The organism is uncultured Microbacterium sp., assembly GCF_947632095.1.
Classification (GTDB): Bacteria; Actinomycetota; Actinomycetes; order Actinomycetales; family Microbacteriaceae; genus Microbacterium.
In genome coordinates this window covers 57,672-114,574 of record NZ_CANROA010000002.1, presented here as the reverse complement: position 1 = coordinate 114,574, position 56,903 = coordinate 57,672, and the positions used below count along the sequence as shown (strand labels likewise).

Sequence of the window (56,903 nt, the reverse complement as noted above, 5' to 3'; positions counted from 1 at the left end):
GGGGCTTCCGGTGCGCACCCATCGGAACAAGGAGTACCTCGAGATCCACCTGCCGGGCATCTCCTCGTCGATCCGTCGCACGCTCACGGTGCTGCTGAACGAGCTCTTCGTGACGATCTTCCCGGACGCGCACGCCTATGTGGTCGCCCTCACGGACGACCCCGAGAAGTCCGTCGGTCCGTTGCTGGACGAGGTTCACACGGAGCACGGCGAGGATGTGATCCTGGTCGTCGAGGACAGCCCCATCGACATGGGGCTGATCGTCGCGGTCGAACGCAACTGGCGGCGCCTGTTCGCGCTCATCTCGGATTATCTCGAGTGGGTGACAGCGCCGGCGGATGCTTCACGAGAAGAGCCCGCCGAGAAGGCGCCGGTCGCTTTCCCGGGTGAGACGCCGGAGCAGATGGAGCAACGACTCCACGCGGCGGCCGAACAGGATGCTGAATCGCGGATGCCGGCCGCTCCGCCTGCACGCCCGTCCTGGTGGCGGCGGGCGTGGCGTCGTGTGCACGCGCTGTTTCATCGGCGGACCGCGCCGGTGGCAGCATCCGACGATGCCGCAGCGATTGCGGTCGAGTCAGCCGTCGAGCCCGGGGCACCCGAGCAACTCGGCGGGCATCCCGTCCTCGGCGCCGTCGATGTCGTCGGCGGGCCGGTGGTGGCATCCGAGCCGGACCCGGCAGCAGCAGACGCGATCACCCCTCCGGAGGCGCCCCGTGAACAGTGATTACCTCGCCTACGGCGGACACCCCGCCGCGGCGAACCTCGACCTCATCGGCACGCGAGACTACCTGCGAGCGGGTGGGTTCTCCGACGGCGAGCTGGGCCGGGCGCGCGCCGCCGTTGAACGCTTCGAACGGCGACCGCACGCCTTCGAGCCGCTCAACGCGAACTACTGCGACTTCTGCTTCATCAAGCTCATGGGCGGCGAATACGACCGGCTCAAGGACGGGCGGGAGCGTTGCGTGCGGTGCTCGCGCACCGTGCTGCGCTCCAGCGACGAGTTCACGGAATTGTTCGAGAGCGTCTGGCGCAACATGGAGAGCGTCTTCGGGATCACGATCTCCGTCGCGATGCGGGTGCGCATGGTCAACGCCCGTCAGATCGCCCGCGAGACGGGGGAGCGCTTCGATGCGACTCCCGGTGTCGACGCGCGGGTGCTCGGCTTCGCGAAGCAGGCGAAGGACGGGTATTCGCTGTACATCGAGAACGGTTCGCCTCGACTCGCCGCTATGACGACGATCGCGCACGAGCTCACCCACATCTGGCAATACCTGAACTGGAACGCCGGGCAGATCGAGCAGCGGTACACGCCCGAGCGCCGACTGCTCGTCTACGAAGGAATGGCGACGTGGGCGCAGGTGCAGTACCTGTTGTTCATCGGCGAGATCGAGCACGCCGCCCGGCAGGAGGCGTATGCCCTGCAGCGCGATGACGAGTACGGTGCGGGCTTCCGGGTGTTCGCGGAGCAGTATCCTCTGAAGAGGGACAGAGACAGCGAATTCGACAGCCCCTTCCGACACCGGTATCCGCTGTAGCGCTGGCAGGAAGAGTGCTTCATGAATCGATCGTCAGCACGGTCGCGCCGTTACCGGTCGCGACGCAAGAAGCTCCCCGGTGCGCTGTGGGCCAATGCGCTCATCGTGATCATCGCCGTGGTGGCGGTCATCGCGGTTCCGACCTGGGAGGGACTCACCGCCTCCGGCGATGAGCCGGCGGCGCCGAGACCGGTGCCGACCGCGACGCTCAGCGCATCGCCCGAGCCGGACGAATCGCCCTTCGCGGAGCCCGAGCCGACAGCATCCGCCGATCCGTCGGTCGACGCGGCCACGGCTCTCGCCCAGCTCGCCGCGCTGCCATCGGTGCCGGGCACCGCAGCGGCGAAGTACGAGCGCAGTGCGTTCGGCGACGCCTGGTACGACCAGGACCGCAACGGCTGCGACACCCGCAACGACATTCTCGGCCGCGACCTCATCGACATCACGGTGAAGGACAACACGAACGGCTGCAAGGTGCTCACCGGTACGCTGCTCGATCCCTACACGGGCGAGACGATCGACTTCGTCTCCGGTGTCGACACATCGGTCGAGGTGCAGATCGACCACGTCGTCCCGCTGTCGTGGGCGTGGAAGCACGGAGCCGAATACTGGACGCTCGAGGAGCGCCGCGCCTTCGCCAACGACCCGGGCAACCTGCTCGCGGTGTGGGGCCCGGTGAACCAGTCCAAGAGCGATTCAGGGCCGGACCGGTGGATGCCGCCGGCCGAAGCCGTGCACTGCGAATACGTCGCCGGCTTCGTGGGCGTGCTCGCCGAGTGGGAGCTCGGAGTCACCACGGACGAGGAGTCGTTCATGCGCCGCACGCTCGAGGGCTGCTAGCGCTGCATCCTCAGCGCGCCTCGTCGCCCTCGCGGCCGGCCGACCACGCCGACCACAGGTGCGCATAGGCGCCGCCTGCGGCGAGGAGATCGGTGTGCGCGCCCTCCTCGATGACACGGCCGGACTCCATGACGAGGATGCGGTCGGCGCGCGATGCCTGGTCGAGGCGGTGCGCGATCACGAGCGCCGAGCGGTCGCGGGTGACCTCATCAGCGGCGAGCTCGAGCGCTTCGGCCCCGGCGGAGCCCGCCTCGGCCGTCGCCTCGTCCATGATGACGACCGCCGGGTCGAGCAGAAGGATGCGGGCGAGAGCGAGCTGCTGGGCGGCGACCGGATCCAGTTGCACGCCGCGGGCGCCCACGACCGTGTCGAGGCCCATCGGGAGCCGCTCGAACCAGTCGTGCGCGTGCACGCGCTCCAGCGCGGTCATCAGCGCGTCGTCGTCGGCGCCGGGCCGGGCGAGGGTGAGGTCTTGGCGCAGCGTTCCCGAGAACACGTGCACCTCCTGGCTCACCATCGCCAGCCGGGCGATGCGCTCCCGATCCGACAGGCTCGACACCGCACGGCCGTCGACGAGCACCTGGCCGGAAACGGGGATCCGCAGACCGGCGAGCAGAGCCGCGACGGTCGTCTTGCCGGCCCCTGACGCGCCGACGATCGCGACGGTCTCGCCCGGATCGATGCGCAGATCCACATCGCGCACCGCCCACCCCTCGCCATAGCTGAAGCTCACGCCGCGCAGCTCGACCCGGCCCTCGGGCGCTCCCGCGCCGCTGTCGGGAACCGGCACGGGCGGATCGATCGTGACGCCGACGATGCGGGCGAGAGACGCATAGCCGGACTGCACGACGTCGAGCACGCGCATGAAGCTGTTCATGGGGCCGCGCAGGCGGATGAGCATAAGCACGGCGCCGGTGACTGCGCCGACCGAGAGAGCGTCGGCGGCGACGAGATGGAAGCCGACGAGCAGAGCGAGCGCCAGCAGCAGCAGTTCGGCGACGAGCATCCAGGCGTTGAGCACGAGCATCGTCATCCGGGCCGTGATGCTCGTGCGAACCACATGCCAGGAGGCGTTCCCGATCTCGGTGTGCATGCGCCGCTCCATCGAGAAGGCGCGCACGGTCGCGCGTCCGCGGATCGCCTCGAGGACGCGGCGGGCGCGCTCGGCCATGGCCGCGCGGGCGGCGGCGTAACGGTCGGGCGCCTTCGAGAGGTACTGGCGGGCGGCGAAAAAATACACAGGGGTGACGAGGAGCGGCAGGAGGAGGAACTGCCAGTCCAGCGCGGCCAGGGCGATCACAGTCGCGACGACGGTGAACACCGACGTCGACAGGGTCGGGATCGTCTCGGTGACGGCAGCGGAGAGCTCGGCGACATCATCCGTGGAACGGCTGATGAGATCGCCCGAACCCGCGTCCTCGACCTGATGGGTCGGCAGGCCCAGCGCCGTGCCCACCATCTCCTGACGCAGATTAGCGATGGCCCGCTCCGAGAGCCGCGACACGAGATAGAAGCCGGCGGCGTTCAGCACGGCGCCGGTCACCGCGGCGATGACGAGCCCCGCACCGATCGACCACAGCGACAATCGCCCGTCTCCCTGGACGAGGTCGACGATCCGCCCCATGAACTGCGGCACGAGGACCCCCGCATAGGCGCCGATGCTCAACAGCAGGAGCGCGAGGAGGAACAGCCCGCGAGCCCGGCGCACCCCGCGGATCTGACGGCCGACCTCGCGTCGCACCTGCGCACCGGTGGCCAGGGGGAAGCGCATCCCGGTCGCGGGTCTCGACGGGGTCATCGGGTTTCTCCGGCCAGTCCTGTGCGCACGGTATCCCGCAGCTGAGCGAGGGTGAGGCGCTGGGCGGCCACGGCGTTCCACGCCGGCGCATCGGTCAGAACGAGGGTGCGCCGGCCCGCGCGGTGCTCCGCGACCCGTGCACTGATGCGCTGCTCGGTAACGGAGTCGACCGCGGTCGTCGGCTCTTGAAGAACGAGGAGTTCCGGATCGAACGCGATCGCCCGGGCGAGAGCCACGCGCTGGCGCTGACCGCCCGACAGCATCCGCCCGTTCTCGCCGACCCGCTTGTCCGCACCACCGGGGATGTCCGTACCGGATGCCACCTCGAGAGCCGCGGCGGCGACCGCCGGGTCGGGGAAGATGTTCTCGCCCACGGTGCCGTCGAAGAGGTCGGCGGAGTGCGGGGCGACGATGACCCGCGAACGAGGGAGCGATTCGAGCGCCGCGATGAGATCGGGGTCGCTCCCCGGTACGACCGTGACCCCCACGGGCAGGGCCTGCATGATGCGGTCGATCGCCGCGGCATCCGCCTCGTCGACGCGCTCGAAGTCCGCTCCGAGCACATCGCGGACGCGCCGCCCGGACGCCTCGGCCGAGGCCCACCGGGAAGCGAGGTTGCGGCCGAACATCGTCATGGGTGTGATGAGGAACTGCGTCAGCCCCACGACCGTGATGAGCTCGCCGATGCTGACCTGCCCGGCGAGGGCCAGAGCGCCCGTTCCGATGCCGAGCGCGCAGACGAACAGGGCTCCGGCAGCCTCGGTCGCGCCGTTCAATCGGGCTTCGGCGGCGTTCGCGCGCACCGTCTCGCGGTAGGCGATATCGGAGACGTCGCGGTAGCGGCCCTGCACCGTGACGATGGTTCCGAGTCCCTTGAGCACGCGCAGGCCCTGCACGACATCGGCGGCGGTCGCGGCGGCCTGGGCGATGGCTGCCTGGCGGACGACGGAGCGCGCCTGCAGCGGGCGGCCCACGCGCAGCGCGATGACCACGAGCAGCAGGCCGCCGATGACGGTCGCCACGCTCAGCCAGGGGTTGACGGTGTACATCATGATGGCGCCGTAGGTGATGGCGGCGGCCTCGGCGACTGGCATGACCGTCATCATGACGATCTCGCCGAGCCGGGTGGTGTCGGAGGAGGCGATGGAGAGCAGGCCGCCCGCGGTGCGATCGCTACCGGCGAAGCCGCGCGGATCCTGGATGCGGTCGGTGACCGCCGTGCGCAGGTCGTGCGCCACCAGCTGCTGGCTGCGGATGAGCATGAAGCGCGCGGTCCAGTTCACCCCTATCGAGACGAGGAACAGCCCGGCGAGGACGAGCAGCCAGAACCCGAGGCGCTCGAACGAGGAGGTGGCGATGGCGTCATCCACGGCATTGCCGACGATGACCGGGGTGAGCCCGTTGCAGACGAAGGCTGCGGCCATCCCGATCGAGGCGATGAAGCTCCACGGCCGTTGTGAGAGGGCGACTTTCAGCGTCCAGGCCCGCGCATCGAGCGCTGGCAGGCGCGAGCGACGTGCCCGGGGGCCGGGGATCGCCGCGTAGTCGATGATGCTGCCGTCGTCGACAGGCTCGGGGGTGTGCTGCACGGGGCACAAGTTTACATGTCACATTGCATGTGAAGCGCTCGAGGGTCAGCCGTTCTCGGAAGGGCGGCGGCGCATCGCCTTCGTGTCCGACCGGCGTTGCTTGCTCTCCAGTCGGCGGCGCTGCGAGCCGCGGGTCGGACGCGTCGCCCGTCGGCCGATGACCGGGGTCACGGCATCCCGCAGCGCCGCGGCGAGGCGCTCGCGTGCGACGACCCGGTTCTGCCGCTGCGACCGATGCTCCGAGGCATCGATTATGAGCACTCCGTCGTTCAGGCGCGATCCGAGACGATCGACGATCCGCCGACGCTGGTCATCGTCGAGCGCGGTCGTGGTCGAGACGTCGAAGAAGAGCTGCACGCGCGAATCGGTCGTGTTCACACCCTGGCCGCCCGGTCCGGATGCGCGGGAGAAGTGCTCGAGGAGCTCGGATGCGGGGATGATCAGCCCGCGCGGAGCGCCCGGCCCCGGCATCACGCGCAGATCATGCATGCTTCCAGTCTGACGCACGTAGTGCGGGTCAGGCGTGCCTAACCCAGCCCCTCTAGACTGGTTCCGACCACCCGTCGCATCCAGGAGGGCATCCCATCGTGACCGAGATCAACAGCATCGACCTCGAAGGCCGCACCGTGCCGTTCACGGATGAAGGCGAGGGGCCGGTCACGCTCGCCCTGGTGACCGAGCGCGCGCTCGACTCCGACGGTCTCGGCGTGATCTCCCATTACCTCGCTGAAGAAGCGGGCTTCCGCGTCATCCGCATCGGCGGCGCCGGCATCTCGCACGAGCAGCGGGCGGCCGACGCGGCCGCCGTTCTCGAGCACCTCGGCATCGAGGACAGCTGGATCGGCGGATACGGCATCGGAGGGACGACCGCCCGCGTGTTCGCCAACGCGCACGCCGATCGTGTCAACGGGCTGCTGCTGATGGGCGCTGAAGACGTCGACATCGCCCTGGCTCCGGTGGTGCCGGTCCTGTTCGTGCAGGGCTCGGCCGATGAGGTCACCCCTGCCACGAACGCCGAGAAGCTGCAGGCGACCGCCCCCGAGCGCTCGAGCATCAAGACGATCGAGGGCGCCGACCACTTCTTCCCCGTCACGCACCCCTTCGAGACCGGCGTCATCATCGAGGAGTACCTCGACTGGGACTGACGCCCGTTCAGGCGTGCTGGCCCGCGTGCACGCCCTCACCGATCTCCTCCACCGTCTTCGCGTTGAAGGCGGGAAGGTCGTCGGGGGTGCGGCTGGAGACCAGCCCATCATCGACGACGACCTCGCGGTCCACCCAGGTCGCTCCCGCGTTTCGCAGGTCGGTCCGCAAGCTGGGATAGCTGGTGATCGTGCGGTCCCGGAGGACGTCCGCCTCGGTGAGGATCCATGCCCCGTGGCAGATGACCGATACCGGCTTGCCGGCTGAGAAGAACGCCTTCGCGAACGCGACCGCGCTCTGATCCATCCGCAGATGATCGGCGTTCACGACACCGCCGGGCAGCACCAGAGCATCGAAGTCCTCCGCATCCGCCGTCGCGACCGCGGTGTCGACCCGCTGTTCGTGCCCGTTCTTGCCCGTCACCGTTCCGTCGCCCGGCGACACGAGCAGCGCCTCGGCGCCGGCATCCGTCACCGCCTCCCACGGGCCGGTCAGCTCGCTGTCCTCGAATCCGTCGGTCAGCAGGAATGCCACCTTCTTGCCGTTGAGTTCTGCCATGGTGTGCTCCTTTCGTCGGACCATCACCGTACGAAAGGCGCGGATGCCGGGCACGGGGGTTGCGTTCGGCGTGAGTCCGTGGTCTCCTGCGCGTCCGCGGCATCCCGGCATCCGGTAAAATCGGGATGCCAGAAAGATTCAGGTTGGTGTGGTTATTCCAACCCTCGGATTCTCCGAGATGCAGTTGCACGCTCCGTGCGAACCCGTGGCGCCCCTCTCGAAAGAGTGACGGCGGCGCCCGCGTACCCTTCGTCGGTGCCGTCCGTCCGGAACGGAAACGCATATGAACACCAAGGCCGGAATCTTCCTCTCGCAGGTCATCATGACCTTCATCATGGCGGCGACGATGTCGGGCATCATGGGCCTGATCTTCGGCGGCGGCTTCTCGATGGAGTGGCTGGCGGCATGGCCGAAGCAGTTCATCATCGCCTGGCCCATCGCCTTCTGCCTGACGATGGTCGCGTGGCCCGCTGCCATGGGGCTGACCGGTGTGATCCTGCGGCCCAAGGGTGCGAAGATCGAGGAGTGACCGCAACTCTCGTCGCCCAGTCCCTCGCGGGCGGATACGGACATCGCACGCTCTTCGACGGCATCGACCTGACGGTCGCCGCCGGGGATGTGATCGGCGTGATCGGTGCGAACGGCGCCGGCAAGAGCACGCTGCTGCGTCTGCTCGCCGGCGTCGACGCCCCGCAGGCGGGGACGGTTTCTCTGGCCCCGGTCGATGCTTTCGTCGGCTGGCTGCCGCAGGAGCACGATCGCACGCCCGGTGAATCCGTCGCCGCGTACATCGGGCGGAGGACGGGATGCGCCGCGGCGACGGCGGAGATGGATGCTGCCGCCGCAGCCCTCGCCGAGCCCGCGCCCGCGGACGGCCCCGACCCGGCCGATGTCTACTCGACGGCGTTGGAGCGCTGGCTCACCAGCGGCGCCGCGGATCTCGAGGAGCGCATTCCCGGGGTGCTCGCCGAGCTCGGCCTCGACCTCGGGGAGTCGCCGGACGCGGTCATGATGACGGGGCTCTCCGGCGGGCAGGCCGCCCGTGTGGGACTCGCCGCGCTCCTCCTGTCACGGTTCGACATCGTGCTGCTGGATGAGCCGACGAACGATCTCGATCTCGATGGTCTCGAGCGTCTGGAAGCATTCGTGCGGGGTCTGCGCGGGGGAGCGGTTCTCGTCAGCCACGACCGCGAGTTCCTTGCGTGCGCCGTCACCCGGGTGCTCGAGCTCGACCTCGCCCAGAACTCGCACCGCATCTACGGCGGCGGCTACGAGGCCTATCTCGAGGAGCGCGCGACGGTGCGACGGCACCTGCGCGAACAGTACGACGAGTACGCCGAGAAGAAGGCCGACCTCGTCTCACGCGCCCGCGTGCAGCGGGAATGGTCGAGCCAGGGCGTGCGCAATGCGATGAAGAAGGCGCCCGACAGCGACAAGATCCGCCGGAAGGCCTCGATGGAGTCGAGCGAGAAGCAGGCGCAGAAGGTGCGCCAGATGGAGAGCCGCATCGCGCGGCTCGAAGAGGTCGAGGAGCCCCGCAAGGAGTGGCGCCTCGAGTTCCACATCGCCTCCGCCCCGCGTTCGAGCTCGGTCGTCTCCACGCTCAGCTCGGCGGTCCTGCATCAGGGGGACTTCACGCTCGGTCCTGTCTCGGTGCAGATCAACGCGGGCGAGCGCATCGGCATCACAGGACCCAACGGCGCCGGAAAGTCGACGCTTCTGCGTGCGCTGCTGGGATCGCGGACTCCCGATGAGGGCTCTGCGTCTCTCGGCACGAGTGTGCAGATCGGCGAGATCGATCAGGCGCGCTCGCAGCTCGCCGACGATGTGCCGCTCGCGGATGCCTTCGAGGCGCTCGTGCCGGAGATGGCATCCGCCGAGGTCCGCACGCTGCTGGCGAAGTTCGGTCTTCGCGCCGATCATGTGCTGCGTCCCGTCGGGGAGCTGTCACCGGGGGAGCGGACCCGTGCGGGGCTTGCGCTGCTGCAGGCCCGCGGCACGAACCTGCTCGTGCTCGACGAACCGACGAACCATCTCGACCTGGCGGCGATCGAGCAGCTCGAGGAGGCGCTCGAGAGCTACGAGGGAACGCTCCTGCTGGTCACGCATGACCGGCGGATGCTGGAAACCGTGCGCCTGGATCGCCACTGGCACGTCGAGGGCGGTCGCCTGAGCGAACGCTAGGGGCCTATTCCGGCCGGGGCCAGGGCTGGCCGCGCACGGCCTCGGCGTCTTCGTTGAAGCGGCGCAGCAGCATCGTCAGCTGCGCGACGTCGTCGTCTGACCATTCGGCGGTGACGCGTTCGACGACCTGGGTTCGGCCGGTGAACTCTTCGTGGAGCCGCTCGGATCCGAGCGGGGTCGGGCGGTGCTTGCGCGCGGGGCCGCCGGCGGGATCGGGGAGGCGTTCGATGAGCCCCGCCTTCATCGCGGCGGCGACCTGTCGGTGCACGGTCGACACATCGAGGCCGAAGGCATCGGCGAGTTCGCCGACGCTCATCGGGCCGGATGCCTCGAGCCGGGCCAGCAGAACCGTGGCGCTGCGGTCGATGGCGAAGTCGCGCCCGTGGGCGGGGGTTCCCTGCAGTGCGCCGCGCGAGAGGAGCATGTGCTCGTAGACGAAGGCCTCGTGCGGTGCGGTGGTCATAGTGCCATCGTATCGGCTGATTTGCATGATACATTTGCATGACGCAAATCGTGAAGATCGACGGTGCGGCCGCCGGTGAAAAACCGCAGAAGCTGATCGGCGCGACGTTCGTGCTTTCGTGGATGGTCAACGTCTTCCAGTACATCGTCATGTACTTCCTCATCACCACGATGGCCCTCTACGCGGTGCGGCAGTTCGCCGCATCCGATGCCGCAGCCGGCTTCGCCTCGAGCGCCTTCGTGGTCGGCGCGACCGTCGCGCGCCTGTTCACCGGATACATCGTCGACCGCTTCGGCCGGCGACGCATCATGATCCTCGGGCTGATCGCGGCCACCGTGATCACGGGGCTGTACCTGACCGCGGCATCCCTCCCGCTTCTGATCATCGTGCGGCTCGTGCACGGCTTCGCCTACGCGTTCATGAGCACGGCCGTCATGGCACTCGTGCAGTCCGCGATCCCGGCATCCCGTCGCGCCGAGGGCACCGGATACTTCGCGCTCGGGTCCACGCTCGCCGCCGCAGTCGGCCCCGCCCTCGCCCTGTTCATGGTCGGATCCTTCAGCTACGAGCTGCTGTTCCAGGTCGCGCTGGGAAGCTCGATGATCAGCCTCGTGCTCGGACTCTTCCTGCGCGATCCCGCACGCTCCTCGAGGGCAGCGCTCCCCGCCCGCCCGAAGCTGACGCTGCGCGCGATCATGGACCCCGCGGTCATCCCGATCGGCATCTTCATGCTGCTCATCGGCCTGTGCTACTCGGGCGTCATCACCTACCTCAACGCCTACGCCGAGCAGCGCGACGTGGTGACCGGAGCGAGTCTGTTCTTCGTCGCCTACGCACTGTCGATGCTCATCATGCGCTTCATCCTCGGCAAGGTGCAGGATCGTCGGGGCGACAACGCCGTGATCTACTTCGGCCTGTTCTTCTTCGTGCTGGCGCTCGCCCTGCTGTCCTTCGCCACGGCGGATTGGCAGGTCATCGTCGCCGGCATGCTCAGCGGGCTGGGCTATGGATCTCTCATGCCCGCGGCCCAGGCGATCGCCGTGAACGCCGTGCCCGCCCACAAGCTCGGCACCGGAATCTCCACCCTGCTGCTTCTCGCGGATGCCGGTATCGGACTCGGGCCCATCGCTCTGGGGATTCTGATCTCCGCCACCGGGTACGGAACGATGTATCTCCTGCTGGCCGGCATCGCCGTGATCGCCGTGCTCTTCTACCAGTTCACGCACGGCCGCCGGCCCGAGGCCCGGCGAGGCCGAGGCCTCGCCCTCTGAACACGATGGGGGCGGGATGCCGCAGCATCCCGCCCCCATCCACGGATCACGCCGGTTGCGGCAGGATCGTGAAGCTGACGGCCCCTTGGTCGTCCACGCCGGCGTCGAGCACCTTGTCGTTCAAGACCTCGGCGGCATTCCCCTCGAGGAAGACGCGGCTCGCCGAACCCTCGATGATGATGTCTGCGGGATCGGGTGAGGGAACGACATGAACCGCGAAACGGGCTTCCCCGTTCGGTCCCTGCCCCTCGGCGGACTGGATGCGCAACCCCGCTTCCGCGCCGGCATCCTCGCGGCCGACGATCGTGGTGACGACGGCATCTGCATTCTCGGTCAGGGTGAGCACAGGGCTCTCCTTCCGTTCGCGGACATGCTCCAGACGGAACATGTCCGGGCCACGATTCCTCACGCGCGCCCGCTCTTCAACCTTGACGGGCGGATTCTGAGGAACCTCCCATGTGCCGCGGCGGGCGGATGTCTCAGCGCAGCTTCTTGCGCAGGTACACCTGCTCGGTGCCGTCCCCCTGCGGGATCCGTTGCGTCTCGACGTACCCGCAGGACTCGTAGAGGCGGATGTTCGCCTCGCTGAGACTGCCGGTGAACAGCTCGGCCTCCGCGGCGGTGCTGCCCTGCTCCGCCGCTTCGAGCAGAGTGTGGCCGATGCCGGCGCCCTGCTGATCCGGAGCGATCACGAGGCGGCCGATCAGCAGCACCCCGTCGCTCTCCACAGCGCGGATGGCCCCGACGAGGCGGTCCCCGCGAGACGCCACCCAGCCGGCGTTGTCGGCGAGCTCCGCGGCCAGCTGCTCCAGCGTCTGCGTCAGCGGCGGCATCTCTACGCTGCCGTAGATCTGAGCCTCCGAGACGAAGGCGGCGCGCTGAAGGGTGAGAACCTCACCCGCATCGCGTACATGGATGGGGCGGATCGTGAGCGATGGGTTCGTCTCTTCGGCCATGTCTTCGAGTCTGCGGCATCGGGAGCACGGCGTCGAGGGGGCTTGCGGCCCTCAGCGTGCAGCGTCCTCCTCGCGCAGGCGCGGCTCCGTGCGCAGGTGCGGGCGCAGTCCGGACTTATCAGCGTAGAAGGCTCGGATGCGATCCATATCGGCGGCGACGTCGCCGGTGAGGGCGAACGTGGGGCCCAGGCCGGTGGTCATGGTGGTGCGGTCGACGAAGCCGAGTGTCACCGGCATCCCCGTCTCGCGCGCGATTCGATAGAAGCCGGACTTCCAGTGCGTGTTCGCGCCGCGCGTTCCATCCGGGGTGACCACCAGGCTGAACACATCCCCGGTGCTCACCTGGGCGACGACATCGGCGACCACGCGGCTCGGATCCGCACGGTCGACGGGCATCCCGCCCAGACGCCGCATGATCGGGCCTCGCCAGCCGGAGAACAGGCTCTTTTTACCGAGCCAGCGCACATCGATGCCGAGACGCCAGGCGATCGCCAGCATGAGGATGAAGTCCCAGTTCGAGGTGTGCGGGGCGCCCAGCAGCACGGTGGGCTGCTCGGGTGCGGCGGCACCGGTGAGCTTCCAGCGGCTCACCGCCCAGTAGAGACGGGCGAGAGCGCGTTTGAGCATTCCTTCACGCTAGGCCACGGTGTATGCCGGATCGGGAATGATCGGATCACGTCCGATTCACACGCCGGGGGAGCAGCAGCCACAGGGCGAGTACCACGACAGTTCCGAGGGTCAGCGCGATCGCTGCGGACCACCGGGAGAGGGCGAAGTCGACCACGAGGGTCGTCACACCGATCGCGAGAGCGCCGTTGACGAGGAGCGCCCACTTGACCACGCGCGCTCCGAATCGAACGAGGTCGGGTTTGCGGCGCAGCCCGAACAGCTGTCGGTGCATGCTCACCGGCGTCAGCGACAGGATCGTCGCGGTCGCAGCCAGGCAGACGAGGACGATGTACAGGCCGCGCTGCACGTCATCGAGTTCGGTGAAACGCGGCTGGAAGGCGACGGCGAGCAGAAAACCCGACAGCACCTGGGTACCGGTCTGCATGACCCGCAGCTCCTGCATGAGCTCATCCCAGTTGCGGTCGGCGCGCTCGTTGTCGGTCTCGTCGCGTCCGTCGCCGGAGTCATCGGGCGCGACCGCATCATGAGTCATGGACCGAGTCTGCGTTGCGGACTGATGCTTGTCCAGAGCCATGGCATCCGGAACGGCGTAGCATGGGGCCATGACTGATTCGCAGAATGTTGAAACCCCGGGCGTGCAGCCCCTCGCCGCGCCTGCGGGCGTGAACCTTCTCGGTGAAGAGAGCGGCGGATGCTGCGGGGGGAGCGCCTGCGGCGCTCCCGCCGAGTGATCGCCTGATCCTCCGATACGAAAACGAAGAGCCCGTCACGATCGTGACGGGCTCTTCGCTGTGCGGTGCGGTCAGTGACCGGCCGGGGGCATGTCATCGATGGCATCCGCGGGCTTGCGGACGAATGCCGCGAGGGCGACCGCGGCCAGCGCGATGCAGGCCGCGATGAGGAATGCCATGCGGGCGCCCGGGGCACCGGCAGTAGCAGTCTGCAGACCCTCGTTCTCGCCCGCGTGCAGGATCGATGAGTAGGTCACGGTGAGAAGGGCGACGCCCGCCGCGCCGGCGACCTGCTGGATGGTGTTGAGGGCTGCGGAACCGTGCGAGTAGAGGTTGCGGCGCAGCGAACCCAGCGACGAGGAGAACAGCGGCGTGAACGACATCGCCATGCCGATCGACAGGATCATCTGTGCGGTGACCAGCAGCTGCCAGGCGGTGCTCTCCGTCACGGTCGAGTAGAAGAACAGCGCTGCGGCGACCATGATCGTTCCCGGGATCAGGAGGACGCGAGGGCCGCGCGCGTCGTAGACGCGGCCCATGACCGGAGCGAGCAGACCCATTGCGACTGACCCGGGCAGCAGGATCAGTCCGGAGTAGAGGGCATTGAGCTTCACGACGTCCTGCAGGTACAGCGGCAGCAGCGTCAGCGTGCCGAACATCGCCATCGAGAGGACCGCGAGGATGAGGATCGCGACGGTGTAGTTTCCCGAGCGGAACACGCGCAGATCGAGCAGCGCGTCGTCGGTGCGCTGCAGCACGATCTGTCGCCATACGAACAGGCCGAGGGAGACGACGCCGATCGCGAGCGCGATGATCGCGACCGTGGTGCTCTCGCCGCCGAATTGGCTGAGTCCGTAGACGACTCCGCCGAAGCCGAGCGCGGAAACGATGATCGAGAGAATGTCGATGGGGGCCCGGGTCGTCTCGCCGAGGTTCGTCATCCACTTCGCGCCCATGGCGAGGGCGACGATCGCGATCGGCAGGACGATGGCGAACAGCGCGCGCCAGGAGAGCGTCTCGAGCACGGCGCCGGCGAGGGTCGGACCGATCGCCGGGGCGAGCGAGATCACCAGGCCGACGCGGCCCATCATGCGTCCGCGCGACTGCGGGGGAACGACGTTCATCATGGTCGTCATCAGCAGCGGCATCATGATTCCCGTGCCGCCGGCCTGGATGACGCGACCAGCGAGGAGCACCTCGAAGCCGGGGGCGACGAGGCAGACGAGCGTTCCGAGCGAGAACGACGTCATCGCCGCGATGAACACCTGGCGGGTGGTGAACCGCTGCAGCAGGAAACCGGTGGTGGGGATCACGATCGCCATCGTCAGCATGAATGCGCTCGTGAGCCACTGCCCGAGTTCCGGCGGGATGCCGAGGTCGTGGTTCAGATGGGGGATCGCGATGCCCATGGTCGTCTCGTTGAGGATCGCGACGAACGCCGCCACGAGCAGCAGCCAGATCACGCGCATATCGGAGGGCGCGATCAGCGGGGCGGGGTTCGCCGTGGGGATGGAACCGGTGGATGCGACGGCCAAGGGAGCTCCTCGATGATGGGGACGAAAACGGCCGTCTGCGAAGCCGAAAGATCGGTGGCCGCTCGGACGACATTCCAGCGTAACCCGAATCGATTCGCACGTATTCCCGAGCGGGACGCTGCAACCGCCATATGCTGAACGGCATGAGCATGGGTGGCGGACGCGGCGGTGGTGGCGGTGGCGGCGGATTCCGCGGCGTGGATGAAGCAGCGCAGAAGAAGCTGAACGCGCAGGCGCCGAAGATCGCGGGGCTCGGCAAGCGCGTCGTCGCCCTGTTCCGCCCGTATACCGGGCGCATCGTCGTCACCGGCATCCTCGTCGTCGTCGGCGCGGCGATCGCGGTCATCCCGCCGCTGATCGTGCAGCGGATCTTCGACGATGCCCTCTTCCCCGTCGACGGGGGCGGCCCGGAGCTCGGCCTGCTGATCAGGCTCGTCCTCACGATGGTCGGTCTCTTCCTCTTCTCCGCGCTTCTGGGCGTCGCGCAGACCTGGTTGACCTCGACGGTCGGCAACAGCGTCACCGGCGACCTGCGGGTGCGGCTCTTCGAGCACCTGCAGGCGATGGAGCTGGGATTCTTCACCCGCACGAAGACCGGCGTCATCCAGTCCCGCCTGCAGAATGATGTGGGCGGCGTCTCCGGCGTCCTGACGAACACCGTCACCAGCATCCTCGGCAACATCGTCACCGTCATCGCCTCGCTCGTCGCCATGATCCTCATCGACTGGCGGCTGACGCTCATCGCGGTCGTGCTCATGCCCTTCCTCATCGTCGTGCAGCGCAAGGTCGGGCAGGTGCGCGCACGCATCGCCGGGGAGACCCAGGAATCGCTGTCGGAGCTGACCTCCATCACGCAGGAGACCCTGAGCGTCTCGGGCATGCTGCTGTCGAAGTCGTTCAACCGTCAGCGCACCGAGTCGGAGCGCTACCAGGCCGAGAACCGCAATCAGGTGAAGCTGCAGGTGCGCCGGGCCATGAGCGGACAGGGGTTCTTCGCGGTCGTGCAGGTGCTCATGGCATCCGTCCCCGCCGTGATCTACCTCGTCTCGGGCTACCTGATCGCCGGCGGCGCCGGCGCGATCACCGCCGGCACCGTCGTCGCGTTCACCACGGTGCAGGCCCGCCTGCTGCAACCGCTCATGGGCCTCATGCGGGTCTCGCTCGATCTGCAGACCTCGTCGGCGCTGTTCGCCCGCATCTTCGAGTACCTGGATCTCGTGCCCGAGATCCAGGACGCCCCGGATGCCGGAACGGTCGCCGATTCCCCAGGGCCGCGCGGACGCATCGAGTTCCAGGACGTCGTCTTCCGCTATCCGGATGCCGCACCCGATGCCCGACCGACGCTCCAGGGGATCTCGTTCGTCGCGGAACCCGGCCAGCACGTGGCCTTCGTCGGGCCTTCGGGTGCGGGCAAGACGACCGTGCTCTACCTCGCCCCGCGCCTGTACGAAGCCCACGGCGGCTCCGTGCTGTTCGCCGGAGAAGACGTTCGCCGGCTCACGCAGGAATCGATCATCGACAACGTCGGAATCGTTTCGCAGGAGACCTATCTCTTCCACGCGACGATCCGCGAGAACCTCCTGTACGCCAAGCCCGGCGCGAGCGAGGAGGAGATGATCGCGGCGTGCACCGCGGCGAACATCCACCACATCATCGCCGGTTTCGAAGACGGCTACGACACGGTCGTCGGCGAGCGCGGATACCGTCTCTCCGGCGGTGAGAAGCAGCGCATCGCGATCGCGCGCGTGCTGCTGAAGGACCCTCCGGTGCTGCTGCTCGACGAAGCGACGAGCGCCCTCGACACGGTTTCGGAGCGGGTCGTTCAGGAAGCGCTCGACGAGGCCGCGAAGGGCCGCACGGTGCTGTCCATCGCGCACCGGCTGTCGACCGTCATGGGCGCCGACACCATCCACGTGCTCGAAGCCGGCCAGATCGTCGAATCCGGCACGCACGGCGAGCTCATCGCGCTCGGCGGGCTCTACGCCGAGCTCGCCGAGCAGCAGGTCGCCGCGACGAGGGTCCTCGAGACTGAACAGACGCTCGAGGCCGCGGTCACCGGGGGCATGTCCGCGGCCTTCGCATCGCGCCGGGCCGATCGTGCGCCGCAGGGATCGATGGGGCAGGACGCGGTCGACGCGCTGACCTCATCGGTGCCACTTCTGGATGGGGCATCGGAAGACCGGCGGGTCTACCCCGCGGTGGAATGAGCGGATCGGGCGGGAGCCGGCCGTTTCTGATCGGCAATTCTGTCGGAGGGTTGACGGAGGAATTCTCGGCTCATTGACTGGGTGCTCCGCGCCCACGCATCGGAGCGTGCGCGCCCTCGTCCAGGAGGATCCATGCCCCGTATCCGATCCGCTGCACTGATCGTGGCACTGTGCGCGCTGGGGGCGGCTTCGCTGCCGGCCGTCGCGACCGCAGCGCCCGATGCGACCGCGGTTCCGACCGACGCCGCCCGCGCCGCCACAGCGACCGCGTCATCGGTTGAGCTCGACCGGGCCGACTTCGCCGCCCGCTTCGCGATCGACGGCGACTCGTCGACGCGGTGGTCGTCGAAGTACACCGATGCCGAATGGCTGCAGCTGGCCTTCGCCGAGCCGACACCGGTGCACACGGTCGAGATCGACTGGCCGAACGCGTGCGCCCGCGCATTCTCGCTGCAGACCTCGACCGACGGGGAGAACTGGACGACGGTCGCGCAGCGGAGCGGCCAGAGCACGTGCCCCCGCACGGACGCGATCGAGGTCGACGTCGCGGAGCCCGTGTCCTACCTGCGCATGCAGGGTGCACAGCGATGGGCGGCGTACGGCTTCTCGATCTCGGAGATGCGCGTGTGGGACGCCGCGCCGCCCGAGCCCGAACCCTCGCTTGCGCTCATCCCCGCACCGGTCTCGCTCATCGAGGGCGAAGGCGAATACCTGCTCGGCGCGGAAGCCGCGATCTCAGCATCCGGCGATGCGCTCGCCGCCGCGGAGCTGCTCGCGGGCGTGCTGCGGCCCTCGACCGGGTTCGAGCTGCCGATCGACGCGGCCGCGGCGGATGCCGCGATCGAGATCGTCGTCGCGCCCGGGGAAGCACCGGCCGGGCACGCGGATGAGGGGTACGCGCTCGACGTCGACGCCACCGGCATCCGGATCGGCGCGGACACGGCCGCCGGTGCGATCAACGCCGTCCAGACGCTCCGCCAGCTGCTGCCGGCGTGGGCCGGGGCGGACGAACCAATGGCGGTCGACTGGCGAGTCCCGCACGTCGAGATCTCCGACTACCCGCGATTCGAGTACCGCGGGTTCATGGTCGATACCGCCCGCAGCTTCTACACGGTCGCCGAGGTGAAGGAGTTCGTCGATGCGGCGTCGCCGCTGAAGCTCAACCGGCTGCACCTGCATCTCACCGATGATCAGGGCTGGCGGCTCGTCATGGACACTCCCGGGCAGAACCCGTCGGGCATCGACTACGGCCTGCTCACAGAGGTGAGCGGTGCGACGGCGATGACGTACAACGACGCCGGCGACCTCATGGGCACGGAGCTGGGGCGCACCGGCTTCTACACGAAGGCCGATTACACCGAGATCGTCGAGTACGCGGCCGCCAACGGAATGACGGTCGTCCCGGAGATCGACATGCCCGGTCACACGAACGCCGCGCTGCACGCGATCCCTCAGCTGAACTCTGCCGGCTCCACGCCGCAGCCGGCGCCGGGGGCGGACACGGTGCCGGCGCAGGGCTCCGGCAACGTCGGGGAGTCGAGCCTGGATGCCGGGAACGATGCCACCTACGAGTTCATCACCGAGGTGCTCACCCAGCTCGCCGAGCTCACACCGGGACAGTATCTGCACATCGGCGGCGATGAGGCGCACTCGACGAGCACGGCCGATTACACGCGCATGGTCGACTTCGCCAACGCCGCGGTCGCCTCTCTCGGAAAGACGGTGATCGGCTGGAACGAGTACGCCGGCACCGATCTTCCCGACGGCGATGCGGTCGTGCAGTACTGGAACGGCGCCGGTGCGAACGTCGCCGCCGCGGTGCGCGACCAGGGCGCGCGGGTGATCCTCTCGCCGGCGAACCGCACCTACTTCCCGCAGAAGCAGGACATGGCTCAGCCCAACGGCGGGACGTGGGCGTGCGGTGGTGCATGCACCCTCGAGAACGCCTACTCGTGGAACCCGGCGGCGCAGATCTCCGGCGTCGGCGAGGACGCCGTGCTCGGGGTCGAGGGCGCGTTCTGGGGCGAGTTCATCCGCGGCGTCGACCAGGCGGAGTTCTTCAGCTTCCCCCGCCTTCTCGCGGTCGCCGAGACCGGGTGGACGCCCCAAGCGGGAAAGGACACCGCGGACTTCGTGCAGCGCGTCGCCGATATCGGGCCGCGCTTGGCGATCGAGGGTGTGAACTTCTTCCCGACGGCGACCGTGGCCTGGTCGGCGGATGCCGCGGCAACCGTCGGCGGTGCGGGACCGGGGGCACGGGCGCTCGCCGCGGAACCGGGTGAGGAGACCCGGATCGACTGGGTGGTGGCCGCTCCGCGCCGCACAACCGCCGAGGTCACCGGCACGGTGACCTGGAGCGATGGCGTCGTCGACGAGATCGTGTTCGACACCGAGGGCGTGAGCGACATCGCGGCCATGACGCTCGGAGCCCGGTCCTCGGCGACGACCTCGCGCGAGCTGACCGAGCCCGGTGTCTACACCGCGCAGCTCGAGGTCGTCATCGCGGGAGAGCCGGTTGCGGTCTCGGCAGTCTCCGTGAGGGTCGCCGCTGAGGACGGAGGCGCCGGAGATGATGAGGTCGGCGCCGAAGGGCCCGGAGTGGGGGAGGAGACGAACCCCGGCGGCGGTGGCGGTGGTGGTGCCTCAGCGGGCGGCGGTGCAGCCGGTGGTGGCGGTGCGCTCGCCGCGACGGGGTACGACGGCGCGGGAGCCGTGGCGGCCCTCGCCGTGCTCCTGCTCGCGGCAGGCGGCGGGCTCGTGGTTCTGCGGAGGACGCGCGCGATGCGCTGACAACGGGTTGCGGAGAGGGGGAGTGCCGGTGATCCCGGCGCTCCCTCCTGCATCTGCGGACAGTTCGACATTTTTCCGTCATATTTATGTCGGCGGGTTGTTGGAAAAAATACGGGCTTCTACCGTGGTGTCATGTTGACCCCCACCGGAGTGCACGCGCTGGTGCGTCGAACTCATGAGGACAGGGTCCTGCAGGCCCTGCGCGAGCACGGCGCGCTCACCCGGGCGGAGCTCTCCGCCCAGATCGGACTCTCGCGCACCACGCTCTCCGAGATCACCGCGAGCCTGCTCGAGCGCGAGGTCATCTCCACACTGCCGCCGCGCGGCCCGATCGTCGGCCGCGGCCGCCCGGCGGAGCGACTGCGCCTTGACCCCAGCGCGGGGCAGTACGTGGGAATCGACTTCCGGCACAGCCTCGTGCGGGTCGCCGTCGCCAACGCCGCCCGCGAGCTCATCGCCTCCGACACGGCCGCCTATGCCAGCGAATCCACCTGGGACGACCGCATCCGCACCGCTTTCGAGCTCGTCGACGCGATGAGCGCCTCCGCGGGCATCAACGTCGACAGCGTCCGCGGCATCGCCGTCGGCCTGCCCGGCCCGTTCTCCTCCCGCCTGCCCCGGCCGGCCGAACAGTCCGCCGACGAGGCGCGGCGAGCCGATGCGCAGCGCGTGCGCTCCGCCTTCGCTGAACGCTATGGAGCCGATGTGCTCCTCGACAACAACACACGCCTCGCCGCCCTCGCCGAAGCGACCTGGCACACCCGCGACGGCGTCGACGACCTGCTCTACATCCGGCTCTCCTTCGGCATCGGCGGGGGCCTCGTCATCGACGGCAGGCTCGTCTCGGGGAGCACCCGCATCGCCGGGGAATTCGGGCATACCCGCGTCGGCGGCATCAGCACCGAGTGCCGGTGCGGCAAGCGCGGCTGTCTCGAGACGATCGCATCGATCGACGCGCTCCTGCGGCGCTGCCGGGAGGCCGACGTGCCGGTCGCCTCTCTCGACGAGGTGCGGGCCGCGGCAGAAAAGGGCGACCCGATCGTGCTGCGCGTCATCCGTGAGACCGGAGCCGCGGTCGGCGAGGTGCTCGGCGGACTCGCGATCGCCGTGAACCCTGCCGAGATCGTCATCGGCGGAGAGGTCGCGATGATCTCCGACACCCTCATCGAGCAGATCGCCGAGACCGTCGCCTATGAGCTGCTCCCCGTGGGGTCATACGGGCCGCGCGTGCGGCGCACGGAGCTCGGCGACGAGGGCGGGGCGATCGGCGGCATCGTCGCGCTCCTGCGCCGCACGCCGCTGCTGAGCGGCTACCCGCAGGACCTCGCCGCGTCCACCGCGCCCAGCGGTGAACGCACGACAACGAGCGCCCGGCGCTCCGGAACGAACGGATGAAAAGGTGACCACCACAGCACCTCCTGAGACGGCGACGGCGACGCTGGCCGTCGCCGAACGCCGCAAGGCCCGCGCCGGCGGCAGGTCCGGGCGAACCCGCACGATGCTGCTGAGCACCGTGAGTATCCTGCTCGGGATCGGCATCTGGTGGATGCTGGCGCTGCTCGGCTTCCGCCTGCCGACACCGCCCGAGGTCGCCGAGCGCGCCTGGACACTCACTTCGGACGGCACGCTGCTCGCCGACCTCGCAGCCAGCCTCACCCGCGTGCTCATCGGCTTCGCCCTCGGCACCGCCGTCGCCATCCCCGTCGGGTTCCTCATGGGCTGGTACGTCACCGCGCGGGCCCTCATCGAGCCGTGGATCCAGTTCTTCCGCACGATCCCGCCGCTGGCGATCATCCCGCTGGCGATCGTGCTGCTCGGCATCGGCGAAGAGCCGAAGATCCTCGTGATCTTCCTCGCGGCGTTCTTCGCCTGCGTCATCTCCACATTCCAAGGCGTCGTCAATGTCGACCGCACCCTCATCAATGCGGCACGCGTGCTCGGCGCGAAGGACGGCGCGATCTTCCTGCGGGTCATCGTCCCGGCATCCGTGCCCTTCATCCTCGTCGGCATGCGCGTCGGCCTCGGGGCGAGCTGGGCCACGCTCGTCGCCGCCGAGCTCATCGCCGCCCAGCAGGGCCTCGGATACCGGATGCAGCAGGCCCAGCTGTACTACCAGATCGACACGATCTTCGTCGGGCTCATCGTCATCGGTGTGCTCGGCCTCGTGATGGATCGGCTGCTGCTGCTGGCCGAACGCAAACTGACCTCATGGCAGGAGCGCCGATGATGAACCGCACGACGACCGACCCCCGCATCAGCGTGCGCGGGATCACCAAGACCTTCGACCTCAAGGGCGAGAGCTTCGTCGCCCTCGACGGCGTCGACCTCGATGTCGCGGACAACGAGTTCATCACCGTCGTCGGACCCTCCGGCTGCGGCAAGTCGACCCTGATGAACATCCTCGCCGGCCTCGACACACCCACCGCCGGCGAGGCCCTCGTCGACGGGAGGGCGGTCACCGGCCCCGGCCCCGACCGCGGTGTGATCTTCCAGCAGTACGCACTGTTCCCGTGGCTCACCGTGCGCAAGAACGTCGAGTTCGGGTTGAAGACGGCGGGGATGCCCGCCGCCGAGCGCCGAGCGAAAGCCCAGCACTTCATCGACATGGTCGGCCTCGGCGACTTCGCCGACGCCCTGCCGAAGATGCTCTCCGGTGGCATGAAGCAGCGCTGCGCCATCGCCCGCGCCTATGCGATGGACCCGAGCATCCTGCTCATGGACGAGCCCTTCGGCGCGCTCGACGCCCTGACACGGGTGAAGCTGCAGGAGCAGCTGCTGCAGACCTGGAGTCAGGAGAAGCGAACGGTCATGTTCATCACCCACGACGTCGACGAGGCGGTATTCCTCGCCAACCGCGTCGTGGTGATGGCGGCGCGCCCTGGGCGCATCTACGAGATCATCGACGTCGACCTGCCGTACCCGCGCACCGAGCAGATGCGCCTGAGCCCCGAGTTCGCCGAGCTGCGAAACCGGGTATGGAACGCCGTCTACCACCAGACCCCCGGCCACCGGGCCCCAGCCGCCGTCGTCTGACGGCCCCGACCACGAGGAACACCATCATGATCACGAACAAGCGCAGTCGCATCGTCGCCATTGCGGCACTCATCTCGGCAGGCGCGATCGCCCTGTCCGGGTGCTCGTCCAGCGGCGCCAACGGCACGAGCGGCGATGACGCCGGATCGGATCACCCCACGATCCGCATGGGATACATCGCGGACTTCAACGGTGCGAGCCTGCTCGCCATCGCCGATGAGCTCGGCCTCTGGGAGGAGCACGGCCTCGACGTGAAGGAATCGGTCTTCACCAACGGCCCGCTGCAGATCACCGCGCTGGGCACGAACGACCTCGACTTCGGCTACATCGGATCCGGGGCCATGTGGTTGCCGGCATCCGGCGAGGCGCAGGTCGCGATGATCAACAGTCTGGGCGACGCCGACCGTGTCATCGCCCAGCCGGGCATCACCTCCATCGCCGACCTCAAGGGCAAGAAGGTCGCGGTTCCCGAGGGGACCTCCGGCGACATGATCCTGACGATGGCGCTCAAGAGGGAGGGACTCACGATCGACGACGTCGAGAAGGTCGCGATGGATCCCGCCACCGCCGTCTCGGCGTTCGCCTCGGGACAGGTGGATGCCGCGGGCATCTGGTTCCCGCTCATCGACACCATCCAGGGCCAGGTTCCCGACCTGGAGATCCTCGCCTCGAACGAGGACTTCGCCGACGAGGTCGCCTTCACGAGCGCGATCGTGGCGAACCCCGCCTTCACCGAGGAGCACCCCGAGGCCACGGAAGCCGTCATCGCCGTGCTGCGCGAGGCGATGGACTACCGCGTGGAGAACCTTGACGAAGCCGTTTCGCTCACCGCAGCGATGCTCAAGGGCGATGAAGCGGCCTTCGCCACCGATGCCGCCAACGCCAAGTACCTGACCTCCGCCGAGCTCGACTCGTACACTGAGGACGGCACCGTCGAGACCTGGTTGACGAGCCTGAACGACTACTTCGTGTCGGCGGGCAAGCTCCAGCAGGCCGAACCCGTCTCGAGCTACTACCTCGGCGACGCATTCGTCGCCGCCGGCAAGTAACGGCCACCGCGCCGACACCCCGGCCCGATGCGATCGACCGCGCCGGGCCGGGAACCCCTCTCTGAAACACAACGAATGAGCCGTATGACCACTGCACCACGCCGCCCGAACATCGTCCTGATCCTCACCGACGACCATGCCTCCCACGCCATCAGCGCGTACGGGTCGGCGGTGAACTCCACGCCCCGCATCGATGAGATTGCCGAGAACGGCGTGCGCCTGGACAACTGCTTCTGCACGAACGCGCTGTGCACGCCGAGCCGCGCGTCGATCCTCACCGGCACGTACAGTCACATTAACGGCGTGACGACGCTGCACACCCCGATCGACGCCTCGCAGCCGACGTTCATCTCGCAGCTCGGCGCGGCCGGATACCGCACCGCGATCATCGGCAAATGGCACATGGGCGAGGGCGAGGGGCACGACCCGCAAGGCTTCGACCACTGGGAGGTGCTCATCAACCAGGGCGAGTACTTCGACCCGCAGATCCTTTCCGCAGACGGCCTGCGAATCGAGGAGGGCTACGCCACCGATGTGCTCACCGACCTCGCCCTGAAGTGGCTCGACGAGCAGCCGGGCGACGAGCCCTGGTGCCTGCTGCTGCACCACAAGGCCCCGCACCGCCCCTGGCAGCCCGACGAGAAGCACCAGGGCATGTACAGCGACCCGATCCCGCTTCCGGCGACCTTCGAGGACGACTACTCGACCCGTTCATCGGCCGCCCACCGCGCCGCCATGCGCATCGCCGACCACCTCACCCTCACCGATCTGAAGGTCGCCCCTCCCGAGGGGCTCACCTACGAGCAGGCCGCCGTCTGGAAGTACCAGCGGTACATGGAGGACTACCTCGCGTGCGTGGCATCCGTCGACGACAACGTCGGCCGTGTCATCGACTATCTGCGCGAGAAGGACGTCTTCGACGACACCCTGCTCATGTACACCTCCGACCAGGGGTTCTTCCTCGGCGACCACGGCTGGTTCGACAAGCGTTTCATGTACGACGAGTCGCTGCGCATGCCGCTCGTGATGAGCTACCCGAACCGGATCCCCGCCCGTCGGGAGCCGGTCGAGCAGATCGTCACCAACGTCGACTTCGCCCAGACGATCCTCGACTTCGCCGGCGTCGAGCCGGTCGAGCGGATGCAGGGCGTCAGCATCGTTCCGCAGCTGACGGATGCCCCGGACGAGCCCACCCGCGAGGCGATGTACTACCGCTACTTCGAGAACGACGACATCGACCACCACGCGCTCGCGCACTACGGCATCCGCACCGAGCGCTACAAGCTCATCTACTTCTACAACGACGGACTCGGCCTGCCCGGGTCATCGCCGCACACCTACCCGCCGGAGTGGGAGATGTACGACCTCGAGGCCGACCCCGAAGAGCTGAACAACGTGTACCTCGCCCCGGCGTACGCCGAGATCCGTGAACAGCTGAAAGTCCAGCTCTGGCAGCTGCAGGCCTCGCTCGGCGACACCCCGCACCACTCGCAGCCGGTGCCCGCGGGGCTGCCCGGCTAGTGCACGGAGAGGCCGCCGTCGACGAACAGCGACTGGCCGGTGACGTACGACGAGCCGGCGCCCGCGAGGAACACCGCGGCGCCGGCGAAGTCGTCGGGCAGGCCGTTGCGGCCGATCATGGTGCGCTCGGCGAGCTCGGAGACCTTCTGCGGGTCCTGCTGCAGACGGGCGTTCAGCGGGGTGAGGACGAATCCGGGCACGAGCGCGTTGCTCGTCACCCCGGTGCCGCCCCATGCCTCGGCCTCCGAGCGCACGAGGGATTCGATCGCGCCCTTCGAGACGCCGTAGACACCGCTGCTCACGAATGCGCGGTGGGCCTGCTGCGAACTGATGTGGATGATCCGGCCGTACCCGCGCTCGACCATTCCGGTGCCGTAGCGCTGCCCGAGCAGGAACGGCGCCAGTGCGTTCACCGTCATCGTGGCATCCCAGTCGTTCTCGGTGATCTCGGCGTAGGCCGGTCGGATGTTGATGCCGGCGGAGTGCACGACGATGTCGGGATCGCCGAACGCGACGGTCGCGTCCTCGGCGAGCGCCCGGATGCCGTCGCGGGTGCTGAGATCGCCGAGGACGCCGGCGACGCGGCATCCTTCCGCGGTGAGCGAGGCGACCGTCTCGTCGACGCGGTCGCGACCGCGGGCGACGATGACGACGGATGCTCCGGCGCGGGCGAGGGCTGCGGCGATGCCGCGGCCGATGCCGGAGCTGCCTCCGGTCACGATGGCCGTGCGGCCGGTCAGGGAGAAGAGGGATTCGAGGTATGCGTTCACGGGATCTCCTTCGAGACTGCGGGCGTCACCAGCTGAGCGCCGCGGCCAGATCGGGGTCGGGGCGGGCGTCCCGGAACTCGGGGAGTGCGCGCAGTTCATCGAGGAACGCCTGGACCTCCGCGGCGTAGGCGGGGTCGGGGTGGACGGCGGCGATCTCCTGGAGCGGCGCCATGTCCATGGCGAGGATGAGATCGAGCCTCGCGGTCACCGCGGCGTGCGCCCCCGCCCGTTGAAGGATGCGGATGCCGCCGCGGAGCGCCGCGAGATAGTCGCGCAGCACCGGCAGCTGCGACTTCGTCTGCGTGATCGAGGTCCCCTCGGCGCGCAAGCGCCAGTGCACGACGACATCCGGGATGACGTCGAATGCATGGGCGCGGGTGTACATGCGCTGCGCGACGATCTGATCCTCGTAGGCGACGTCCTCGGGGAAGCGCTCATCGCCCCAGAAACCGGTGCGGCTCACCTTCGACCAGGCGACGACATTGGCTGATGCCGCGGGGTGATCGTGGATCGTCGTGCCGAGCCGCTGCGGGTCGGTGGCCGCGGCGGTCCACGGCTGCACCCGACCGGGGGAGTAGGAGCCGTCTTCGTTCGGCCGCAGACGCACATAGGAGCCGGCGACGAAGTCGCTGCCGGTGGAGGAGAGCGTGCCGGTGAGGCGCTCGAGCGCGGTCGGGGTCAGCTCGTCGTCACCGTCGAGGAATCCGAGGTACTCGGTGTCGACCCGGTCGAGGGCGGCGTTGCGAGCGGCGCCCAGGCCGCGGGGCTCGGTGTGCTCGAGGACGGCGAACCGGGTGTCGGCGCTCGCCGCGTCGCGGAAGATGTCGCCGGTGGCATCGAGCGACCCGTCATCGACGAGGATCGCCCGCCAACGGGTCGCGGTCTGCGCCTGCAGGGAGGCGATCGCGGCGGGAGCGTACGCCTCGATGTCGCGGCCGGGGACGATGAGCGTGACGATCGGGGAGGGCACCCCTCGAGTCTAGGCGCGGCCGAGATCGGGCGGGCGGGCAGTGCCAGCTCCGCGTGAGGCCTCTGCCTTGCACAACTCAGGAGGAACAGCCGCTGCGCCGGTTCTGGTGCCGCGAAATCGCGGATCTGCGGAAAATCTCCGGAGTTGTGCAGGCGGGGCGGGGAGGGCTTCAGCGATCGGACTGCACCGACAGCGCCTCGTGGCGGTACAGGCGGGCGGGGCGATGCTTTCCGGTGCGGAACGAATCGGTGGCGACGAGCTCTTCGGCGCCTTCGAGGAGACGGCGGAAGTTCGAGGGGTCCAGTCGCCGGCCGAGCACCGTTTCATAGACTTCACGCAATTCGGTGAGCGTGAACTCGTCGGGCAGCAGTCCTGCCGCGATCGTGCTGTACCCGACCTTATTCCGCAGCCGCCACAGCGCGTACTCGACGATGCTCGTGTGGTCGAATGCGAGCGCCGGCAGGGCATCGACATCGAACCACTCCACGTTCTCGGGTGCATCGGCGACGGCGCGGTGCGCATCGACATGGTCGGAGCGCAGCATTGCCCAGTAGACGACGGAGATCACGCGCGTCGGTGAACGGTCGACATCGCCGAACGTGTACAGCTGCTCGAGGTGGCTGGGCTTCAGCGCGGTCGTCTCGATGAGGGTGCGGGATGCTGCGGCATCCAGGTTCTCGGACAGATCGAGCCATCCGCCGGGTAGCGCCCACATGTCGAGGTGCGGGTCGCGTGTGCGGCGTACAAGCGGGAGCATGAGCCGATCGCCGTCGGCGCAGGAGCGCAGGGAGAAGATGACGGTGGAAACCGCGACGCGGATCGCGTCGGTGCTGCCGAGCGATGAAGTCACGTCCTCGAGCCTATAAGCTGAGAGGGCAACTGAACACGGCCGCATGAGGCGTGCGGGAGAGCTCCGGCGAAAGCAGCCGGGCACCGAAGGAGCAAGCACTCCCCGCCAATCTCTCAGGTACCGCGTACCGCCCGCCTCCGGCCACTCTGAAAAGCGATGCGAAAGCATCCGCCGACGGTGAAAGCCCCTTTTTCGTGGGCGAAACTCTCAGGCCGATGACAGAGGGGGAGTTCTCGGATACCGTGCATTCCGTACGGCATCCTTCCGACCAACCGGGAGAACTCCATGACAGAGGCTCGCTACACCCCGCTGCGTGAGCACCATGAGGCGCTCGGCGCATCGTTCACCGATTTCGGCGGCTGGCAGATGCCGGTGCGCTACACCTCCGACCTCGCCGAGCATCACGCGGTGCGCGAGGCGGCAGGCCTCTTCGACATCTCGCACATGGCCGAGTTCACGGTCGAGGGTCCTGAATCCGCTTCGTATCTCGACCACGCGCTCTCCGGGCGTCTGTCGACGATGGCGATCGGCAAGGCGAAGTACTCGCTGCTCCTCGCCGACAACGGCGGCATCATCGACGACGTCATCGTCTACCGGATGGGGGAGGAGAGCTTCCTCATCATCTCCAATGCGGGCAATCGGGATGCTGTGGCGAAGGCGCTTCCGGAGCGCATCGGCGGACGAGACGTCGACGTCGTCGACGTCTCCGACGACTACGCGCTGATCGCGGTGCAGGGCCCGGCGTCCGCCGTGATCGTCGCGGGCATCGCCGGGGTCGAGGATCTCTCGGTCGCGTGGGGTGAGCAGAAGTATTACGCCTGGGCATCGGCACGCTTCGCCGGTGAGCCGCTGATCATCGCACGCACCGGATACACCGGAGAGGACGGCTTCGAGCTCCTCGTACGCGCTGGCGACGCCGTCGCGCTGTGGGACGCCGCCCTCGCCGCAGGCGCCGACCACGGCCTCGTGCCCGCCGGCCTTGCCGCCCGCGACACGCTCCGTCTCGAGGCGGGAATGCCGCTGTACGGCCATGAACTCTCGCTCGACATCGTTCCGGCTCAGGCCGGTCTCGGCCGTGTCGTGGCATCCGACAAGGACGACTTCGTCGGCAAGGCCGCTCTGGAGTCGAACGGGGCGGAGGGCCGTGTGCTCATCGGGCTCGTCGCCGAGGGGCGCCGCGCCGGACGTGCCGGTTACCCCGTGGTGACCGAGGACGGCACCGTCGTCGGCGAGATCTCCTCGGGTGCCCTGAGCCCCACGCTCGGCCACCCGATCGCGATGGCGTTCGTCGACGCGGGCGTCGCCGAAGACGGAACCGCGCTTTTCCTGGATGTGCGGGGCACCAAGATCCCCGCGACCGCAACCGCCCTGCCTTTCTACCGGAGGAAGAAATGACCGATCTCACCGCACTCAAGTACACCGAGGAGCACGAGTGGCTCGCGATCGACGGCGCATCGGCGACCGTCGGCATCACCGACTTCGCCGCTGAGAAGCTCGGTGACGTCGTCTTCGTCGAGCTGCCCGCAGTCGGCACCGAGATCACTGCCGGCTCGGTCGTCGGCGAGATCGAGTCGACGAAGTCGGTCGGCGAGCTCTACGCGCCGCTGGCGGGCACCGTCACCGAGGTCAACGACGCCGTCGTCGACGACCCCTCGCTCGTGAACGCGGAGCCGTTCGCGGGCGGCTGGCTCATCAAGATCGCCATCGCCGAGGGCGCGGCCGACGTGCTGCTCGACCGCGACGCGTACGTCGCGCTGACGGAAGGATGATCGCGCCCGTGACCTTCGCCGACCGTCATATCGGGACCACCGCCGAGGCGCAGCGCACCATGCTCGCCGCCCTCGGCGCGACCGATGGGGATGCTCCGATCGAGGCGCTCATGCGCAGCGCGGTGCCGGCATCCATCTTCACCGCCCGGGCTGCATCGTCGAGCATCCCGAGCGCCGCGAGCGAGACCGAGGCGCTCGCCGAGCTGCGCGGCTTCGCATCCCGCAACACCGTCAACCGCGCGATGATCGGGCAGGGCTACTACGGCACGATCACGCCGAGCGTGATCCAGCGCAATGTGCTCGAGAACCCCTCGTGGTACACGGCGTACACGCCGTACCAGCCGGAGATCTCGCAGGGGCGCCTGGAGGCGCTCATCAACTTCCAGACGATGGTCGCCGATCTCACCGGGCTCGCTACGGCGAATGCGTCGATGCTCGACGAATCGACGGCCGTCGCCGAGGGGATGCTGCTGGCCCGGCGCGCGTCGAAGGCGAAGTCGCCGGTGTTCGTGGTCGACGCGGATGCCCTCGCGCAGACCAAGGCGCTGCTCGCCACTCGCGCCGAGGCGCTGGGCATCGAGCTGGTCGAGCGCGATCTCGCCGGGGGCGAACTGCTGCCCGACGAGCTGTTCGGCGTGTTCGTGCAGTACCCCGCGGCATCCGGTCGCATCTGGGACCCGACGGCCGTGATCGATGCGGCGCATGCCGTCGGCGCTCTCGCCGTCGTCGCCGCCGACCTCCTCGCACTGACCCTCATCGCCTCGCCGGGCTCGCTCGGCGCCGATGTCGCGGTCGGCACGACGCAGCGCTTCGGCGTGCCGATGGCCTTCGGCGGCCCGCACGCCGGGTACATGGCCGTGCGAGCGGGCCTCGAGCGTCAGCTGCCCGGTCGCCTTGTCGGCGTCTCGGTCGATGCCGAGGGCAAGCCGGCCTACCGCCTGTCGTTGCAGACCCGTGAGCAGCACATCCGCCGTGAGAAGGCGACGAGCAACATCTGCACGGCGCAGGTGCTGCTGGCCGTCATGGCCTCGATGTACGCGGTCTACCACGGCCCCGATGGGCTGCGCCGCATCGCCCGCGAGGTCAACGCGAAGGCCGCTCTGCTGCGCGCCTGGCTCGTCGGCGCCGAGGTCGACGTCGTGCACGAGGAGTTCTTCGACACGATTCGGGTCCGCACGGCGGATGCCGCAGCCATTGTGGCGCGCGCGCACGAGGAGCACGGCATCCTGCTGCACCTCGTGGCAGGTGATCAGGTCGGCATCTCGATCGATGAGACGACCACGTTGGGTGATCTGTCGACCGTGGCGGCTCTGTTCGACGCGACCTCGTCGGCGTTCGGCGCACTTTCGGTGGGTCGGGCGCGCACCAGCGCCCTGCCGCCGGCGCTCGCGCGTCAGGACGATTACCTGACGCACCCGGTCTTCCACGTGCATCGTTCGGAGACCGCCATGATGCGGTACCTGAAGTCGCTCGCCGACCGCGATTATGCGCTGGACCGCGGCATGATCCCGCTGGGCTCGTGCACGATGAAGCTCAACGCGGCCACCGAGATGGCTTCCATCACCTGGCCGGAGTTCGCGCAGATCCACCCGTTCGCCCCGGCATCCGACGTCGCCGGATACCTCGAGATGATCGACCAGCTCGAGGGCTGGTTGGCGGAGGTCACCGGATACGACGCCGTCTCGCTGCAGCCGAACGCCGGTTCCCAGGGCGAGCTCGCGGGGCTCCTCGCGATCCGCGGGTTCCACCTCGCTAATGGCGAAGCGCACCGTGACGTCTGTCTGATCCCGTCGTCCGCGCACGGCACGAACGCGGCATCCGCGGTACTGGCCGGTATGAAGGTCGTCGTCGTCGCCTGCGACGAGCTCGGCAACGTCGAGCTCGACGACCTGCGGGCGAAGATCGCCGCGAATGCGGATGCGATCGCAGCACTCATGATCACCTACCCGTCCACGCACGGCGTGTACGAGCAGGATGTCGTCGAGATCACTGCGGCCGTGCACGATGCCGGAGGACAGGTCTACGTCGATGGCGCGAACCTCAACGCACTCCTCGGCTACGCGCGCTTCGGCGACCTCGGCGGCGACGTCTCGCATCTGAACCTGCACAAGACGTTCGCGATCCCGCACGGCGGTGGCGGACCGGGCATCGGTCCGGTGGCGGCGAAGGCGCATCTCGCGCCGCACCTGCCCTCGCACCCGCTCGCGCAGCGCGCGACGCACGCCGGCGGGTACGAGTTCGCCGGAGGCCCCGTCTCGGCCGCGCCCTACGGCTCGGCCGGCATCCTGCCGATCTCGTGGTCGTATGTGCGCATGATGGGCGCGGACGGACTGCGGGATGCGACGGCCGCCGCCGTGCTGTCGGCGAACTACATCGCCGCCCGGCTCGGCGAGCACTATCCGGTACTCTACACGGGCGAGAACGGCCGTGTCGCGCACGAGTGCATCCTGGACCTCCGTCCACTGAAGGAGGCCACCGGCATCACGGTCGATGACGTCGCCAAGCGCCTCATCGACTACGGTTTCCACGCGCCGACCATGTCGTTCCCCGTGCCGGGGACGCTGATGGTCGAGCCGACGGAGTCGGAGGACCTCGGCGAGATCGACCGGTTCATCGAGGCGATGATCCTCATCAGGGCCGAGGCGGATGCCGTCGCCGCCGGCCGTTGGCCGGCCGAGGACAATCCGCTGGTGAACGCCCCGCACACCGCGGCGAGCCTCATCGCGGGGGAGTGGGCCCACGCCTACACGCGTGAGGAGGCTGCGTACCCCGTGGCATCCCTCATCGCGGGAAAGTACTGGCCGCCGGTGCGCCGCATCGACCAGGCCTACGGCGACCGCAACCTCGTGTGCGCCTGCCCGCCGATCGAGGCGTTCGCGATCTGATCGCGGTGCGAATCCGCCCCGGCCCGGCGCTGTCAAATGACACGCCGGGCCGGGTCGATTCCGGGGGTCGTATATGACGGCGTGTTTCGGCTGAGTCACCGGTCGATAACAGTTCATAGGGGCGAATGGATAGTTCCGGGTTCCCGGATTACGCTCAGTTCATCCGCGACCCGAAGGTGGGCGCGTCTGAAATGTCCACAGGAGGACCTAGTGAAGCGAAACAGGATCGCCCTCGCCGGCATCGCGATGGCCGGCATCGGCAGCCTTGCTCTGGCCGGTTGCGCCACGAACGACGCCGGCAACGGCTCGGGCGGCGCCGACGCCACCGCCATCGTCAGCACGAACGGCAACGAGCCGCAGAACCCGCTGATCCCGACCAACACCAACGAGGTCGGTGGCGGAAAGATCCTCGACAGCATCTTCTCGGGCCTGATCTCCTACGCGGGCGACGGTTCGGTCGTCAACGAGGTCGCCGAGGAGATCACGGTCGACTCCCCGACCGAGCTCACCGTCAAGCTCCGTGAGGGCGTGACCTTCACCGACGGTGAAGAGGTCACCGCCGACAACTTCATCAAGGCCTGGAACTACGGCGCTCTGGCCTCGAACACGCAGCTCTCCAGCTACTTCTTCGAGGACATCGAGGGCTTCAGCTACGACGAGGACAGTGAGCTGACCGGTCTCGAGCAGATCGACGACTACACGTTCACGATCAAGCTGAACAAGCCGGCTTCCGACTTCGCGCTGCGCCTGGGCTACTCGGCCTACTACCCGCTGCCGGACGTCGCGTTCGACGACATGGAGGCGTTCGGCGAGAACCCGATCGGCAACGGTCCGTACATGCTCGACGGCGAAGGCGCCTGGCAGCACGACACGCAGATCGATCTCGTCAAGAACGACGACTACGACGGTCCGCGCGAGGCTGCCAACGGCGGCCTGAAGATCGTCTTCTACGCTTCGCAGGACGGTGCCTACCAGGACCTCCTCGCCGGTAACCTCGACATCCTCGACCAGCTCCCCGACGCCGCGTTCGGCACCTACGAGGAAGAGCTCCAGGGGCGCTCGGTCAACCAGCCGGCCGCCATCTTCCAGTCGTTCACGATCCCCGAGTACCTCGAGCACTTCGAGGGCGAAGAGGGAATCCTGCGCCGCCAGGCGCTGTCCATGGCGATCAACCGCGCCGAGATCACCGAGGTGATCTTCCAGGGCACCCGCACCCCGGCGAGCGACTTCACCTCGCCCGTCATCGACGGCTGGAGCGAGTCGCTCGAGGGCGGCGAGGTCCTCGACTACAACCCCGAGAAGGCTGCGGAGCTGTGGGCCGAGGCCGACGCGATCAGCCCGTGGTCGGGCACCTTCGCCATCGCGTACAACGCTGATGGCGGCCACCAGGCCTGGGTCGACGCTGTCGCCAACTCCATCGCCGGTACGCTCGACATCGACGCAGTGGGAGAGCCCTTCCCGGACTTCGCCGGTCTCCGCAAGGACGTCACGGCACGCACGATGACCACCGCGTTCCGCACCGGATGGCAGGCCGACTACCCGGGTCTGTACAACTTCCTCGGCCCGCTCTACGCGACCAACGCCGGCTCGAACGACGGCGACTACTCGAGCGAAGAGTTCGACTCGCTGCTCGCACAGGGCATCTCCGAGACCGACCCGGATGCTGCGAACCAGATCTTCGCGCAGGCGCAGGAAGTCCTCCTGAAGGACCTTCCCGTCACCCCGCTGTGGTACTCCAACGTCACGGGCGGCTGGGCTGACACGGTCGACAACGTCGAGTTCGGCTGGAACTCGGTCCCGCTGTACTACAACGTGACCAAGGGCTGAATAGAATGAGTTCTGCGAGGCGGTGACGTGCGAGCACGTCACCGCCTCGCACCATGCTCTTCGCGACCATGCGTCCGTCATCGATTCGTCGATGACGGACGATGACGCTTTTCCAGAGGGAGGTCGGGGATGGCCATCTACATCCTCAGACGGATTCTGCAGGTGATCCCGGTATTCCTGGGCGCCACGCTGCTGATCTATTACATGGTCTTCGCAATGCCGGGAGACCCCATCGCCGCACTGTTCGGCGATAAGCAGCCGCCCCAGGCGGTCATCGACCGGCTCCGCGAGCAGTACATGCTCGACCAGCCGTTCTTCGTGCAGTACCTGAACTACCTGGCCGGAATCTTCCGCTTCGATCTGGGCACCACGTTCTCCGGGCAGGAGGTGACAGCGGTTCTCGCGCGCACCTTCCCGGTGACGCTGCGCCTGGCGATCCTCGCGATCGCGATGGCGTTCATCCTCGCGATCGTCATCGGCGCAAGCTCCGCCCTTCTCAAGGGAACGTTCTTCGACCACGCCATGCTCGTGGTGGCGCTGCTGTTCATCGCCGTGCCGATCTTCGTGCTCTCCTTCCTCGCGCAGTACTTCTTCGGGGTGCAGTTGGGGTGGTTCTCGCCGACCGTCGGATCGAACAACGGCTGGGGCGGCCTGATGCTGCCGGCGATGGTGCTGGCCGTGAGCATCTACGCCACGAGCATGCGCCTCACCCGGGCCTCGACGATCGAGACCCTCGGGCAGGACTGGGTGCGCACCGCCTACAGCAAGGGGCTCTCGCGGGGCCGCGTGATCCCCGTGCACGTGCTGCGCAACTCGCTCATCCCGATGGTCACCGATACGGCGACGCAGTTCGGCGTACTGATGGTCGGCGCGACCGTCACCGAGGGCATCTTCAACGTGCCCGGTGTCGGCAACGCGCTGTACCAGGCGATCCTCAAGCACGAGGTGCCGACGATCGTGTCGTTCGTGACCGTCTTCGTCGTGCTCTACGTGCTGATCAACCTGCTCATCGACCTGCTCTACGGTCTGCTCGACCCGAGGATCCGTTATGTCCGCTAATTCTCACTTCGTCGCACCCGTCAAGGACGCCATCCAGGTCGATGCGGTCCGCATCAGCGATCGCAAGAGCACGCTGTGGCGCGATGCCTGGCGTGATCTGCGCCGCCGCCCGATGTTCTGGATCTCTTTGGCGATGGTGGCGTTCTTCGTCACGATGGCCATCGCACCTGCACTGTTCACCTCGGTCGCCCCCAGCGGTGGCGCGTGCAAGCTCGTCAACAGCAACGGTGGCCCGCAGCCAGGGCACCCGCTCGGCTTCACCCGCCAGGGCTGCGACACGTGGTCGCGCATCGTGTGGGGCACGCGCACATCCCTCGTCGTCGGTCTGCTCGCCACGATCATCTCGACGGTTCTCGGTGTGATCATGGGCGCTCTCGCGGGCTTCTACGGCGGATGGCTCGACTCGCTGCTCTCGCGCATCGGCGACATCTTCTTCACGATCCCTTACATCATCGCCGCGATCGTGGTCATGTCGGTGCTGTCGGATCAGCGCACCATGCTCACGCTCGCCTTCGCGATCGGCGGGTTCAACTGGGCGTCGACGGCGCGCATCGCGCGCGCCGAGGTGCTGCGGGTCAAGCAGTCCGACTACGTGATGGCCTCGGTCGCCCTGGGCCTCAGCCGGTTCCGGACGCTCCTGGTGCACGTGCTGCCTAACGCCATCGTCCCGGTCATCGTCGTGGCGACGCTGAGCCTGGGAGGTGCGATCGTCGCGGAGGCGACCCTGTCGTTCCTCGGCGTCGGACTCGGCGGCGGCGTCGTCTCATGGGGCGCGGACATCTCGCAGGCCCAGACCGCGATCCGCACGGCTCCGATGGCGTTGATCTGGCCGTCGTTGGCGCTGACCCTCTCCGTGCTCGCCTTCATCATGCTCGGCGAACTGCTGCGCGATGCGCTCGACCCGAAGTCGAGGGCGCAGCGATGAACACTTCGAAAGCGACTGAAATGTCTGAACCCCTGCTGAGCATCCGTGGTCTGAAGGTGTCCTTCGGCACCGGTCAGAAGCAGCGCGAAGTGGTGCACGGCGTCGACCTCGATGTCTTCCCCGGCGAGACCGTCGCGATCGTGGGCGAGTCCGGCTCGGGCAAGTCGACGACGGCCTCGGCTGTCATCGATCTGCTCCCGGGTACGGGCTCGGTCAGCGGCGGGTCGATCATGTTCGACGGCATCGACCTCACCACCGTCTCGCGCAAGGAGATGGAGAACATCCGCGGTCGTCGGATCGGATACGTCCCGCAGGACCCGATGTCGAACCTGAACCCGGTCTGGTCGATCGGATTCCAGGTCAAGGAGGCGGTCCGTGCCAACGGGCTCGCGAAGAGCTCCAAGGACGTCGAGAAGCGCGCGGTCGAGGTGCTACAGCAGGCCGGCCTCGCCGATGCTGCACGTCGCATGCACCAGTATCCGCACCAGTTCTCGGGCGGCATGCGCCAGCGTGCACTGATCGGCATCGGCCTGGCGGCCGACCCCGAGCTGCTCATCGCGGATGAGCCGACGAGTGCTCTCGATGTGACGGTGCAGCGGGTGATCCTCGATCACCTCGCGACGTTGACCCGTGAGAAGGGCACCGCGGTGCTGCTGATCACGCACGACCTCGGCCTCGCGGCCGACCGCGCCGAGAAGATCATCGTCATGAACCAGGGCGAGATCGTCGAGTCCGGTCCCAGCCGGGAGATCCTCGAGAACCCGCAGCACCCCTACACGCAGCGCCTCGTCGCAGCGGCTCCCAGCCTCGCCTCGCAGCGCATTCAGGCGACGGCCGAAGACCGCGGAGTCGAGACGACGACCGCCGTGCTCTCGACGGCCGCGCCCGCCGTCGAGGTGCGCGGGCTCAGCAAGGAGTACAAGATCCGTCAGGGCGGCTTCCGCAGCGAACTGCTGCGCGCCGTCGATGACGTGTCGTTCCAGATCCCGCGCGGCAAGACGCTCGCGCTGGTGGGGGAGTCCGGCTCGGGCAAGTCCACCGTCGCGAAGATGGTGCTGCAGCTGGAGAAACCGACCGCCGGTGAGATCCTCATCGACGGTGCGGATGTCACCTCGCTGTCGCGACGCGAGGTCTTCGATCTGCGCGGACGCATGCAGCCGGTCTTCCAGGACCCGTACGGATCCCTCGACCCGCTGCACTCGATCGGCTCGCTCATCGCCGAACCGCTCAACGTGCACGGCGTGGGCGATGCGGCATCGCGTCGGGCCCGGGTTCTCGAGCTCCTCGATCAGGTGGCGCTGCCGCGCGAGCTGGCATCCCGCTACCCGAACGAGCTGTCCGGCGGACAGCGCCAGCGCATCGCGATCGCGCGGGCCCTGGCGCTCAAGCCCAGCATCGTCGTCCTCGACGAGGCGGTCTCCGCGCTCGACGTGCTCGTGCAGGACCAGATCCTGCAGCTGCTCGCCGAGCTGCAGTCCGAGCTCGACCTGACCTATCTGTTCATCACGCACGACCTCGCCGTCGTGCGCGTCTCGAGCGACCTGGTCTGCGTCATGGAGCAGGGCCGGATCGTCGAGCAGGGCGCGGTCGATGCGATCTTCGCGAACCCGCAGCAGGAGTACACGCAGCGTCTGCTCGACGCGATTCCCGGAAAGTCCGTGAAACTGGGCGGTCTGTGAGCGCGGAGGACTCTTCGCGGCGGATCGTCCGCCCGGTCACGGGCACGGTCTGGCTCGTCGTCGTCGCTGTCGTCGTCGTCATCCTCCTCGCAGACATCGTTCTGCGAGGAGGATGGGCGATGGCGGCGCGCTTCGCGCCGTGGATGCTGGCGGTCATCTGGATCATGTGGGTGTTCTTCGACCGCCCGCGCGTGATCCTCGAAGCGGATGCTGTCGAGGTGCGCAACCCGCTTCTGGCAACGCGCATCCCGTGGTCCGCGATCGAGGACATCACCCTGCGCTGGCAGGTGTCCTTCCACCTCGCCGGCGGGAGCGATGTTCGCGCCTGGGCGACGACGGCCCGCCGGCCGCACCGATCCGGCGCCGCTCAGCCCGTCGACCGGGAGCTGGAGATCATGCGCGAGCGCCTCGAGTCTGCCCGCAAGGCGGGGGAAGCGGATGCCGCATCCCTCGTGCGGGTCTGGGCGTGGCCGGAGATCATCTCGGGTTCTGCGCTGATCCTGTGGTGCGCCGTCTCACCGTTCTTCGGCTGAGCGCCCGACTCAGGGCAGGTACGGTGCGACGAGCGGATAGCCGACGAAGGCGATCGCGTCGATGAGGAAGTGCGCGACGAGGAACGGCAGCAAGCGGCCCGTGCGGGTGAACAGCCAGCCGAACAGCAGGCCCATCGCGAGGTTGCCGATGAATGCGCCCGGCCCCTGATACAGGTGGTAGGTCGCCCGCAGCACGCTGGTGGCGATGATGATCGTCCACGGCCCCCAGCCGAGGCGGCGCAGCCGGTCGAAGAGATAGCCGAGCACGACGAACTCCTCCATGAGCGAGGCGCGGGCGGCGGACAGCAGCAGGACCGGTACGGTCCACCAGTGCTGGTCGAGCCCGCCGGGATCGACCGCGACGAAGAGCCCCAGCATCCGTCCGATGACGTAGAGGGCGATGCCCGGCACGCCGATCGCGGCGACGAGCAGGATGCCGCGGCCGATGTCCGACCCGATGCGGGTGTCGTCCAGGCCGAGCAGGCCCAGGTGCGGGCGTCGGCTCCGCCAGAGGAGGAAGCACACGAGCAGCACCGGGATCACGGAGCTCGTGAGGGCGAGCAGCTGATAGATCAGGTCGAACACCTCGCGGTCGCTGCGCGACGGGTTCAGCGTGGTGCTCTGATCCGCCAGGGAAATCTCGGAGGTGACGCGGTACGCCAACTGCACGATCGCGTAGATCGCCGACATGCCGAGACCCAGAAGAAGCACGATCGTGATCTCCCACCGGATCCGGGTGCGGGTCAGGGGAGCGGGGTCGGCAGGAGCGGGCACAGCCCGATGCTACGGCAGAGTCCATCCGCCGTTCAGACAGCGGTCAGACAGCATACGGTAGCCTGAAGAGTCGGCATCCCGGCGCATCCCAACATCCCTTTTAGGAAACCTGCATGGCGCACGCCCTTCGCTCAGACCTCCGCAACGTCGCAATCGTCGCTCACGTCGACCACGGCAAGACCACGCTCGTCGACGCGATGCTCCGTCAGACGGGCTCCTTCGGTGAACACGCTCACGTCGATGAGCGCGCCATGGACTCGAACGACCTCGAGCGGGAAAAGGGCATCACAATCCTCGCCAAGAACACGGCGATCACCTACAACGGCATCCACTCCGATGTTCCGGTCACGATCAACGTGATCGACACCCCGGGTCACGCCGACTTCGGTGGTGAGGTCGAGCGCGGCCTCTCCATGGTCGATGGTGTCGTGCTGCTCGTCGACTCCTCCGAGGGCCCGCTGCCCCAGACCCGCTTCGTGCTGCGCAAGGCACTCGAGGCGAAGCTCCCCGTCATCCTCCTGGTCAACAAGACCGACCGCGGCGACGCCCGCATCGAAGAGGTCGAGGCCGAGGCGCAGGACCTCCTGCTGGGCCTGGCATCCGACCTCGTCGACGACGTGCCCGACCTCGATGTCGACGCGCTGCTCGACGTGCCCGTCGTCTACGCGTCCGGTCGTGCCGGCGCAGCGTCGATGAACCGTCCCGCCAACGGCGAGCTGCCCGACAACGACACCCTCGAGCCGCTCTTCGGCGCGATCCTCGAGCACATCCCCGCTCCCGCCTACGACGATGAGGCGCCCCTGCAGGCCTGGGTCACGAACCTCGACTCCAGCCCGTTCCTCGGTCGTCTCGCGCTGCTTCGCGTGTTCAACGGAACGCTGAAGAAGGGCCAGACGGTCGCCTGGGTGCGCTCCGACGGCACGACGAGCAACGCCCGCATCACCGAGCTGCTCATGACCCGTGCGCTCGAGCGCTACCCGGCCGAGTCCGCCGGCCCCGGCGACATCGTCGCGATCGCCGGCTTCGAAGACATCACGATCGGTGAGACCATCGCCGACCCCGAGGATGTTCGTCCGCTGCCGCAGATCGTCATCGACGACCCGGCCATCTCGATGACCATCGGCACGAACACGTCGCCGCTCATGGGCAAGGTCAAGGGCCACAAGCTCACCGCGCGCATGGTGAAGGATCGCCTCGACCGCGAGCTCATCGGCAACGTGTCGCTCAAGGTCGTCGATGTCGGACGCCCGGACGCATGGGAGGTGCAGGGCCGCGGTGAGCTGGCGCTGTCGATCCTCGTCGAGAACATGCGCCGTGAGGGCTTCGAGCTGACCGTGGGCAAGCCCCAGGTCGTCACCAAGCAGATCGACGGCAAGGTGCACGAGCCCTTCGAGCACCTGACGATCGACGCACCCGAGGAGTACCTCGGCGCGATCACGCAGCTGCTGGCGAACCGCAAGGCGCGCATGGACAACATGATCAACCACGGCACCGGCTGGGGGCGCATGGAGTTCATCATCCCCGCCCGTGGCCTCATCGGATTCCGCACGGAGTTCATGACCACGACCCGCGGAACCGGCATCTCGAACAGCATCTCGCACGGTTACGACGCGTGGGCCGGTTCCATCACCACCCGTCAGAACGGTTCGATCGTCGCCGACCGCGCCGGTGTCGTCACCCCGTTCGCGATGATCGCCCTGCAGGAGCGCATGTCGTTCTTCGTCAAGCCGACCGAAGAGGTCTACGAGGGCATGGTCATCGGCGAGAACTCCCGCGCCGACGACATGGACGTCAACATCACGAAGGAGAAGAAGCTCACCAACATGCGTGCGGCGAGCTCGGACTCCTTCGAGTCGATGACCCCGCCTCGTGAGCTGTCGCTCGAGGAGTGCCTCGAGTTCGCCCGCGACGACGAATGCGTCGAGGTCACCCCGGAGGCGATCCGCATCCGCAAGGTCATCCTCGACCAGACGGTCCGTGGCCGCGAGGCTTCGCGCCAGAAGCGTCAGGACGCCAACGCCTGATCCGAATTCGGATCCCCGAAGACCGCCCTCAGCCGTTACGTTTATCGTGACCGCTGAGGGCGGTTCTTCATCTGTGGGAAGGGCGCAATGGACACGACGGTTTTCGAGGACACTCCGCAGCACGTCTCGACGGGGGATCTGCCGAAGTGGGGGCACGTCGAGTCGCTCGTCCAGGAGACGATGGGGCTCTGCCGGGATGACGCAACCGGTCAGGTCGCTGATTACATCCCGGTGCTCGCCGACACGGACCCCGATCTCTTCGGAATCGCGCTCGTATCGCCGCATGGCCGCTTCTACGATGCCGGTGACGCGCAGCATCCCTTCTCTATCCAGTCCGTGTCGAAGATGTTCGTCTACGCGTTGGCGATCCACGAGCATGGCCACGGTCTTGTGCGCGACATCGTGGGCGTCAACAACACGGGGTTGCCTTTCAACTCCGTCATGGCGCTGGAGCTGAACGCCGGGCATCCGATGAATCCGATGGTCAACGCCGGCGCGATCGCGACGACCGCGCTCGTCGCGGGGGAGACGCCGGAGGAGAAGTGGGAGACGATCCGATCGGGGCTGTCCGAATTCGCCGGTCGCGAGCTCGAGGTCGACGAGGACGTGTTCCTCTCGGAGATGGCGACCAACCATCGCAACCGCGCCCTCGCCCGGCTGCTGGTCTCCTATGCGCGGCTGAGGCCCGATGCGGATGCCATGGTCGAGGTCTACACGCGGCAGTGCTCGCTGCGGGTCACCGCGCATGATCTCGCCGTCATGGGGGCCACGCTCGCATCCGGCGGGGTGAACCCCGTCACGGGGCGACGGGTGGTCTCTGCGGACGTCTGCCGCGATACGCTCGCCGTCGTGGCGGCGAACGGGCTCTACGAGCAGTCGGGGGAGTGGCTGTTCGAGATCGGACTCCCCGCGAAATCGGGGGTCTCCGGAGGTATCGTCGCGGTCGCCCCCGGCAAGGGCGCGGCCGCCGCGTTCTCGCCCCGTCTGGACCACGCCGGCAACTCGGTGCGCGCGCAGCACGCGATCGGTCATCTGTCGCGGGTGATGGGGATGAACATGTTCGCGTCCGCGCCGCAGAGCGGGGACGTGCAGGAAGCGCGCTGGTGACCGGCGGGCAGGCGCAGGATGCTGCGCACAAGACGTCCTGGCTGCCGATGGTCAGCCTGTTCCTCGCGCAGGTGCTCATGTCGTTCAACGTCGCGGCGCTGCCGATCTCGCTCGGCGGGATCGTCGAGGAGTTCGGCGTCGCGCCCACCGTGGCGAGCTCCACGATCGTCGTCTACGGGTTGGCGGTCGCCGCCCTCGTGATGACCGGCGCGAAGCTCGGACAGCGCATCGGGTGGGTGCTGATCTTCCGTGTCGTGATCGTGCTGTTCGCCGGTTCGTCGCTCATGATGATCTTCGGTCCGAGCATCGGCTGGGCGATCGGCGGTCAGGCGGTCGCCGGGGCGGCGGCCGCGATCATCGTGCCATCGCTCGTCGCCCTCATCGCCGAGAACTACCGCGGGGCCCAGCAGGCGACCGCGATCGGCACGCTGGGGTCTGCGCGGGCGTTCTCCGGCGTCAGCGCCTTCCTCATCGGAGGAACCCTGGGCACCCTGGTGGGGTGGCGTCCGGTGTTCATGATCGTGCTCGGCATCGCGGCGATCGTGCTGCTGACGCTGGGATTCAACAACCTCAATGGCTGGGGGCGCTGTCGGCGACCGAAGCCGCGCCCTTCAGCGTGTTCGGCCTGTCGCCCGCGCCTCTGTTCATCGTCGTCGGCATCATGCTGGGGCAGGCGTTCTTCCTCTGGACGCGACGCCGGATGGCGCGCGGCGAGGTGCCGCTGATCGACCTGAGCATCCTCGACTCGTCGCGTGAGCGCGCGGCCGTCTACGCGATGTTCATCGTGGTCGCTCTGGAAGCCTGCGTGAACTTCTCGATCCCGCTGTACATCCAGATCGTGCAGGGGCGCACGCCCTTCGACACGTCGCTGGCGATGATGCCGTTCAACCTCACGGTGTTCTTCACCGCGGTGCTCGTGGTGCGCCTGTACAAGAAGTACCCGCCGCGCACGATCGGCATCGCCGGGTTCATCCTCACCACGGCGGCGCTCGTCTGGCTCTCGGCGGTCGTGAACAACAACTGGGAGACTCTCCCGACGATCCTCGGGCTCTTCGTCTTCGGTGTCGGCCAGGGGGCGCTCGTGACGCTGGTCTTCAACGTGCTCGTGACCTCGGCGCCGTCGGCACTCGCGGGCGACGTGGGATCGTTGCGCGGAACCACGCAGAACCTCGCCTCGGCGGTCGGCACGGCTGTGGCAGGAGCTCTGCTGGTGTCGCTGCTGGGGCTGAGCGTCGGGCGCGCGGTGATCGAGCATCCAGAACTGCCGCCGGAGTTGATCGCGCAGGTCGACCTCGATGCGGTGAACTTCATCAGCAACGACGAGCTGAAGACGGTGCTCGAGGACACGGATGCGACGCCCGCGCAGGTGGACGCCGCCGTCGTCGTCAACGAAGAAGCACGTCTGGGAACGCTCCGGCTCGGACTTCTCGTCCTCGCCGGGGTCAGCGCGCTCGCGATCCTGCCGGCATCGCGTCTGCCGAAGTACACACCCGAGGAGATTCCCGACCCGTCGCCGGTGGACTGAACGAGGAGGAGATCGCGCATCCGCCGGTGCGCGGCGACTTCCTCCGTGCGAGAGACTGGCCTCATGCATCCCGAACGCGACACGCCCGATCTGGGCCTCGCCCGGCGCGAGGTCTGGCGAGAAGGCCTCGGCGTCGCCGTCGCCACAAGCGCGTACGGGATCTCGTTCGGAGCCCTCGCCGTGGCATCCGGTCTCGACATCTGGCAGACGTGCGTGCTCAGCCTGCTGATGTTCACGGGCGGATCCCAGTTCGCGTTCATCGGGATCCTCGGCGCCGGGGGAATCGCCGCGCTTCCGTCGGCGGTGGCCTCCTCGGCTCTGCTGGGGGTGCGCAACCTCGCCTACGGCATGAGGATGTCCTCGGTCGTCGGGCCCGGATTCTGGCGCCGTACCGCGGCTGCGCACGTCACGATCGACGAGTCGACGGCCGTTGCGATTTCGCAGCCCACGGCGCCGTTGCGCCGACTCGGATTCTGGGTGACGGGCCTGGGCGTCTTCCTCGGGTGGAACCTGGCGACCCTGATCGGTGCGCTCCTGGGCGACGTGCTGGGGGATCCGAAGGCCTGGGGGCTGGATGCCGCGGCCGCCGCCGCCTTCCTCGCCCTGCTGTGGCCGCGCCTCAAACAACGGCAGGCGGTCGCCGTGGGCGTCGCGGCGGCCGTCGTCGCGGCATCCCTCACACCCATCGTCATGCCGGGCATGCCGGTTCTCATCGCCGCCGTCGTCGCGATCGTCGTCGGCTGGTTCAACTGGTTCGATCGGCCGGAGCGCGCTGTCGGTCAGGAGGAGAAGCTGTGAGCGTGTGGAGCGCCGTTCTGCTGGCGGCGTGCATCTGCGCCGCGCTGAAGGCCTTCGGGTATCTGATCCCCGCTCATCTGCTGGAAGCTCCGCGTCCGGCCCGCATCTCCGATCTTCTGGCCGTGGCGCTGCTGGCGGCCCTGCTGGCCGTGCAGACGCTCGGTGCCGGGCAGGCCGTGGTTGTCGATGCGCGGCTTCCCGCGGTGCTGGTGGCCGGCGGGCTGCTGGCGCTGCGTCAGTCGTTCCTCATCGTCGTGATCGCGGCGGCGGCCGTGGCGGCCGGACTCCGGCTGCTCGGCTGGGCGGCGTGAAAGACGGGCCGCGTAAGATCTGAGCGTGCCCCCTTGGATCTCCCGCGCCCTGTCCTGGATCGCCGCAGCCCTCGTCGGCGTCGTCTACGGGACGGCCGGCACGATCGCACACAGCCTCATGTGGGGGCCCATCCCGATCGGCCTGATCGTGGGCGGCGTCGCCTGCGCAGCGCTGCTCGTCGCGGTGCGCACGCTCACCCGCGATCGCGCCGCCGCCGTGGCGACGGCGATCGGCATGCTGGGCATGTTGACGGTGATCTCGGGGGAGGGCCCCGGTGGTTCGGTGATCGTGCCGAACACCCCGTTGGGGCAGGTATGGATCTACCTGGTCGCGGGCATCGCCCTGCTCGTGGTCTCCTGGCCCTCGATGTCGAAGATGCGCATGCAGCCGCGCGTCTCTGATGCGGAGCCGAAGGGCGGAAACGGGTCGTAGACTGAGGGGGTGACGTATGTGATCGCCCTTCCGTGCGTCGATGTCAAGGATCGCGCCTGCATCGACGAGTGCCCCGTTGACTGCATCTACGAGGGTGAGCGCTCGCTCTACATCCACCCCGATGAATGCGTGGACTGCGGAGCATGCGAGCCGGTGTGCCCCGTCGAGGCCATCTACTACGAGGATGACCTGCCCGATGAGTGGCAGGACTACTACAAGGCGAACGTCGAGTTCTTCGAAGAGGTCGGCTCCCCCGGAGGCGCCGCCAAGGTCGGTGTCATCAAGCACGATCACCCGATCATCGCGGCACTTCCCCCGCAGGGCGACTGATCCGCATGGGCGTGCGCGACCTGTCCGACTACCCGTGGGATGCTGTCGTCCCGTTCCGTGAGCGTGCCGCGCAGCATCCGCAGGGCCTGGTCGATCTGTCGATCGGCTCGCCCGTCGACCCGACGCCCGAGGTGATCCGGCGCGCGCTCTCCGCGGCGACCGATGCGCACTCCTATCCGCAGAACGTCGGCACTCCCGCGCTGCGCGAGGCGATCGTCGACTGGTACGCGCGCCGACGCGGCGTGCCGGAGCTCCGCGTCGACGAAGTTCTGCCCACGATCGGCTCGAAGGAGCTCGTCGCCCTTCTTCCGACGCTTTTGGGTCTCGGAGCAGGTGACACCGTCGTCTTCCCCCGCGTGGCTTATCCGACCTATGAGGTCGGTGCCCGCATCGTCGGCGCCGCACCGCTCGCCGAGGACGACCCGGATGCCTGGCCCGAGGGCACGAAGCTCATCTGGATCAACACTCCGGGAAACCCCGATGGTCGCACCTGGACGGCGGAAGAGCTGGCGCACGCGGTCCGACGCGCGCGCGAGCTCGGCGCTGTCCTGGCCAGCGACGAGTGCTACGCCGAGCTCGGCTGGGACGGCCAGTGGGCTCACGAGCCGGTGCCCTCCGTCCTCGATCCCCGTGTCACCGGAGGTTCGCGTGCTGGTCTCCTCAGCGTCTATTCCTTGAGTAAGCAGTCCAACCTCGCCGGTTATCGCGCAGCCTTCGTGGCAGGCTGCGCCGAGACGATCGCCGTTCTGCTCACGGCCCGGAAGCATCTCGGCATGATGATGCCGCTGCCCGTGCAGGAGGCGATGATCGCCGCCCTCGGCGATGACGAGCACGTCGCCCACCAGAAGGAGCTCTACCGGATCCGACGCGATCTGCTGCGGCCGGCGCTGGCGGCCGCGGGGTTCCGCATCGACGGTTCCGAGGCCGGGCTCTACCTGTGGGCGACCGAGGGCCGCGACGCCTGGGAGTCGATGGCGCGGCTCGCGGATCTCGGCATCCTCGCGGGGCCCGGGCCCTTCTACGGACCGGATGCGAGCCAGCACATCCGGCTTTCGCTCACGGCTCCGCTGGAGTGCGTGGAGCAGGCTGCCCGCCGGCTCCTCGGCGAGTCTTAGTGGATTCCCACAGGGCAATCCGGCTCCTGCTTGGCTGATGTCACAGGAGGGCGAACAGCCCACTAGGCTATAGAGGCGATTCGGTCGAGACCCGACCCGGCGCAATGCGCCATGCATCGCCCTCGACGACTACGACCAATCGGTCACGAAACGTACAAGGAGGTCCGCGTGAGCGCAGCGGCAGATCAGCAGGCCAAGGCGACCCTCACGGTCGGCGACAAGACGGCGGAGTTCCCCGTCCTGCGCGGGACGGCGGGCAACGACAGCATCGACTTCTCGACGCTGACGAAGCAGACGGGCCTCACGGGCCTCGACTACGGCTTCGTCAACACCGCGTCGACCAAGTCGGCGATCACATTCATCGACGGTGACCAGGGCATCCTGCGCTACCGCGGGTACCCGATCGACCAGATCGCGGGAAACAGCTCGTTCCTCGAGGTGGCCTGGCTGCTCATCTACGGTGAGCTGCCTACGCCCAGCGAGCTGGCCGACTTCGACGAGCGCATCCGCCGTCACACGCTCCTGCACGAAGACCTCAAGCACTTCTTCACGGCTCTGCCGCACACGGCGCACCCCATGTCGGTGCTGTCTTCCGCCGTCTCGGCGCTGTCGACCTACTACGAGGGCCAGACCGACCCGAGCAACCCCGAGCACGTCGAGCTCAACATGATCCGCATGCTCGCGAAGCTGCCGGTCATCGCCGCCTACGCGCACAAGAAGAGCATCGGCCAGGCCTTCCTATACCCCGACAACTCGCTGAGCTTCGTCGACAACTTCCTCAAGCTCAACTTCGGTGTGCAGTCCGAGCCCTACGAGGTCAACCCGGTCATGTCGAAGGCCCTCGAGCTTCTGCTGATCCTCCACGAGGACCACGAGCAGAACGCCTCGACCTCGACCGTGCGCCTGGTGGGCTCCACCGGCGCCAACCAGTTCGCTTCGGTCTCCGCCGGCATCCAGGCCCTCTCCGGCCCGCTGCACGGCGGTGCCAACGAGGCCGTCCTGACCATGCTCGGTCAGATCCGCGATTCGGGTCAGAGCGTGCAGCGCTTCGTCGAGCGCGTCAAGAACAAGGAAGACGGCGTGAAGCTCATGGGCTTCGGGCACCGCGTCTACAAGAACTACGACCCGCGCGCCAAGCTCGTCAAGGATGCAGCCGATGAGGTTCTGCGCGAGCTCGGCGTCACCGACCCCCTCCTCGACCTCGCGAAGGAGCTCGAGGAGATCGCCCTCGCCGACGACTACTTCAAGGAGCGTCGTCTGTACCCCAACGTCGACTTCTACACCGGCGTGATCTACAAGGCGATGGGCTTCCCGACGCGCATGTTCACCGTGCTGTTCGCGATCGGCCGTCTGCCCGGCTGGCTGGCGCAGTGGCGCGAGCTGCAGCTCGACCCGCAGACGAAGATCGGCCGCCCGCAGCAGCTGTACACGGGATCGCCGGAGCGTGCGTTCCCGACCCGCTGATCACCGCGGATCCCGAAAGGCCCCGAACCCCTCCGATGGAGGGTTCGGGGCCTTTCTCGTGGGGTGGGCATCGAGCGCAGGGGCGCCCGCAGACACGGATGCCCCGCACGGCGAACCGGCGGGGCATCCAGTGATGACGGTCAGCGGCTCTGCGAGCCACCGCCCTGAGCCCGGCGCGGGCGACGCGTGTCGGCGACGCGCTGGCCCACCTGGATGCGCCCCTGCTGAGCGGGGCGGCCGCCCGAGCGCTGGCCCTGACCGGTGGATGCGGCGCCCTGCGTCGAAGCGGCAGCGCCCTGCCCGCCGCCCTGGCCGGAACGACGCCGACGGCGTGCGGGCGGGTTGCTCGAGCCCTGCTCGCCGTGCTGCTGGGGCTGGCGCGGCTTCTTCTTGGGCTGCTGCTTCTGCTGCTGCACCGGAACGGGCTTGACGTAGGGAGCCTTCTCGCCGACGAGCTCGTCGATGATCCCGGAATCGACCTGCTCGAGGTCGGCCGTGATCTGCGCCTTGCGCAGGAGATCCTTCACATCGCGGCGCTGCTCGGGCAGCACGACCGTGACGACGGTTCCGGCGGCGCCGGCGCGGGCGGTGCGACCGGAGCGGTGCAGGTACGCCTTGTGCTCCATGGGTGGGTCGACGTGCACGACGAGGTCGACGTTGTCGACGTGAACGCCGCGAGCGGCGACATCGGTGGCGACGAGAACGCGCACGCCGCCGTCGGCGGGGTCGGCCGAGAAGGCGCTGAGGTTGCGCTCGCGGGCGTTCTGCGAGAGGTTTCCGTGCAGATCGACGGCGGGGATGCCGGCGGAGGTCAGCAGCTTCGCGAGCTTCTTGGCCTGGTGCTTGGTGCGCGTGAAGAGGATGCGTCGTCCCGTGCCGGAGGCGAGGTCGTTCACGACCTGCTTCTTGTGCTCGGCGGAGGTCGTCATGAGCACGCGGTGCGTCATCTCGCCGACGGGCACACTCGCCTCGTCGACCTCGTGGCTGACGGCGTTGGAGAGGAAGCGCTTGGCGAGCGTGTCGATGCCGCGGTCGAGCGTGGCGCTGAAGAGCAGGCGCTGGCCGTCGGCCGGGGTGGCGGCGAGGATGCGGGTGACGCCGGGGAGGAAGCCGAGGTCGGCCATGTGGTCAGCCTCATCGAGCACGGCGACCTCGACGGAGTCGAGGGAGACGAGCTTCTGCTTCATGAGGTCTTCGAGGCGGCCGGGGCACGCGACGATGATGTCGACGCCGCTGCGCAGCGCCTGCTCCTGCGGCTTCTGGCTCACGCCGCCGAAGATCGTCGACACGCGAAGGCCTGCGGCCTCGGCGAGGGGCGCGACGGTCGCGGCGATCTGCGTGGCGAGCTCGCGGGTCGGTGCGAGGACCAGGCCGCGGGGGTGCGAGGCGCGGGTCTTCTTCGTTGAGGCGCTCAGGCGCGAGACGAGGGGGAGGGAGAAGGCGATGGTCTTGCCGCTGCCGGTGCGGCCGCGGCCGAGGAGGTCGCGACCGGCGAGCGAGTCGGGGAGCGTGTCGCGCTGGATGGCGAACGCTTCGGTCTTGCCGTCGGCGGCGAGCACGTCGGCGAGGCGTGCGGGCACGCCGAGTTCGAGGAAAGTAGGCATAGGAGTTACTCCACGAGCACCTTGAAGGCGCTCTGATTCGTTGAAGGGGGCGACCGCGCACAGGAAGTGCGCAGAGGTTCGCCGTTCGAAACGCCAACTGGTGGAGGAGCTGTTTCAGCTCGCTACGGTCTGAGGAGACCCCGTGACGACGACGTAGTTATCAGATATCACTCGGATAACCGTTCAACCCTAGCAGAGCGGCCATGGTGGATCCTGAGCGCGGTGATCAGGCGTGCAGCGCCTCGTTCAGCGTCACCCCGGCGCCGTTTCGCCGACGGACCTCGACGGCTCCGGTGACCGAGTTGCGCCAGAAGAGCAGACCGCTCCGCCCCGACAGCTCCGCCGCTTTGACGGTGCGTTTTCCGCCCTGCGGCGCATCCGGCCCGTCGGCAACGATGATCTTGGACCCGGCGGTGATGTACACGCCCGCTTCGACGATGCAGTCGTCGCCGAGGGCGATGCCGAGACCGGCGTTCGCGCCGAGCAGTGTGCGCTCGCCGATCGAGACGCGCACGGTTCCGCCGCCGGAGAGAGTGCCCATGATGGATGCTCCGCCGCCGATGTCGCTGTTCGCGCCGACCACGACGCCCTGCGAGATGCGGCCCTCGACCATGACGGGACCGAGCGTTCCCGCGTTGAAGTTCACGAAGCCCTCGTGCATGACGGTGGTGCCGGGGGCGAGGTGGGCGCCCAGGCGCACGCGCGCGGCATCGGCGATGCGGACCCCGTCGGGGTGCACGTAGTCGGTCAGGCGCGGGAACTTGTCGAGGCCCTGCACCTGGATGCTGTGCCGGCGCATCTGCGGGACGAGTCGTGCTGCATCATCGGGATGCATCGGCCCGGCATTGGTCCAGGCGACGATGGGGAGGTGCCCGAAGATCCCGTCGAGGTTGAGGTCGTTGGGGAGCACGAGCCGCAGTGAGAGGGCGTGCAGTCGCAGGTACGCATCGGCGGTCGACGCGGGCGCTGCATCGAGATCGATCTGCAGGTGCACGGTCTCGATCGTCACATCGCGGCGCTCATCCGCTCCCGCCTGCGCCTCGAGGTCCGCGTCGATCTCGGCCGGCAGGGAGCCGGAGCCGACCCGCGGGAACCAGGCGTCGAGCACCGTTCCGTCCCGGGCGATCGTGGTCAGGCCGATTCCCCAGATGGTGCGCGCTTCGCTCATTTTTTCACTCTAACGGGTCGGATCCACCCGGTCCGACACGGGCCGGAACGCCAGGTCGTAGGCTGGGGGCATGCAGCTCGATCTGACCGCGTCCTCCGTCGACCTCACCCGGGCGATCTGCGATATCCCGAGCGTTTCCGGGAGTGAGACGGCCCTCGCTGATGCGATCGAGGAATCCGTCTCTCCCCTCGAGCACCTCGAGGTCATCCGTCATGGCAACACGATCGTCGCGCGCACGAACCTCGGCCGCGCGCAGCGCGTCGCGATCGCGGGCCACATCGATACCGTGCCGATCAACGACAACGTGCCGACGCGGTTCATCGACGTCGACGGCGAGCCGAACCTCTGGGGCCGCGGAACCGTCGACATGAAGGCGGGAGTCGCGATTCAGCTCAAGCTCGCCGCCGAGCTCATCGATCCCGCGATCGATATCACCTGGATGTGGTACGACAATGAGGAGGTCGCGGCCTCCCTCAACGGTCTGAAGCTGCTCGCCGACGAGCATCCGGAACTCTTCGCCGCCGACTTCGCGATCCTCGGCGAGCCGTCCAACGGCGAGGTCGAGGGCGGATGCAACGGCACGATACGCGCCCTGGTGCGCACGTACGGCGTTCGCGCGCACTCCGCCCGCGCTTGGGTGGGGGAGAACGCGATCCATGCGGCGGCTCCGGTCCTCGCGCGGCTCTCGGAGTACCGTGCCAAGGAAGTCGCGGTGGAGGGGCTGGTCTATCGGGAGAGTCTCAGCGCAGTCCGCATCGACGGGGGCGTCGCCGGTAACGTCATCCCCGATCTCTGCGAGATCGAGGTCAACTACCGCTTCGCCCCGAGCAAGTCCGCCGCGGACGCCGAGGCTCATCTGCGCAAGGTCTTCGAGGGCTTCGAGCTCGAGATCACCGATTTCGCCGAGGGGGCCCGGCCGGGACTCGACGCACCCATGACGCAGCAGTTCGTCTCGGCCGTGGGCGCGCAGCCGAGGCCCAAGTACGGCTGGACCGATGTCGCCCGGTTCTCGGCGCTCGGCATCCCGGCGGTCAACTACGGCCCCGGCGATCCGCTGCTCGCACATCACGATGAGGAGCGCGTGCCCCTCGATCAGATCGACGCGGTCGAGCAGGGCCTGCGGGCGTGGCTCACCTGATCGCGATCTCCCGCCGCTGGGCGCATATGCCGGCCATCGCCCGAATCGGGGTGGTCTACGTGCTGGCCCGGGTGGTCACGACGGGGCTCCTCGGCGCGGCGGCCCGGCTGTCCGGTGCCGGATCGCGATTCGGACCGGATGCCACGATCGCCGACTTCGTGGTCGGCTGGGACGCCCAGTGGTACTGGCTCGTCGCGTGGGAGGGGTACCCGTCGATGCTGCCGGTCACCGTGTCGGGACAGGTCGCGGAGAACGCCTGGGCCTTCATGCCGGTGTACGCATATGCGTCGCAGACCCTCGGTGTCCCCTTCGGCAGCTGGGGCGTGGGAGCGATGCTCCTCTCTCTCCTCGCCGGTTTCGGCGCCTGCGTGATGCTCCACCGCCTCCTGCGCGGGCGGATCGGGGAGTCCGCCGCGATGTGGGCCGTGACCTTCTTCGCGTGGGGGCCGCTGTCCGCGATGTTCCAGGTCGGCTATGCCGAGTCCCTGTTCCTCCTGCTGCTGCTCGTGGCTCTCGATCTCGTGGCTCGGCGTCGCTACGGATGGCTGTACCTCGTCCTTCCTGTCCTGGCGTTCACCCGTCCCGGCATCCTCGCGTTCGCGCTGTTCCTCGGGCTCATCGGCATCTGGCGGTGGCTGCGCCGAAGGGAGGACGGGCTTGCGCCCGCCGAGGTCGCGCACATCATCGCGCTGGGGGCGCTCACGACGATCACCGGATTCTCCTGGCAGATCATCGCCGGCGTCGTCACGGGCGATCCCGGCGCGTATCTCGCGACCGAGTTGTCGTGGCGACGCAACTGGGGAGTGGCCGAGCGAGGGTTCATCCCCGTCGACGGATGGGTCCAGGGCGCACGCTTCTGGTTCGTGCAGTGGGGGCTTCCGGCAGATCTCGGGGTCGTGGCCCTGCTCCTGCTCGTGATCGGCGCCGCTGCCGCGCTCTTCATCCGTCCCGTCCGACGACTCGGCGTGGATCTGCGCCTGTGGAGTGCCAGCTACCTCATCTACCTGTTGGCGGTGTTCTTCCCGCAGTCGAGCACATTCCGGCTGCTGATGCCGCTGACCCCGCTGTGGGGCGCCGTCGCCGTTCCGCGCTCCCGCGTGTACCGGGTGGCGGTGCTGCTGCTGTGCGTGATCGGCCAGTGGCTGTGGATCTACCCCGTCTACGCGCTGGGGAGTGCGTTCTGGCAGGTGCCGTGATCGGTCGATCATGACGTATTCTTCCGCCGGATGTGCCCGGGCGGAAGCATACCGATAAACTTGATGCATACCACCGAGGGAAAGGGAGCCACTATGGCAGCGATGAAGCCGAGGACCGGAGACGGACCCATGGAGGCTGTGAAGGAGGGACGACTGATCATCGTCCGCGTTCCCCTCGAAGGCGGAGGACGACTGGTCGTCTCCGTCAACGACGAAGAGGCGAAGGAGCTTCACGGCGTTCTCGCCGGCGTCGTGAGCTGACACCTCCGATCAACGGATGAGAAAGGGCGGTGGATCCGAGAGGATCCACCGCCCTTTCCCGTCCGGTCTGTCAGTGGCTGCGCACGCTCACGAGCTGCAGCAGTCCCTCACCGACCGTCGAGAGCGCCGCGAGAACAGCGGGCGACTCCTGGGTCTCCTGCACGAGCGAGCGGTATGCGCTGGTGATCTCATCGCGCTGCACCGGGTCGGCGACTCTGCCCCCGGCGAGGATTCGGGGGACGAGCACGATGCCTCCGGTGCGCACCAGACGCAGGCCGTGCTCGACGTACTCGATGACGTTCGCGGGATCGGCATCGATGAAGACGATGTCGTAGGACGCCTCGTTCATGCGCGGCAGCACATCGGCCGCACGGCCGGTGATGAAACGGGCCCTCGTGGAGGGGACCTTCGCCTCGGCGAAACCACGGCGCGCCGCGGCCAGGTGCTCGGGTTCGTTGTCGATCGAGGTGAGGACCGCCTGCGGGGCGCCGCGGAGCATCCACAGCCCGGAGACGCCGGCTCCGGTGCCGATCTCGACGATCGAGCGGGCGTTCGTCGTGGCGGCGAGGATCGACAGCTGCGCACCGAGCGCGGGGCTCACCGGAGCCGCCCCCAATTCGACCGCGTGGGCGCGTGCTCGCGCGATCGCGGCGGGCTCGATGATCGCCTCGCGCAGATAGCGGGCGTTCGCGTCGTTCTCGCTCATGGTTTTCTCCTCGGACTTCGCTTCTCAGAGTATTCGCCCGCGGTGAGCGTCGCCCGTAGGCGCGGCGGGTAGCCTGGGTACATGGACTTCGGGCTCACCTTCGAGAAGCTTCTGCTGATCGGTGTCGTCGCGGCTTTCATCATCGGCCCGGAGCGGCTGCCGAAGGCGGCGGAGACCTTCGCGAAGTTCGTGCGCCGCGGCGGGGAGTACCTGCGCGACACGAAGTCGCGCATGCGCGAGGAGATCGGCCCCGAGATCGATGACGTGGACTGGCGCAAGCTCGATCCGCGTCAGTACGACCCGCGCCGCATCATCCGCGATGCGCTGCTCGAAGACACACCCTCGGCGCCGGCGTCGACTGCCCCGGCCGTGATCAGGGAGCCGCAGCCGGCGGCTCCTCGACGGGCGCCGCTGATGCGGCCCGTGTTCACGCGAGAGACCCCTCCGCCATTCGACATGGAAGCCACCTGAGTCAGATCTTCGCGCGCAGCGTCGCGATGTCGGCATCGCTGAGCAGCACGCGGGGGATGGCTGTCACGACGGACTGACCGCTAAGACGCAGCACGGCCGCGTGCCGGCCCACGCGGATGCCCGCGAAAGTCGAGTAGGGCATTTCGGAGACGCCGCGCTTCGAAGCCAGGCGCAGGGCGTCCTCTCCGACGACGACGCTGATGCGCGTCCCCGAGGGCATCGCGGTGCTGATCGCCCGGCGGACGGACGCCCGGGTGAAGAACATCGACGCGATGATCAGGGCGATGATCGCCAGCAGCGTCCAGGTGAGGGTGCGGGCACGCTCCTCATCGGAGCCCCCGATGATCGACAGCACGATCCCGTTGAGGATCGCAGCAGCCAGCAGCGCGGTGTAGGCGATGACGGCGAGCGGCCGGGTCAGCGTGTAGAGAGTCGTCTCGGCGCTGACGTTGCGCAGCAGCTCGGCGTCGACGGTCACGGAGCGGGGCGCGGGTTCGCTGGTCACTTCAGCAGTCTTTCATGCCTCGTCCGTTGCGCCCGGCTGAGGGCGGGACAGGGCCATCGGCAGCGGGCGCCGGGCCAGGCGCCGCCCTCCGTGGGCGAGACGCGCGGCGATGGCGCGGATCTGCTGCGCGGCGGGATCATCGGGGTCGGCGAGGACGACGGGCTCTCCGGCATCGCCTCCGGCGCGCAGCGCCGGGCTCAGCGGTACGGATGCCAGAAGCGGAACCGTCTCCTCGCCCTCCGACAGTGCGGCGGCGACCTCGGCGCCCCCGCCCGAGCCGAACAGGTCGATGACCGTGCCATCGGGCAGGGTCATCGCCGCCATGTTCTCGATGACGCCGATCACGCGCTGGCCTGTCTGGCGCGCGACGAGACCGCTGCGGATCGCGACGTCGGATGCCGCGGACTGCGGTGTCGTGACGACGAGAACCTCGGCGTGGGGGAGGATCTGCCCGATCGAGATCGCGATGTCGCCGGTGCCGGGCGGCATGTCGATGAGGAGGACGTCGAGGTCGCCGAAGAACACATCGGTGAGGAACTGCTGGACCGTGCGGTGCAGCATGGGGCCGCGCCAGGCGACGACCGCCTCGCCCTCGCGCAGGAACATGCCGATGGAGACGGTCTTCACCCCGTGCGCCACGGGCGGCAGCATGAGGTCGTCGATGCGGGTGGGCTGGGTGCCGCTCGGGATGCCGAGGAGCCCCGGGATCGAGAATCCGTGGACGTCGGCGTCGACGAGTCCGACCGAGAGCCCCTGCGCGGCGAGGGCGACGGCGAGGTTCGCGGTGAGGGTGGACTTGCCGACCCCGCCCTTGCCGCTGGAGACGAGGATGACCCGGGTGAGGGAATCGGGACCGAACGGCATCTGGCG

56 protein-coding genes and 1 riboswitch (2 of these 57 cut by a window edge) are annotated in these 56,903 nt (G+C 68.2%); of the genes, 37 read left to right on the top strand and 19 right to left on the bottom strand.

Features of this window, described 5'->3' with window-relative positions; genetic code table 11:
• The 3 genes in view from Q0Z66_RS01750 to Q0Z66_RS01740 are tightly spaced (at most 21 nt apart) and all read left to right on the top strand, a layout consistent with a single transcriptional unit that may run on beyond the window.
• Positions 1-727, top strand: the 3' portion of a protein-coding gene (locus Q0Z66_RS01750; RefSeq protein WP_298036990.1) for a hypothetical protein. 2,591 nt of this gene lie to the left of the window's left edge; only the last 727 of its 3,318 coding nucleotides appear in the window; the start codon falls outside the window, past its left edge; it ends in the stop codon at positions 725-727.
• Positions 717-1,538, top strand: a complete 822-nt coding sequence (locus tag Q0Z66_RS01745) for a hypothetical protein (protein ID WP_298036987.1) — start codon at positions 717-719, stop codon at positions 1,536-1,538. The genes Q0Z66_RS01750 and Q0Z66_RS01745 overlap by 11 nt, the downstream gene beginning before the upstream one ends.
• 21 nt (positions 1,539-1,559) lie before the next feature.
• Complete coding sequence (locus Q0Z66_RS01740; RefSeq protein ID WP_298036984.1) at positions 1,560-2,378, top strand: DUF1524 domain-containing protein; 819 nt, start codon at positions 1,560-1,562, stop codon at positions 2,376-2,378.
• Between the two features lie 10 nt (positions 2,379-2,388).
• Here the strand turns inward: Q0Z66_RS01740 and Q0Z66_RS01735 are convergent, their stop codons facing one another.
• From Q0Z66_RS01735 to arfB, 3 genes are read right to left on the bottom strand one after another with little or no spacing between them, the layout of a single operon-like run.
• Entirely contained in the window at positions 2,389-4,176 is a 1,788-nt protein-coding gene (locus tag Q0Z66_RS01735; protein ID WP_298036981.1) for an ABC transporter ATP-binding protein, read from the bottom strand.
• Positions 4,173-5,765 carry an ABC transporter ATP-binding protein gene (locus tag Q0Z66_RS01730; RefSeq protein WP_298036978.1) on the bottom strand — a complete coding sequence of 531 codons (1,593 nt, stop codon included), beginning with the start codon at positions 5,763-5,765 and terminating at the stop codon, positions 4,173-4,175. Before Q0Z66_RS01730 ends, Q0Z66_RS01735 begins: the two co-directional genes overlap by 4 nt.
• Positions 5,766-5,810: 45 nt before the next feature.
• Positions 5,811-6,254, bottom strand: coding sequence for an alternative ribosome rescue aminoacyl-tRNA hydrolase ArfB (gene arfB / locus Q0Z66_RS01725; RefSeq protein WP_298036976.1), 444 nt, complete (start codon positions 6,252-6,254; stop codon positions 5,811-5,813).
• A 98-nt stretch (positions 6,255-6,352) separates the two neighbouring features.
• On the opposite strand from arfB, the gene Q0Z66_RS01720 reads away from it, so the two are divergent.
• Positions 6,353-6,910: an alpha/beta hydrolase gene (locus Q0Z66_RS01720; RefSeq protein ID WP_298036973.1), complete on the top strand. Its 558-nt coding sequence runs from the start codon at positions 6,353-6,355 to the stop codon at positions 6,908-6,910.
• Positions 6,911-6,917: 7 nt separating this feature from the next.
• Here Q0Z66_RS01720 and Q0Z66_RS01715 read toward each other — a convergent pair whose 3' ends face one another.
• The gene (locus Q0Z66_RS01715) at positions 6,918-7,466 is read right to left on the bottom strand and encodes a type 1 glutamine amidotransferase domain-containing protein (RefSeq protein WP_298036971.1); all 549 of its coding nucleotides are present in this window, start codon (positions 7,464-7,466) and stop codon (positions 6,918-6,920) included.
• A 283-nt stretch (positions 7,467-7,749) separates the two neighbouring features.
• Between Q0Z66_RS01715 and Q0Z66_RS01710 the strand changes: the two genes are divergently transcribed.
• Positions 7,750-7,995 carry a DUF2798 domain-containing protein gene (locus Q0Z66_RS01710; RefSeq protein ID WP_298036970.1) on the top strand — a complete coding sequence of 82 codons (246 nt, stop codon included), beginning with the start codon at positions 7,750-7,752 and terminating at the stop codon, positions 7,993-7,995.
• Entirely contained in the window at positions 7,992-9,650 is a 1,659-nt protein-coding gene (locus tag Q0Z66_RS01705) for an ABC-F family ATP-binding cassette domain-containing protein (protein WP_298036968.1), read from the top strand. The genes Q0Z66_RS01710 and Q0Z66_RS01705 overlap by 4 nt, the downstream gene beginning before the upstream one ends.
• Positions 9,651-9,654: 4 nt before the next feature.
• Here the strand turns inward: Q0Z66_RS01705 and Q0Z66_RS01700 are convergent, their stop codons facing one another.
• A complete protein-coding gene (locus tag Q0Z66_RS01700) occupies positions 9,655-10,113 on the bottom strand; it encodes a MarR family winged helix-turn-helix transcriptional regulator (protein WP_298036965.1) in 459 nt (152 codons plus the stop codon).
• Between the two features lie 38 nt (positions 10,114-10,151).
• Between Q0Z66_RS01700 and Q0Z66_RS01695 the strand changes: the two genes are divergently transcribed.
• Positions 10,152-11,384, top strand: a complete 1,233-nt coding sequence (locus Q0Z66_RS01695) for an MFS transporter (RefSeq protein WP_298036963.1) — start codon at positions 10,152-10,154, stop codon at positions 11,382-11,384.
• Between the two features lie 46 nt (positions 11,385-11,430).
• Here Q0Z66_RS01695 and Q0Z66_RS01690 read toward each other — a convergent pair whose 3' ends face one another.
• The 4 genes from Q0Z66_RS01690 to Q0Z66_RS01675 all read right to left on the bottom strand — a co-directional run bounded on the left by Q0Z66_RS01690 (position 11,431) and on the right by Q0Z66_RS01675 (position 13,502).
• Entirely contained in the window at positions 11,431-11,730 is a 300-nt protein-coding gene (locus Q0Z66_RS01690) for a Fe-S cluster assembly protein HesB (RefSeq protein WP_298036960.1), read from the bottom strand.
• A gap of 133 nt (positions 11,731-11,863) precedes the next feature.
• A complete protein-coding gene (locus Q0Z66_RS01685; protein WP_298036957.1) occupies positions 11,864-12,340 on the bottom strand; it encodes a GNAT family N-acetyltransferase in 477 nt (158 codons plus the stop codon).
• Between the two features lie 51 nt (positions 12,341-12,391).
• The gene (locus tag Q0Z66_RS01680) at positions 12,392-12,967 is read right to left on the bottom strand and encodes a 1-acyl-sn-glycerol-3-phosphate acyltransferase (protein WP_298036955.1); all 576 of its coding nucleotides are present in this window, start codon (positions 12,965-12,967) and stop codon (positions 12,392-12,394) included.
• Between the two features lie 46 nt (positions 12,968-13,013).
• On the bottom strand, positions 13,014-13,502 hold the full coding sequence (locus tag Q0Z66_RS01675; RefSeq protein WP_298036953.1) for a DUF6328 family protein: 489 nt from the start codon (positions 13,500-13,502) through the stop codon (positions 13,014-13,016).
• 70 nt (positions 13,503-13,572) lie between these two features.
• Here Q0Z66_RS01675 and Q0Z66_RS01670 point away from each other — a divergent pair, with 70 nt between their 5' ends.
• Complete coding sequence (locus Q0Z66_RS01670) at positions 13,573-13,701, top strand: hypothetical protein (RefSeq protein WP_298036950.1); 129 nt, start codon at positions 13,573-13,575, stop codon at positions 13,699-13,701.
• Between the two features lie 71 nt (positions 13,702-13,772).
• Here Q0Z66_RS01670 and Q0Z66_RS01665 read toward each other — a convergent pair whose 3' ends face one another.
• Positions 13,773-15,170 (bottom strand): DHA2 family efflux MFS transporter permease subunit, encoded by a 1,398-nt coding sequence (locus Q0Z66_RS01665; protein ID WP_298037027.1) that lies wholly within the window; start codon positions 15,168-15,170, stop codon positions 13,773-13,775.
• Positions 15,171-15,385: 215 nt separating this feature from the next.
• Here Q0Z66_RS01665 and Q0Z66_RS01660 point away from each other — a divergent pair, with 215 nt between their 5' ends.
• The 7 genes from Q0Z66_RS01660 to Q0Z66_RS01630 all read left to right on the top strand — a co-directional run bounded on the left by Q0Z66_RS01660 (position 15,386) and on the right by Q0Z66_RS01630 (position 25,836).
• Positions 15,386-17,443 (top strand): ABC transporter ATP-binding protein, encoded by a 2,058-nt coding sequence (locus Q0Z66_RS01660; protein ID WP_298037025.1) that lies wholly within the window; start codon positions 15,386-15,388, stop codon positions 17,441-17,443.
• Between the two features lie 132 nt (positions 17,444-17,575).
• Positions 17,576-20,233 (top strand): family 20 glycosylhydrolase, encoded by a 2,658-nt coding sequence (locus tag Q0Z66_RS01655; protein ID WP_298036947.1) that lies wholly within the window; start codon positions 17,576-17,578, stop codon positions 20,231-20,233.
• Between the two features lie 132 nt (positions 20,234-20,365).
• Positions 20,366-21,628, top strand: a complete 1,263-nt coding sequence (locus Q0Z66_RS01650) for an ROK family transcriptional regulator (RefSeq protein WP_298036944.1) — start codon at positions 20,366-20,368, stop codon at positions 21,626-21,628.
• A 4-nt stretch (positions 21,629-21,632) separates the two neighbouring features.
• Positions 21,633-22,460, top strand: a complete 828-nt coding sequence (locus tag Q0Z66_RS01645) for an ABC transporter permease (protein WP_298036940.1) — start codon at positions 21,633-21,635, stop codon at positions 22,458-22,460.
• Positions 22,442-23,266, top strand: coding sequence for an ABC transporter ATP-binding protein (locus Q0Z66_RS01640; RefSeq protein ID WP_298036937.1), 825 nt, complete (start codon positions 22,442-22,444; stop codon positions 23,264-23,266). The genes Q0Z66_RS01645 and Q0Z66_RS01640 overlap by 19 nt, the downstream gene beginning before the upstream one ends.
• Positions 23,267-23,292: 26 nt before the next feature.
• Positions 23,293-24,315, top strand: a complete 1,023-nt coding sequence (locus Q0Z66_RS01635) for an aliphatic sulfonate ABC transporter substrate-binding protein (protein ID WP_298036935.1) — start codon at positions 23,293-23,295, stop codon at positions 24,313-24,315.
• 84 nt (positions 24,316-24,399) lie between these two features.
• On the top strand, positions 24,400-25,836 hold the full coding sequence (locus tag Q0Z66_RS01630) for a sulfatase (RefSeq protein ID WP_298036933.1): 1,437 nt from the start codon (positions 24,400-24,402) through the stop codon (positions 25,834-25,836).
• Here Q0Z66_RS01630 and Q0Z66_RS01625 read toward each other — a convergent pair.
• The 3 genes from Q0Z66_RS01625 to Q0Z66_RS01615 all read right to left on the bottom strand — a co-directional run bounded on the left by Q0Z66_RS01625 (position 25,833) and on the right by Q0Z66_RS01615 (position 28,333).
• Positions 25,833-26,606 (bottom strand): SDR family oxidoreductase, encoded by a 774-nt coding sequence (locus Q0Z66_RS01625; protein ID WP_298036931.1) that lies wholly within the window; start codon positions 26,604-26,606, stop codon positions 25,833-25,835. The genes Q0Z66_RS01630 and Q0Z66_RS01625 overlap by 4 nt on opposite strands.
• A gap of 25 nt (positions 26,607-26,631) precedes the next feature.
• Positions 26,632-27,576: a glycosyltransferase family 2 protein gene (locus Q0Z66_RS01620; protein WP_298036928.1), complete on the bottom strand. Its 945-nt coding sequence runs from the start codon at positions 27,574-27,576 to the stop codon at positions 26,632-26,634.
• A gap of 169 nt (positions 27,577-27,745) precedes the next feature.
• Positions 27,746-28,333 (bottom strand): NUDIX domain-containing protein, encoded by a 588-nt coding sequence (locus Q0Z66_RS01615; RefSeq protein ID WP_298037022.1) that lies wholly within the window; start codon positions 28,331-28,333, stop codon positions 27,746-27,748.
• Between the two features lie 136 nt (positions 28,334-28,469).
• Positions 28,470-28,566, top strand: a riboswitch (glycine riboswitch).
• Between the two features lie 145 nt (positions 28,567-28,711).
• On the opposite strand from Q0Z66_RS01615, the gene gcvT reads away from it, so the two are divergent.
• From gcvT to Q0Z66_RS01575, 8 genes are all read left to right on the top strand, one after another.
• Positions 28,712-29,821 carry a glycine cleavage system aminomethyltransferase GcvT gene (gene gcvT / locus Q0Z66_RS01610; RefSeq protein ID WP_298036927.1) on the top strand — a complete coding sequence of 370 codons (1,110 nt, stop codon included), beginning with the start codon at positions 28,712-28,714 and terminating at the stop codon, positions 29,819-29,821.
• The gene (gene gcvH, locus Q0Z66_RS01605) at positions 29,818-30,195 is read left to right on the top strand and encodes a glycine cleavage system protein GcvH (RefSeq protein ID WP_298036925.1); all 378 of its coding nucleotides are present in this window, start codon (positions 29,818-29,820) and stop codon (positions 30,193-30,195) included. The genes gcvT and gcvH overlap by 4 nt, the downstream gene beginning before the upstream one ends.
• A gap of 8 nt (positions 30,196-30,203) precedes the next feature.
• Positions 30,204-33,080 carry an aminomethyl-transferring glycine dehydrogenase gene (gene gcvP / locus Q0Z66_RS01600; protein WP_298036923.1) on the top strand — a complete coding sequence of 959 codons (2,877 nt, stop codon included), beginning with the start codon at positions 30,204-30,206 and terminating at the stop codon, positions 33,078-33,080.
• Positions 33,081-33,290: 210 nt separating this feature from the next.
• A complete protein-coding gene (locus tag Q0Z66_RS01595; RefSeq protein WP_298036919.1) occupies positions 33,291-34,907 on the top strand; it encodes an ABC transporter substrate-binding protein in 1,617 nt (538 codons plus the stop codon).
• 129 nt (positions 34,908-35,036) lie between these two features.
• Entirely contained in the window at positions 35,037-35,966 is a 930-nt protein-coding gene (locus tag Q0Z66_RS01590) for an ABC transporter permease (RefSeq protein WP_298036917.1), read from the top strand.
• Entirely contained in the window at positions 35,956-36,891 is a 936-nt protein-coding gene (locus Q0Z66_RS01585; protein WP_298036915.1) for an ABC transporter permease, read from the top strand. Before Q0Z66_RS01590 ends, Q0Z66_RS01585 begins: the two co-directional genes overlap by 11 nt.
• Positions 36,892-36,911: 20 nt before the next feature.
• Positions 36,912-38,570 (top strand): ABC transporter ATP-binding protein, encoded by a 1,659-nt coding sequence (locus Q0Z66_RS01580; RefSeq protein ID WP_298036912.1) that lies wholly within the window; start codon positions 36,912-36,914, stop codon positions 38,568-38,570.
• On the top strand, positions 38,567-39,103 hold the full coding sequence (locus Q0Z66_RS01575; RefSeq protein ID WP_298036909.1) for a PH domain-containing protein: 537 nt from the start codon (positions 38,567-38,569) through the stop codon (positions 39,101-39,103). The genes Q0Z66_RS01580 and Q0Z66_RS01575 overlap by 4 nt, the downstream gene beginning before the upstream one ends.
• A 9-nt stretch (positions 39,104-39,112) precedes the next feature.
• Here Q0Z66_RS01575 and Q0Z66_RS01570 read toward each other — a convergent pair whose 3' ends face one another.
• Complete coding sequence (locus Q0Z66_RS01570) at positions 39,113-39,877, bottom strand: CPBP family intramembrane glutamic endopeptidase (protein WP_298036907.1); 765 nt, start codon at positions 39,875-39,877, stop codon at positions 39,113-39,115.
• Between the two features lie 113 nt (positions 39,878-39,990).
• On the opposite strand from Q0Z66_RS01570, the gene typA reads away from it, so the two are divergent.
• From typA to Q0Z66_RS01520, 10 genes are all read left to right on the top strand, one after another.
• On the top strand, positions 39,991-41,901 hold the full coding sequence (typA, locus tag Q0Z66_RS01565; RefSeq protein ID WP_298036905.1) for a translational GTPase TypA: 1,911 nt from the start codon (positions 39,991-39,993) through the stop codon (positions 41,899-41,901).
• An 87-nt stretch (positions 41,902-41,988) separates the two neighbouring features.
• Positions 41,989-43,008, top strand: coding sequence for a glutaminase A (gene glsA, locus Q0Z66_RS01560; protein ID WP_298036903.1), 1,020 nt, complete (start codon positions 41,989-41,991; stop codon positions 43,006-43,008).
• On the top strand, positions 43,005-43,733 hold the full coding sequence (locus tag Q0Z66_RS01555; RefSeq protein ID WP_298036901.1) for an MFS transporter: 729 nt from the start codon (positions 43,005-43,007) through the stop codon (positions 43,731-43,733). Before glsA ends, Q0Z66_RS01555 begins: the two co-directional genes overlap by 4 nt.
• The gene (locus tag Q0Z66_RS01550) at positions 43,709-44,533 is read left to right on the top strand and encodes an MFS transporter (protein ID WP_298036899.1); all 825 of its coding nucleotides are present in this window, start codon (positions 43,709-43,711) and stop codon (positions 44,531-44,533) included. The genes Q0Z66_RS01555 and Q0Z66_RS01550 overlap by 25 nt, the downstream gene beginning before the upstream one ends.
• Positions 44,534-44,596: 63 nt before the next feature.
• On the top strand, positions 44,597-45,331 hold the full coding sequence (locus tag Q0Z66_RS01545; RefSeq protein WP_298036896.1) for an AzlC family ABC transporter permease: 735 nt from the start codon (positions 44,597-44,599) through the stop codon (positions 45,329-45,331).
• A complete protein-coding gene (locus Q0Z66_RS01540) occupies positions 45,328-45,642 on the top strand; it encodes an AzlD domain-containing protein (protein ID WP_298036890.1) in 315 nt (104 codons plus the stop codon). Before Q0Z66_RS01545 ends, Q0Z66_RS01540 begins: the two co-directional genes overlap by 4 nt.
• 25 nt (positions 45,643-45,667) lie before the next feature.
• Positions 45,668-46,075, top strand: coding sequence for a histidinol dehydrogenase (locus Q0Z66_RS01535; protein ID WP_298036886.1), 408 nt, complete (start codon positions 45,668-45,670; stop codon positions 46,073-46,075).
• 9 nt (positions 46,076-46,084) lie between these two features.
• Entirely contained in the window at positions 46,085-46,405 is a 321-nt protein-coding gene (gene fdxA / locus Q0Z66_RS01530; RefSeq protein ID WP_298036883.1) for a ferredoxin, read from the top strand.
• Positions 46,406-46,410: 5 nt separating this feature from the next.
• Complete coding sequence (gene dapC, locus Q0Z66_RS01525; RefSeq protein WP_298036880.1) at positions 46,411-47,520, top strand: succinyldiaminopimelate transaminase; 1,110 nt, start codon at positions 46,411-46,413, stop codon at positions 47,518-47,520.
• A gap of 168 nt (positions 47,521-47,688) precedes the next feature.
• Positions 47,689-48,984 (top strand): citrate synthase, encoded by a 1,296-nt coding sequence (locus tag Q0Z66_RS01520; protein WP_298036877.1) that lies wholly within the window; start codon positions 47,689-47,691, stop codon positions 48,982-48,984.
• Between the two features lie 140 nt (positions 48,985-49,124).
• Here the strand turns inward: Q0Z66_RS01520 and Q0Z66_RS01515 are convergent, their stop codons facing one another.
• Entirely contained in the window at positions 49,125-50,588 is a 1,464-nt protein-coding gene (locus tag Q0Z66_RS01515) for a DEAD/DEAH box helicase (protein WP_298036872.1), read from the bottom strand.
• Between the two features lie 226 nt (positions 50,589-50,814).
• On the bottom strand, positions 50,815-51,756 hold the full coding sequence (gene dapD, locus Q0Z66_RS01510; protein ID WP_298036870.1) for a 2,3,4,5-tetrahydropyridine-2,6-dicarboxylate N-succinyltransferase: 942 nt from the start codon (positions 51,754-51,756) through the stop codon (positions 50,815-50,817).
• A gap of 70 nt (positions 51,757-51,826) precedes the next feature.
• On the opposite strand from dapD, the gene dapE reads away from it, so the two are divergent.
• From dapE to Q0Z66_RS01495, 3 genes are all read left to right on the top strand, one after another.
• On the top strand, positions 51,827-52,894 hold the full coding sequence (dapE, locus tag Q0Z66_RS01505; RefSeq protein ID WP_298036866.1) for a succinyl-diaminopimelate desuccinylase: 1,068 nt from the start codon (positions 51,827-51,829) through the stop codon (positions 52,892-52,894).
• Positions 52,882-54,090 (top strand): hypothetical protein, encoded by a 1,209-nt coding sequence (locus Q0Z66_RS01500; protein ID WP_298036863.1) that lies wholly within the window; start codon positions 52,882-52,884, stop codon positions 54,088-54,090. The genes dapE and Q0Z66_RS01500 overlap by 13 nt, the downstream gene beginning before the upstream one ends.
• 93 nt (positions 54,091-54,183) lie before the next feature.
• Positions 54,184-54,351, top strand: a complete 168-nt coding sequence (locus tag Q0Z66_RS01495; RefSeq protein ID WP_298036859.1) for a DUF3117 domain-containing protein — start codon at positions 54,184-54,186, stop codon at positions 54,349-54,351.
• Positions 54,352-54,421: 70 nt separating this feature from the next.
• Here the strand turns inward: Q0Z66_RS01495 and Q0Z66_RS01490 are convergent, their stop codons facing one another.
• Complete coding sequence (locus Q0Z66_RS01490) at positions 54,422-55,057, bottom strand: O-methyltransferase (RefSeq protein WP_298036855.1); 636 nt, start codon at positions 55,055-55,057, stop codon at positions 54,422-54,424.
• Positions 55,058-55,138: 81 nt separating this feature from the next.
• On the opposite strand from Q0Z66_RS01490, the gene Q0Z66_RS01485 reads away from it, so the two are divergent.
• Positions 55,139-55,528 (top strand): Sec-independent protein translocase TatB, encoded by a 390-nt coding sequence (locus Q0Z66_RS01485; protein ID WP_298036852.1) that lies wholly within the window; start codon positions 55,139-55,141, stop codon positions 55,526-55,528.
• Position 55,529: 1 nt separating this feature from the next.
• On the opposite strand, the gene Q0Z66_RS01480 is transcribed toward Q0Z66_RS01485, so the two are convergent.
• Entirely contained in the window at positions 55,530-56,033 is a 504-nt protein-coding gene (locus Q0Z66_RS01480; RefSeq protein ID WP_298036850.1) for a YcxB family protein, read from the bottom strand.
• Positions 56,034-56,045: 12 nt separating this feature from the next.
• On the bottom strand, positions 56,046-56,903 hold the 3' portion of the coding sequence (locus Q0Z66_RS01475) for an Mrp/NBP35 family ATP-binding protein (protein ID WP_298036848.1). 294 nt of this gene lie beyond the right edge of the window; only the last 858 of its 1,152 coding nucleotides appear in the window; its start codon lies off the right edge, out of view; its stop codon occupies positions 56,046-56,048.

Bases quoted from the DNA above. Each gene is read 5' to 3' on its own strand.
- Q0Z66_RS01740 (WP_298036984.1), top strand. From the start codon at position 1,560: ATGAATCGATCGTCAGCACGGTCGCGCCGTTACCGGTCGCGACGCAAG.
- Q0Z66_RS01735 (WP_298036981.1), bottom strand. From the start codon at position 4,176: ATGACCCCGTCGAGACCCGCGACCGGGATGCGCTTCCCCCTGGCCACC.
- arfB (WP_298036976.1), bottom strand. From the start codon at position 6,254: ATGCATGATCTGCGCGTGATGCCGGGGCCGGGCGCTCCGCGCGGGCTG.
- Q0Z66_RS01715 (WP_298036971.1), bottom strand. From the start codon at position 7,466: ATGGCAGAACTCAACGGCAAGAAGGTGGCATTCCTGCTGACCGACGGA.
- Q0Z66_RS01710 (WP_298036970.1), top strand. From the start codon at position 7,750: ATGAACACCAAGGCCGGAATCTTCCTCTCGCAGGTCATCATGACCTTC.
- Q0Z66_RS01700 (WP_298036965.1), bottom strand. From the start codon at position 10,113: ATGACCACCGCACCGCACGAGGCCTTCGTCTACGAGCACATGCTCCTC.
- Q0Z66_RS01695 (WP_298036963.1), top strand. From the start codon at position 10,152: ATGACGCAAATCGTGAAGATCGACGGTGCGGCCGCCGGTGAAAAACCG.
- Q0Z66_RS01685 (WP_298036957.1), bottom strand. From the start codon at position 12,340: ATGGCCGAAGAGACGAACCCATCGCTCACGATCCGCCCCATCCATGTA.
- Q0Z66_RS01680 (WP_298036955.1), bottom strand. From the start codon at position 12,967: ATGCTCAAACGCGCTCTCGCCCGTCTCTACTGGGCGGTGAGCCGCTGG.
- Q0Z66_RS01675 (WP_298036953.1), bottom strand. From the start codon at position 13,502: ATGACTCATGATGCGGTCGCGCCCGATGACTCCGGCGACGGACGCGAC.
- Q0Z66_RS01670 (WP_298036950.1), top strand. From the start codon at position 13,573: ATGACTGATTCGCAGAATGTTGAAACCCCGGGCGTGCAGCCCCTCGCC.
- Q0Z66_RS01665 (WP_298037027.1), bottom strand. From the start codon at position 15,170: ATGCGCGTGATCTGGCTGCTGCTCGTGGCGGCGTTCGTCGCGATCCTC.
- Q0Z66_RS01660 (WP_298037025.1), top strand. From the start codon at position 15,386: ATGGGTGGCGGACGCGGCGGTGGTGGCGGTGGCGGCGGATTCCGCGGC.
- Q0Z66_RS01655 (WP_298036947.1), top strand. From the start codon at position 17,576: ATGCCCCGTATCCGATCCGCTGCACTGATCGTGGCACTGTGCGCGCTG.
- Q0Z66_RS01650 (WP_298036944.1), top strand. From the start codon at position 20,366: ATGTTGACCCCCACCGGAGTGCACGCGCTGGTGCGTCGAACTCATGAG.
- Q0Z66_RS01640 (WP_298036937.1), top strand. From the start codon at position 22,442: ATGGCAGGAGCGCCGATGATGAACCGCACGACGACCGACCCCCGCATC.
- Q0Z66_RS01635 (WP_298036935.1), top strand. From the start codon at position 23,293: ATGATCACGAACAAGCGCAGTCGCATCGTCGCCATTGCGGCACTCATC.
- Q0Z66_RS01630 (WP_298036933.1), top strand. From the start codon at position 24,400: ATGACCACTGCACCACGCCGCCCGAACATCGTCCTGATCCTCACCGAC.
- Q0Z66_RS01615 (WP_298037022.1), bottom strand. From the start codon at position 28,333: ATGCTCCCGCTTGTACGCCGCACACGCGACCCGCACCTCGACATGTGG.
- gcvT (WP_298036927.1), top strand. From the start codon at position 28,712: ATGACAGAGGCTCGCTACACCCCGCTGCGTGAGCACCATGAGGCGCTC.
- gcvH (WP_298036925.1), top strand. From the start codon at position 29,818: ATGACCGATCTCACCGCACTCAAGTACACCGAGGAGCACGAGTGGCTC.
- Q0Z66_RS01590 (WP_298036917.1), top strand. From the start codon at position 35,037: ATGGCCATCTACATCCTCAGACGGATTCTGCAGGTGATCCCGGTATTC.
- Q0Z66_RS01585 (WP_298036915.1), top strand. From the start codon at position 35,956: ATGTCCGCTAATTCTCACTTCGTCGCACCCGTCAAGGACGCCATCCAG.
- Q0Z66_RS01580 (WP_298036912.1), top strand. From the start codon at position 36,912: ATGTCTGAACCCCTGCTGAGCATCCGTGGTCTGAAGGTGTCCTTCGGC.
- typA (WP_298036905.1), top strand. From the start codon at position 39,991: ATGGCGCACGCCCTTCGCTCAGACCTCCGCAACGTCGCAATCGTCGCT.
- glsA (WP_298036903.1), top strand. From the start codon at position 41,989: ATGGACACGACGGTTTTCGAGGACACTCCGCAGCACGTCTCGACGGGG.
- Q0Z66_RS01550 (WP_298036899.1), top strand. From the start codon at position 43,709: ATGGCGCGCGGCGAGGTGCCGCTGATCGACCTGAGCATCCTCGACTCG.
- Q0Z66_RS01545 (WP_298036896.1), top strand. From the start codon at position 44,597: ATGCATCCCGAACGCGACACGCCCGATCTGGGCCTCGCCCGGCGCGAG.
- dapC (WP_298036880.1), top strand. From the start codon at position 46,411: ATGGGCGTGCGCGACCTGTCCGACTACCCGTGGGATGCTGTCGTCCCG.
- Q0Z66_RS01515 (WP_298036872.1), bottom strand. From the start codon at position 50,588: ATGCCTACTTTCCTCGAACTCGGCGTGCCCGCACGCCTCGCCGACGTG.
- dapD (WP_298036870.1), bottom strand. From the start codon at position 51,756: ATGAGCGAAGCGCGCACCATCTGGGGAATCGGCCTGACCACGATCGCC.
- dapE (WP_298036866.1), top strand. From the start codon at position 51,827: ATGCAGCTCGATCTGACCGCGTCCTCCGTCGACCTCACCCGGGCGATC.
- Q0Z66_RS01495 (WP_298036859.1), top strand. From the start codon at position 54,184: ATGGCAGCGATGAAGCCGAGGACCGGAGACGGACCCATGGAGGCTGTG.
- Q0Z66_RS01490 (WP_298036855.1), bottom strand. From the start codon at position 55,057: ATGAGCGAGAACGACGCGAACGCCCGCTATCTGCGCGAGGCGATCATC.
- Q0Z66_RS01485 (WP_298036852.1), top strand. From the start codon at position 55,139: ATGGACTTCGGGCTCACCTTCGAGAAGCTTCTGCTGATCGGTGTCGTC.